At 68.2% G+C, this 55,443-nt stretch carries 57 protein-coding genes and 1 pseudogene (1 of these 58 only partly in view); 24 read left to right on the top strand and 34 right to left on the bottom strand.

What is annotated here, in order from left to right; all coding sequences use genetic code 11:
* Positions 1 to 150: the start of a GNAT family N-acetyltransferase gene (locus SB786_RS19800; RefSeq protein ID WP_410728929.1), read on the bottom strand. Its footprint begins 378 nt before the window's first position; the window shows 150 of its 528 coding nt (coding positions 1-150); the start codon lies at positions 148 to 150; its stop codon lies off the left edge, out of view.
* Positions 151 to 234: 84 nt separating this feature from the next.
* Here SB786_RS19800 and SB786_RS19795 point away from each other — a divergent pair, with 84 nt between their 5' ends.
* Positions 235 to 846, top strand: a complete 612-nt coding sequence (locus SB786_RS19795) for a LysE family translocator (RefSeq protein ID WP_410728928.1) — start codon at positions 235 to 237, stop codon at positions 844 to 846.
* 47 nt (positions 847 to 893) lie between these two features.
* On the opposite strand, the pseudogene SB786_RS19790 reads toward SB786_RS19795, so the two are convergent.
* The 4 genes and pseudogenes from SB786_RS19790 to SB786_RS19775 all read right to left on the bottom strand — a co-directional run.
* Positions 894 to 1,121, bottom strand: a pseudogene (locus tag SB786_RS19790) (helix-turn-helix domain-containing protein); the annotation flags it as partial.
* Between the two features lie 20 nt (positions 1,122 to 1,141).
* A complete protein-coding gene (locus SB786_RS19785) occupies positions 1,142 to 1,342 on the bottom strand; it encodes a hypothetical protein (RefSeq protein WP_410728927.1) in 201 nt (66 codons plus the stop codon).
* Entirely contained in the window at positions 1,339 to 1,800 is a 462-nt protein-coding gene (locus SB786_RS19780; RefSeq protein ID WP_410728926.1) for a hypothetical protein, read from the bottom strand. Before SB786_RS19780 ends, SB786_RS19785 begins: the two co-directional genes overlap by 4 nt.
* A 238-nt stretch (positions 1,801 to 2,038) precedes the next feature.
* The gene (locus tag SB786_RS19775) at positions 2,039 to 2,959 is read right to left on the bottom strand and encodes a phosphatidylinositol-specific phospholipase C (protein WP_410728925.1); all 921 of its coding nucleotides are present in this window, start codon (positions 2,957 to 2,959) and stop codon (positions 2,039 to 2,041) included.
* 6 nt (positions 2,960 to 2,965) lie between these two features.
* Between SB786_RS19775 and SB786_RS19770 the strand changes: the two genes are divergently transcribed.
* Positions 2,966 to 3,988 (top strand): LacI family DNA-binding transcriptional regulator, encoded by a 1,023-nt coding sequence (locus SB786_RS19770; protein WP_410728924.1) that lies wholly within the window; start codon positions 2,966 to 2,968, stop codon positions 3,986 to 3,988.
* 9 nt (positions 3,989 to 3,997) lie between these two features.
* On the opposite strand, the gene SB786_RS19765 is transcribed toward SB786_RS19770, so the two are convergent.
* From SB786_RS19765 to SB786_RS19715, 11 genes are all read right to left on the bottom strand, one after another.
* Complete coding sequence (locus SB786_RS19765; RefSeq protein WP_410728923.1) at positions 3,998 to 4,858, bottom strand: carbohydrate ABC transporter permease; 861 nt, start codon at positions 4,856 to 4,858, stop codon at positions 3,998 to 4,000.
* Entirely contained in the window at positions 4,855 to 5,724 is an 870-nt protein-coding gene (locus tag SB786_RS19760) for a carbohydrate ABC transporter permease (protein ID WP_410728922.1), read from the bottom strand. Before SB786_RS19760 ends, SB786_RS19765 begins: the two co-directional genes overlap by 4 nt.
* 34 nt (positions 5,725 to 5,758) lie before the next feature.
* On the bottom strand, positions 5,759 to 6,997 hold the full coding sequence (locus SB786_RS19755) for an ABC transporter substrate-binding protein (RefSeq protein ID WP_410728921.1): 1,239 nt from the start codon (positions 6,995 to 6,997) through the stop codon (positions 5,759 to 5,761).
* Positions 6,998 to 7,183: 186 nt separating this feature from the next.
* Positions 7,184 to 8,392 (bottom strand): porin, encoded by a 1,209-nt coding sequence (locus SB786_RS19750; protein WP_410728920.1) that lies wholly within the window; start codon positions 8,390 to 8,392, stop codon positions 7,184 to 7,186.
* Positions 8,393 to 8,563: 171 nt separating this feature from the next.
* Positions 8,564 to 9,502: a helix-turn-helix domain-containing protein gene (locus tag SB786_RS19745; RefSeq protein WP_410728919.1), complete on the bottom strand. Its 939-nt coding sequence runs from the start codon at positions 9,500 to 9,502 to the stop codon at positions 8,564 to 8,566.
* A 60-nt stretch (positions 9,503 to 9,562) separates the two neighbouring features.
* Entirely contained in the window at positions 9,563 to 10,153 is a 591-nt protein-coding gene (locus tag SB786_RS19740) for a DUF3156 family protein (RefSeq protein ID WP_410728918.1), read from the bottom strand.
* Complete coding sequence (locus SB786_RS19735; RefSeq protein WP_410728917.1) at positions 10,150 to 11,652, bottom strand: APC family permease; 1,503 nt, start codon at positions 11,650 to 11,652, stop codon at positions 10,150 to 10,152. Before SB786_RS19735 ends, SB786_RS19740 begins: the two co-directional genes overlap by 4 nt.
* Positions 11,653 to 11,897: 245 nt before the next feature.
* Positions 11,898 to 13,238, bottom strand: coding sequence for an aspartate aminotransferase family protein (locus SB786_RS19730; protein ID WP_410728916.1), 1,341 nt, complete (start codon positions 13,236 to 13,238; stop codon positions 11,898 to 11,900).
* Between the two features lie 72 nt (positions 13,239 to 13,310).
* Positions 13,311 to 14,813, bottom strand: coding sequence for an aldehyde dehydrogenase family protein (locus tag SB786_RS19725; protein WP_410728915.1), 1,503 nt, complete (start codon positions 14,811 to 14,813; stop codon positions 13,311 to 13,313).
* 402 nt (positions 14,814 to 15,215) lie between these two features.
* Entirely contained in the window at positions 15,216 to 15,947 is a 732-nt protein-coding gene (locus tag SB786_RS19720; RefSeq protein ID WP_410728914.1) for a response regulator transcription factor, read from the bottom strand.
* Between the two features lie 120 nt (positions 15,948 to 16,067).
* Positions 16,068 to 16,946, bottom strand: coding sequence for a neutral zinc metallopeptidase (locus SB786_RS19715; RefSeq protein WP_410728913.1), 879 nt, complete (start codon positions 16,944 to 16,946; stop codon positions 16,068 to 16,070).
* 432 nt (positions 16,947 to 17,378) lie between these two features.
* Here SB786_RS19715 and SB786_RS19710 point away from each other — a divergent pair, with 432 nt between their 5' ends.
* The 5 genes from SB786_RS19710 (at position 17,379) to SB786_RS19690 (ending at position 22,355) form a co-directional block, all read left to right on the top strand.
* A complete protein-coding gene (locus SB786_RS19710; protein WP_410728912.1) occupies positions 17,379 to 18,170 on the top strand; it encodes an SDR family NAD(P)-dependent oxidoreductase in 792 nt (263 codons plus the stop codon).
* Between the two features lie 201 nt (positions 18,171 to 18,371).
* Positions 18,372 to 19,412: a LysR family transcriptional regulator gene (locus tag SB786_RS19705; protein WP_410728911.1), complete on the top strand. Its 1,041-nt coding sequence runs from the start codon at positions 18,372 to 18,374 to the stop codon at positions 19,410 to 19,412.
* A gap of 99 nt (positions 19,413 to 19,511) precedes the next feature.
* Positions 19,512 to 20,189 carry a hypothetical protein gene (locus SB786_RS19700; protein ID WP_410728910.1) on the top strand — a complete coding sequence of 226 codons (678 nt, stop codon included), beginning with the start codon at positions 19,512 to 19,514 and terminating at the stop codon, positions 20,187 to 20,189.
* A gap of 86 nt (positions 20,190 to 20,275) precedes the next feature.
* The gene (locus SB786_RS19695; protein WP_410729029.1) at positions 20,276 to 21,595 is read left to right on the top strand and encodes an MFS transporter; all 1,320 of its coding nucleotides are present in this window, start codon (positions 20,276 to 20,278) and stop codon (positions 21,593 to 21,595) included.
* A 58-nt stretch (positions 21,596 to 21,653) separates the two neighbouring features.
* Entirely contained in the window at positions 21,654 to 22,355 is a 702-nt protein-coding gene (locus tag SB786_RS19690) for a DUF2848 domain-containing protein (protein WP_410728909.1), read from the top strand.
* A 76-nt stretch (positions 22,356 to 22,431) separates the two neighbouring features.
* Here the strand turns inward: SB786_RS19690 and SB786_RS19685 are convergent, their stop codons facing one another.
* Positions 22,432 to 23,412, bottom strand: a complete 981-nt coding sequence (locus SB786_RS19685) for an NAD-dependent epimerase/dehydratase family protein (protein WP_410728908.1) — start codon at positions 23,410 to 23,412, stop codon at positions 22,432 to 22,434.
* A gap of 99 nt (positions 23,413 to 23,511) precedes the next feature.
* Between SB786_RS19685 and SB786_RS19680 the strand changes: the two genes are divergently transcribed.
* Positions 23,512 to 24,411: a LysR family transcriptional regulator gene (locus SB786_RS19680; protein ID WP_410728907.1), complete on the top strand. Its 900-nt coding sequence runs from the start codon at positions 23,512 to 23,514 to the stop codon at positions 24,409 to 24,411.
* A gap of 69 nt (positions 24,412 to 24,480) precedes the next feature.
* Here the strand turns inward: SB786_RS19680 and SB786_RS19675 are convergent, their stop codons facing one another.
* Complete coding sequence (locus tag SB786_RS19675; protein ID WP_410728906.1) at positions 24,481 to 25,353, bottom strand: LysR family transcriptional regulator; 873 nt, start codon at positions 25,351 to 25,353, stop codon at positions 24,481 to 24,483.
* Positions 25,354 to 25,509: 156 nt separating this feature from the next.
* Between SB786_RS19675 and SB786_RS19670 the strand changes: the two genes are divergently transcribed.
* Positions 25,510 to 26,970 (top strand): MFS transporter, encoded by a 1,461-nt coding sequence (locus SB786_RS19670; RefSeq protein ID WP_410728905.1) that lies wholly within the window; start codon positions 25,510 to 25,512, stop codon positions 26,968 to 26,970.
* 75 nt (positions 26,971 to 27,045) lie between these two features.
* Here SB786_RS19670 and SB786_RS19665 read toward each other — a convergent pair whose 3' ends face one another.
* Entirely contained in the window at positions 27,046 to 27,243 is a 198-nt protein-coding gene (locus SB786_RS19665) for an oxidoreductase-like domain-containing protein (RefSeq protein WP_034176467.1), read from the bottom strand.
* Positions 27,244 to 27,366: 123 nt separating this feature from the next.
* Between SB786_RS19665 and SB786_RS19660 the strand changes: the two genes are divergently transcribed.
* Complete coding sequence (locus SB786_RS19660) at positions 27,367 to 27,777, top strand: RidA family protein (RefSeq protein WP_410728904.1); 411 nt, start codon at positions 27,367 to 27,369, stop codon at positions 27,775 to 27,777.
* Between the two features lie 32 nt (positions 27,778 to 27,809).
* On the opposite strand, the gene SB786_RS19655 is transcribed toward SB786_RS19660, so the two are convergent.
* Positions 27,810 to 28,523, bottom strand: a complete 714-nt coding sequence (locus SB786_RS19655) for an SDR family NAD(P)-dependent oxidoreductase (RefSeq protein ID WP_410728903.1) — start codon at positions 28,521 to 28,523, stop codon at positions 27,810 to 27,812.
* A gap of 310 nt (positions 28,524 to 28,833) precedes the next feature.
* On the opposite strand from SB786_RS19655, the gene SB786_RS19650 reads away from it, so the two are divergent.
* Positions 28,834 to 29,559: a dihydrodipicolinate reductase gene (locus tag SB786_RS19650; protein ID WP_410728902.1), complete on the top strand. Its 726-nt coding sequence runs from the start codon at positions 28,834 to 28,836 to the stop codon at positions 29,557 to 29,559.
* A 90-nt stretch (positions 29,560 to 29,649) separates the two neighbouring features.
* Here SB786_RS19650 and SB786_RS19645 read toward each other — a convergent pair whose 3' ends face one another.
* Together SB786_RS19645 and SB786_RS19640 are read right to left on the bottom strand one after the other, a co-directional pair.
* Positions 29,650 to 30,459: an SDR family oxidoreductase gene (locus tag SB786_RS19645; RefSeq protein ID WP_410728901.1), complete on the bottom strand. Its 810-nt coding sequence runs from the start codon at positions 30,457 to 30,459 to the stop codon at positions 29,650 to 29,652.
* Complete coding sequence (locus SB786_RS19640; RefSeq protein WP_410729028.1) at positions 30,456 to 31,289, bottom strand: molybdenum cofactor biosynthesis F family protein; 834 nt, start codon at positions 31,287 to 31,289, stop codon at positions 30,456 to 30,458. Before SB786_RS19640 ends, SB786_RS19645 begins: the two co-directional genes overlap by 4 nt.
* Positions 31,290 to 31,459: 170 nt before the next feature.
* Between SB786_RS19640 and SB786_RS19635 the strand changes: the two genes are divergently transcribed.
* The 3 genes from SB786_RS19635 to SB786_RS19625 all read left to right on the top strand — a co-directional run bounded on the left by SB786_RS19635 (position 31,460) and on the right by SB786_RS19625 (position 34,163).
* Positions 31,460 to 32,254 (top strand): AraC family transcriptional regulator, encoded by a 795-nt coding sequence (locus SB786_RS19635; protein WP_410728900.1) that lies wholly within the window; start codon positions 31,460 to 31,462, stop codon positions 32,252 to 32,254.
* 239 nt (positions 32,255 to 32,493) lie between these two features.
* Positions 32,494 to 33,453 (top strand): DMT family transporter, encoded by a 960-nt coding sequence (locus SB786_RS19630; protein ID WP_006758099.1) that lies wholly within the window; start codon positions 32,494 to 32,496, stop codon positions 33,451 to 33,453.
* 137 nt (positions 33,454 to 33,590) lie between these two features.
* Complete coding sequence (locus SB786_RS19625; RefSeq protein WP_410728899.1) at positions 33,591 to 34,163, top strand: permease; 573 nt, start codon at positions 33,591 to 33,593, stop codon at positions 34,161 to 34,163.
* A gap of 96 nt (positions 34,164 to 34,259) precedes the next feature.
* On the opposite strand, the gene SB786_RS19620 is transcribed toward SB786_RS19625, so the two are convergent.
* Positions 34,260 to 34,394, bottom strand: a complete 135-nt coding sequence (locus SB786_RS19620) for an entericidin A/B family lipoprotein (RefSeq protein ID WP_410728898.1) — start codon at positions 34,392 to 34,394, stop codon at positions 34,260 to 34,262.
* Between the two features lie 234 nt (positions 34,395 to 34,628).
* On the opposite strand from SB786_RS19620, the gene SB786_RS19615 reads away from it, so the two are divergent.
* Entirely contained in the window at positions 34,629 to 35,924 is a 1,296-nt protein-coding gene (locus SB786_RS19615) for an aspartate carbamoyltransferase (RefSeq protein WP_410728897.1), read from the top strand.
* 137 nt (positions 35,925 to 36,061) lie between these two features.
* On the opposite strand, the gene SB786_RS19610 is transcribed toward SB786_RS19615, so the two are convergent.
* Together SB786_RS19610 and SB786_RS19605 are read right to left on the bottom strand one after the other, a co-directional pair.
* Entirely contained in the window at positions 36,062 to 36,481 is a 420-nt protein-coding gene (locus SB786_RS19610; protein ID WP_410728896.1) for a type II toxin-antitoxin system VapC family toxin, read from the bottom strand.
* The gene (locus tag SB786_RS19605) at positions 36,478 to 36,717 is read right to left on the bottom strand and encodes a FitA-like ribbon-helix-helix domain-containing protein (RefSeq protein WP_410729027.1); all 240 of its coding nucleotides are present in this window, start codon (positions 36,715 to 36,717) and stop codon (positions 36,478 to 36,480) included. Before SB786_RS19605 ends, SB786_RS19610 begins: the two co-directional genes overlap by 4 nt.
* 321 nt (positions 36,718 to 37,038) lie before the next feature.
* On the opposite strand from SB786_RS19605, the gene SB786_RS19600 reads away from it, so the two are divergent.
* From SB786_RS19600 to SB786_RS19565, 8 genes are all read left to right on the top strand, one after another.
* Entirely contained in the window at positions 37,039 to 39,282 is a 2,244-nt protein-coding gene (locus SB786_RS19600; RefSeq protein WP_410728895.1) for a TonB-dependent receptor, read from the top strand.
* A 3-nt stretch (positions 39,283 to 39,285) separates the two neighbouring features.
* Positions 39,286 to 40,041: a tetratricopeptide repeat protein gene (locus SB786_RS19595; protein ID WP_410728894.1), complete on the top strand. Its 756-nt coding sequence runs from the start codon at positions 39,286 to 39,288 to the stop codon at positions 40,039 to 40,041.
* Complete coding sequence (locus SB786_RS19590; protein WP_410728893.1) at positions 40,038 to 40,721, top strand: Fe2+-dependent dioxygenase; 684 nt, start codon at positions 40,038 to 40,040, stop codon at positions 40,719 to 40,721. The genes SB786_RS19595 and SB786_RS19590 overlap by 4 nt, the downstream gene beginning before the upstream one ends.
* A gap of 233 nt (positions 40,722 to 40,954) precedes the next feature.
* A complete protein-coding gene (locus SB786_RS19585; protein ID WP_410728892.1) occupies positions 40,955 to 41,428 on the top strand; it encodes an AidA/PixA family protein in 474 nt (157 codons plus the stop codon).
* 485 nt (positions 41,429 to 41,913) lie between these two features.
* Positions 41,914 to 42,153, top strand: coding sequence for a type II toxin-antitoxin system Phd/YefM family antitoxin (locus SB786_RS19580; protein ID WP_011659184.1), 240 nt, complete (start codon positions 41,914 to 41,916; stop codon positions 42,151 to 42,153).
* Positions 42,150 to 42,545: a type II toxin-antitoxin system VapC family toxin gene (locus SB786_RS19575; protein WP_410728891.1), complete on the top strand. Its 396-nt coding sequence runs from the start codon at positions 42,150 to 42,152 to the stop codon at positions 42,543 to 42,545. Before SB786_RS19580 ends, SB786_RS19575 begins: the two co-directional genes overlap by 4 nt.
* Positions 42,546 to 42,987: 442 nt before the next feature.
* Positions 42,988 to 43,572: an NTP transferase domain-containing protein gene (locus SB786_RS19570; protein WP_410728890.1), complete on the top strand. Its 585-nt coding sequence runs from the start codon at positions 42,988 to 42,990 to the stop codon at positions 43,570 to 43,572.
* Positions 43,573 to 43,772: 200 nt separating this feature from the next.
* On the top strand, positions 43,773 to 43,916 hold the full coding sequence (locus SB786_RS19565; RefSeq protein WP_006752960.1) for a hypothetical protein: 144 nt from the start codon (positions 43,773 to 43,775) through the stop codon (positions 43,914 to 43,916).
* 112 nt (positions 43,917 to 44,028) lie between these two features.
* Here the strand turns inward: SB786_RS19565 and SB786_RS19560 are convergent, their stop codons facing one another.
* From SB786_RS19560 to panE, 8 genes are all read right to left on the bottom strand, one after another.
* Positions 44,029 to 44,787, bottom strand: a complete 759-nt coding sequence (locus SB786_RS19560; RefSeq protein WP_410728889.1) for an SDR family oxidoreductase — start codon at positions 44,785 to 44,787, stop codon at positions 44,029 to 44,031.
* Positions 44,784 to 46,331: an FGGY-family carbohydrate kinase gene (locus tag SB786_RS19555; RefSeq protein WP_410728888.1), complete on the bottom strand. Its 1,548-nt coding sequence runs from the start codon at positions 46,329 to 46,331 to the stop codon at positions 44,784 to 44,786. The genes SB786_RS19560 and SB786_RS19555 overlap by 4 nt, the downstream gene beginning before the upstream one ends.
* Before the next feature lie 31 nt (positions 46,332 to 46,362).
* Complete coding sequence (locus SB786_RS19550; RefSeq protein WP_410728887.1) at positions 46,363 to 47,451, bottom strand: alcohol dehydrogenase catalytic domain-containing protein; 1,089 nt, start codon at positions 47,449 to 47,451, stop codon at positions 46,363 to 46,365.
* A 46-nt stretch (positions 47,452 to 47,497) separates the two neighbouring features.
* A complete protein-coding gene (locus SB786_RS19545) occupies positions 47,498 to 48,502 on the bottom strand; it encodes an ABC transporter permease (RefSeq protein ID WP_410728886.1) in 1,005 nt (334 codons plus the stop codon).
* Positions 48,489 to 50,066, bottom strand: coding sequence for a sugar ABC transporter ATP-binding protein (locus SB786_RS19540; RefSeq protein ID WP_410729025.1), 1,578 nt, complete (start codon positions 50,064 to 50,066; stop codon positions 48,489 to 48,491). Before SB786_RS19540 ends, SB786_RS19545 begins: the two co-directional genes overlap by 14 nt.
* A 5-nt stretch (positions 50,067 to 50,071) precedes the next feature.
* On the bottom strand, positions 50,072 to 51,037 hold the full coding sequence (locus SB786_RS19535; protein WP_410728885.1) for a substrate-binding domain-containing protein: 966 nt from the start codon (positions 51,035 to 51,037) through the stop codon (positions 50,072 to 50,074).
* A gap of 120 nt (positions 51,038 to 51,157) precedes the next feature.
* Complete coding sequence (locus SB786_RS19530) at positions 51,158 to 52,117, bottom strand: AraC family transcriptional regulator (RefSeq protein ID WP_410728884.1); 960 nt, start codon at positions 52,115 to 52,117, stop codon at positions 51,158 to 51,160.
* A 250-nt stretch (positions 52,118 to 52,367) separates the two neighbouring features.
* On the bottom strand, positions 52,368 to 53,315 hold the full coding sequence (gene panE / locus SB786_RS19525; RefSeq protein ID WP_410728883.1) for a 2-dehydropantoate 2-reductase: 948 nt from the start codon (positions 53,313 to 53,315) through the stop codon (positions 52,368 to 52,370).
* A gap of 269 nt (positions 53,316 to 53,584) precedes the next feature.
* Between panE and SB786_RS19520 the strand changes: the two genes are divergently transcribed.
* Entirely contained in the window at positions 53,585 to 55,138 is a 1,554-nt protein-coding gene (locus SB786_RS19520) for a methyl-accepting chemotaxis protein (protein ID WP_410728882.1), read from the top strand.
* Here SB786_RS19520 and SB786_RS19515 read toward each other — a convergent pair.
* A partial coding sequence (locus tag SB786_RS19515; protein ID WP_410728881.1) for a hypothetical protein occupies positions 55,113 to 55,443 on the bottom strand: 331 nt, incomplete at its 5' end. The two genes, SB786_RS19520 and SB786_RS19515, sit on opposite strands and share 26 nt — an antisense overlap.

Raw genomic sequence — 55,443 nt, 5'->3', positions numbered from 1 at the left:
CGCGAGCACGTCGGCCGCATCGGTCGGTTCGCCTTCGGCGATGTCGACCATGCCGATGGCGCGAAAGCGCTGGGCGGCGGCCACTTCCACGGCGGCCATGGCGGCCGCGTCTTCCCGCGTGGCGGGACGAATCCGGATCGATGCTGTCATCACGACGAGGTAAGCGGGCGGGAACGGCCGTCACTATAATCGAAACTTCATACCTTTCGAACGCCCCCGCCCCCGAGGTTCGTCATGACGCTGTCCGCGCTTGCCGTGTTCGCCATCGCCCTGCTCGTCACCGCCGGCACGCCCGGCCCGAGCGTCGCCGCGCTCGTCGCGCGCGTGCTGACGAACGGCGTGCGCGACGTGCTGCCGTTCCTCGCCGCGATGTGGCTCGGCGAGGCGCTGTGGCTCACGCTGGCCGTCGCCGGGCTGTCCGCGTTCGCGCGCACGTTCGCGACGGGCCTGCTCGTGTTGAAGCTGCTCGGCGTCGCGTACCTGCTGTTCCTCGCGTGGAAGATGTGGATCGCGCCGACCGACACGCAGGCCGGCGATCTGCCGCGCGGACAGTCGCCGTGGCGCATGTTCGTCGCGGGCACGCTGGTCACGCTCGGCAATCCGAAGATCATGCTGTTCTATCTGGCGCTGTTGCCGACGATCGTCGACCTGACGCATGTCGGGGTCGTCGCGTGGGCCGAGCTCGTCGGCACGATGCTCGCGATTCTGATCCTCGCCGATTGCTTCTGGTCGCTGCTCGCTTCACGTGCGCGCGCGTTTCTCACTTCGGCACGCGCGAAACGGATCGCGAACCGCACGAGCGCGACCGCGATGGCCGGTGCGGCGGTGGCGATCGCGACGCGTTGAGCCGGCATGGGCGTGGACGCTTACAACGCCGCCGTTTATCACCCGCAATCCGGGACAGGCAAGCCGGCTTGCTCCATCCGAAATTCAATCGCGTCGATCGGGTTCGGCGAAGCCAACGGAAAGTGCTCGGCCTCATAGCGCTCGATCAGGATCGACATAGTTTCCAACTTGTCGCCTTCCGGCGTGCCCGGTGCGGGGTCCAGATCGACAAGCGCGGACACCGCCATCAGGGCGGCTTCGTGGTCAGCCTCGCTTCTAAACGGGTGAATGTCCATTTCGCTGGTCCATCAGGTGGTTACTTGCGCGAGCGTGAGTCTTCCCCCAGGTCGCGCAGCCGTTTCTTCAACCGCCGATTGTCTGCAAGCAGCGCAGCCAGCGCGATGAGCGTCGCAACAGGGAAGAACCAGTTCCCGGAGTAGTGCAGTAATGTCCACGAGGCGGCGGCGACCACAACTCCCGCGGCGATCAGGCCGATCCTGTCTGAAACTTTGCTCACGCGATCGCCCTCCCGATTGCTCGTGCACGGATGGCAAACGTCGCACTTCCCGGCATCGGACGGAACAGCTCCGGATGCAGCGCGATCACGCGATAAACGTCTTGCGGAACCGCAAGGCCGCGACGGATTGCCCAGCTGCGAATTCCATCCACGGCAACCACGCCGCGCCGATCGCACACCAGTGACGCATCTGTAGCAACAATCAGACTGCCGATCATCGCACCAACGTAAAAGCTCGCCCCGAGTGCAGATGCGGCTGCCAGCAGTTCCAGCCCGGTTGTGGCTCCGATCAGTTCGCCGATCGTGGCAGTTGGTCCAAGTGTCCTGAGCGCCCCAAGAATGGTCGTCAGCGTGCCGATTGCTGTCTGCTGTGCAGCAAACAGACTGGTTGGCGCCGGCAAACCGAGGGCATCCATGTTTTGCTTGAATGCTCCGTAGAAGGTCTTGCACTGCGTCATGTGTCTCCCCCACAAAAGAGCGGAGATTCTAGCAATGAAGCAATGCGGGAGCGGCACCGCCAAATGCATCCGGTCCGGGTCGAATCTTGTTCAAACGACACGGCAACCTCGAGACCACGACCGTGCATCGCTCCGATGCGTGTCCGCATGCGGCCCGGTGATTCGTCAAAAAGTGTGACGATCGAGCCCGATGCGCGCCCGATCGACGCAGGATCACCCGCGCTCAACACGAACCTGGTCAACATCTGATCGGCCCGCGCGGCAGACGCAACGCAGGCACGTGCTCATTGCATTCGACCAGCGCCCGCACCAACGCCCAGTCATCGTCGTCGCAGAAATCGAGCAGCACCGCGCCACACGGACCACGCAGCTCGCGCAACCGCTCGGCGAGCCGCGCCTGAATTCCCTGCACCCTGCCATCGCCGTGCGCGACCACGGAAGGATTCGCGCCCATCCCTGTACCGCTGCAGAAATTGATCGCCCAGCGGCCGCTCTCCGGCGACGGCATGCCGGTCAGCAGCGCGTCGATCACGCGCCACTTGTAGTGGATCGACCCGGCGACCGGCACACGGTATTCATCCTGGATCACGAACGCCGCATCGGGATGATCGATCGTGAAGGTCGCGTTGTCGGGCCACGCGGTCAGGTCGATGCCGAGCGGTCGGCGGCTGCGAAACCGCCGCAACAACACCACCGCGCCGCGCACGGCGCCAAGCGCCGGCAGCGCGCCGCCCGCATGCCAGCGCAGCCGCGGATGCCGCGCGCAATGTGCATCGAACGTCGCTTCGAAACCGCGCGTGCATGCGTGCGCGGGCCACTCGTCCTTCACCGACATCACGATGCATTCGCGCGGATGCGCATCGAGAAAGCGCGTGCAGTCCGCGAGCACGTCGTCGAACGACATGCCGAGCGCGATCCCGCCGTGATGAATGTCGAACGTATCGCACCGATGCCGGCACCGGATGTCGAGGAGGCGCACGCCGTGCGCGAGCTGCGCGTCGAGCGGCGCGCGCTGCGTGCGCACGAGCGGATCGTCGACCGTATACGCACAAGTGTCATGGCTGCCCGGTAGGGTCAGCGTAGGCAGCGGCCGCGCGTCGTCGAGCGCCGACATCCAGTCGGCCAGCGGCGTGGGGGCTTCGAGTCGCGAAGGGATCATGAATCGATGACTGACAAGGAAAGAAAAACGTGGGTGACGGCGTCGGATGTCGCCGTGCGGGCCGGCGTGTCGCGCTCCGCGGTGTCGCGCGCGTTCTCGCCGACGGCGAGCATCGCGCCCGAAACGCGCGAACGCGTGATGGCGGCCGCGCGCGCGCTCGGCTACCAGGTCAACCTGATCGCGCGCGACATGATCACGCAGCGCAGCAGCATGATCGGCGTCGTGACGGCCGGGTTCGAGAATCCGTTCCGCGCGCGGCTGCTGTCGGACCTGATGGCGGCGCTCGGCCAGCGCGCTTTCACGCCGCTCGTGACCAACGCCGACGACCCGCATCAGGTCCGGCAATCGCTCGAACGTTTGCTCAGCTATCGGATCGCGGGCCTCGTGATGACGTCCGCGTCGCCGCCGCTGTCGGTCGCTCGGCAGTATCTCGACCACCGGATTCCCGTCGTGATGATCAATCGCGAAGCGGATCTGCCGGGCGCGGATGTCGTCGTCAGCGACAACGCGGCGGGGGCCGCCCACGCCGCGCAACGGCTCGTGCGGGCCGGCGCGCGCCGGCTCGCGTTCGTCGGCCCGCGTACCGCGAGCTACAGCGCGCGCTCGCGCGCGGATGCGTTCGAGCAGGGGCTGCAACGCGGTGACGCATTCGATGCGGCGCTCGTCCGCGTGATCGATACGCGCTCCGACACGCATGCGTGCGGCCTCGATGCCGCGCGGCAACTGTTCGCATCCGGCGAGCGCCCGGACGGCGTGTTCTGCTCGTCCGACCTGCTCGCGCTCGGCGTGATCGACGCCGCACGCGACGCATTCGGCCGGCGCGTGCCCGACGACCTGCGCGTGATCGGCTTCGACGACATCCCCGCCGCCGCATACGACGCCTATCGGCTCACGACATTGCGCCAGGATACGCAGGGCCTCGCGCACGCGGCCGTCGACCTGCTCGCCGACCGGATCCAGACGTTCGCCGGTGCGTCGCGCACGCGCGTCGTCCCGGTTACGGACGTGGTGCGGCATAGCTGCGGGTAACGCGCCGGGTCACTTCAGCCCGCCGGCGAAGCCGCGCAGCAGATAGCGCTGCACGTAGCCGGCCACGGCGAGCGTCGGCAGCGACGCCAGCAGCCCCGCGCTCATCAGGTCGCCCCAGTCGATGCCGTTCTCCGTCACGTAGCCGGCAATCGCGAGCGGCAGCGTGAAGCGGCTCGGCGTCGACACGAACAGCAGCGCGATCAGGAACTCGTTCCACGCGGCGATGAACACAAAGATCGCCGTCGCGATCAGCCCCGGCGCGCACAGCGGCAGCACGATCTGCACGAGCCGCCGCGCGGGCCCCGCGCCGTCGATGCACGCGGCTTCCTCGTATTCGACCGGCACGTCGCGCACGAACGCGAGCAGCATCCAGATCGCCATCGGCAGCGCGTAGATCTGGTAAGCGAGCATCAGCCCGGGCGTCGAGTCGAGCAGATGCAGCCGCTTCGCGAGCGCGAACAGCGGCACGGCGATCGTGATCGGCGGCATCAGCTTCAGCGCCAGCACGAGCATCAGGAACAGCAGGTCGAGCCGCGCCGGAAACCGCAGCCGCACGAGTGCATACGCGGCCGGAAACGCGAGCGTCAGCGCGAGCAGCGTCGTGCCGAACCCGACCACCAGCGAATTGGCGAGCGGCGCGCCGATGCCGTTCGACCATACCGACACGAAATGCTCGAGCGTCGGCGCGGCCGGCCAGATCCGCAGCGGATGATCGAGGCGTTCGAGCGTCGGCATGAACGCCGCGCCGGCCATCCACAGGCACGGCAGCAGCAACAGCGCGAGCGCGACGACGCGCAGCCCCCATGGCGCCGCGCGACCGAAGGCGGCGCCCGTTCGCGCGTGCGCGATGCCTGCGGATCGCGCCGTCATGCGCGCCGCTTGCGAACCGTCTGCCATACGTACCCCGAAACCAGCAGCGCGGACGCCGCGAGCATCAACACCGACGCGGCACTCGCCGGCCCGACGTTGAAGAAGCGAAAGCCCGTGTCGTAGATGTAGGTCGACAGCGTCTGCGTCGCGTTGCCCGGGCCGCCGCCCGTCAGCGCATAGACCTTGTCGAACAGCTTGAACGTGTCGATCGAGCGCAGCAGCAGCGCGAGGCCGATCTGCGGCGCCGCGAGCGGCAGCGTGATGTCGCGCAGGCACTGCCATTCGCTCGCGCCGTCGGTGCGCGCGGCTTCGTACAGTTCCTGCGGGATCGATTGCAGCCCGGCCAGCACGATCAGGAACGCCATCGGCGTCCACTGCCACACGTCGACGAGCGCGAGCGACCACAACGCGAGATGCGAATCGGACAGCCAGCGCACGCCTTCGATGCCGAACGCGGCGAGCAGCGCGTTCAGGAAGCCGTCGAAGTTGAGCCAGTTGCGCCAGATCGCCGAGCACACGAGCGTGGAGAGCATCATCGGCAGGATCGCGAGCGGCAGCGCGATGCGCCGCCCCGGAAACGTGCGCACGAACAGCAGCGCGAGGCCGAAGCCGAGCGCGACTTGGGCGAGCGACGCCACGATCGTGAAGCGCAGCGTGTTGCCGAAGCCGGCCGCGAACGCATCGTCGCCGAGCACCGTGCGATAGTTCGCGAGCCCGGCGAACGTGCGTCGGCCAGCCGCATAGTCGACCTGGCAGAACGAGTCGACCAGCACCTGCGCGACCGGGTACAGCGCGAGCGCGGCCAGCACCAGCAGCGCTGGGCCGAGCAGCGCGACGAACGGCAGGCTGCGGCCGAGGGCTTTCATGCGCGGATTCCGGGCGATGCGCGACGGCGGGCCGTCACTTGCCGGCCGCGGCCATCGCCTGCGCGATCTTCTGCTGCGCCTGACGCAGCGCGGCGTCGGGTGCGGCCTGCCCGGTCAGCGCGAGCTGCAGCTGATCGCCGAGAATGCTCTCGACCTGCTGCCAGTCCTTCACGCGCGGCCGCGCACGGCCGGCCTCGAGCGCCTTCAGCTGATCGGGATACCAGCGGTATTGGCGCACCAGCGCAGGATCGGCGAACACGCTGCGGCGCGTCGGCGGAATGCCGATCCCGGCGAGGCGCGTCTGCGTGTCGCGCGAACTCAGGTAGCTCAGGAAATCCTGCGCGAGCTTCGCGTGCGGCGCATCCTTCGGAATGCCCATCTGCCAGATGCCGAGCATCGGTGCGGGGCCCGCCGTCTGCCCGGGCGGCGGCTGCAGCGCGATCTGCCCGACCACGCGCGACTGCTTCGGATCGTCGAGCGCCGGAATCCACGCCGGCCACACTTCGATCGACTGCGCGGCCGTGCCGCGCTGCAGTGCATCGCGCACTTCGGCGGCGCCGTACACGTCGACGTCCTTCGGCGCGGACGCCTTCAGCGCGAGGAAGGTCTTCAGCGCGGCCTGCGACTCGCGCGAATCGATCGTCACGTTGCCGGCACGGTCGAACACGTCACCGCCGTAGGCCCACAGGATCGGCAGGAAACCCGTCACGACCGGGTTGCCCTTCGTGCCACGGAACACGACGCCGGATACGTTCTTGTCTGCACCGCCGACGGTCTGCGCGATCTTCAGCACGTCGTCCCAGTTGCGCGGCGGCTGCAGCTTGTACTTCGCGAGCAGGTCCTTCCGGTAAGCGAACATCTCGACGTTGCCGACGATCGGCAGCGCGTACAGCGCGCCCGCCGCGTTGCGGCCGAGCGCGACCGCGGACGGCACCAGATCGGCATCGGCGAGCGACGCCGGCAGCGGCTTCAGCCAGCCGTTGCCGATGAATTCGGGCGCCCACGTGTCGTCCATCATCACGAGGTCGTACGTGCCGGTGCCTTCGCGCATCGACAGCTTCAGCTTCTGGTACAGGTTCGCGTTCGGCAGCTTGAGCAGCTCGATGTCGGTGCCCGGATGCAGTTTGGCGAAGCCGGCGACGGCGTCGGCCAGCCCCTTGCCGTAGATGTCGTCGCGGCCCGCGATGACGAGATCCGCCGCGAAGGCGTGCGAGGCGGCAAAGGACAGCGCAACGGCGGCGGACAGCGCGCGCAGGCGGCTCAACAAGGTCATGAGGTCTCTCTCGATCGGCGTGGTGACGGGTCGGCCTCGCGTTGCACACGTGTGCAACGCGGGCGACGCTTCGGGCGGCCTGAAGCGAACGCCATTGTTCACGTCGATCGTTAAGAATTTGTGGCACGCGGCAGGACCGGCCGCCGGCGCAGCCGGCCGCGCCTGCCCGGGCCGGCGCGCGCGCCGTCAGAAGTTCACGCGAATCCCGGCCATCACCGCGAGCTGGCGGCTCGAATTGCTGTTCGCGAGCACCGGAATCTGCGCGTAGTTCGCCGCGTTGCCGTTCGCATCGGTGCCGAGCCCGGCGCCGCTCGCGATCTGGCCGATCGCCACCGCGTACAGCGCGGTGCGCTTCGACAGGCTGTAGTTCGTGCCGACGTTGATCTGGTGGAACCGCGTCGTGCCGCGCCCGTCGGTGTGCGCGGCATTGAAGAGGTAGGCGACGCCGCCCTGCAGCGCCGGCGTGAACATGTACGTGACGTTCAGCTCGCCGATGTCGAACGTGAACGCCTGCGTGCGCGGCTGCGCGTCGGTCGAGAAATAGCGGCTGTCGCCCAGGCGCGTGTGTGTGTAGGTCAGCGCGAGCGTCGCCGCGCCGAGCGTCACGGAGCCGCCCGCGCCGAACGCGCGCATCGAGCCGGCGTCCTGCAGCAGGCAGTACATCGCGCCGGGGTTGCTGCACGCGAAGTCGCCGATATAGCCGCTCGCGCCGCCGAGCGCAGCGTCGAGCGGCTGGTGCAGGTCGAGATAGCCGACCGAGAACGCGATCGGCGCGCGGGTATAGGTCGCCGCGACCGCATAGCCGCGCTTCGCGGAAAAGTCGCCGGCCTGCCCGCCGAAGCTGAACGTGCCGCCGACCGTCAGGCCGTGGAAGTCCGCGCTGGTGAACTTCACCGCGTTGTTGAAGTTGAACGCGGCATTCAGGTTGTCGACGTCGCCGAGATGCGAGCCGTACGGCGTCGCCCAGTTGTTGCTCGACACATAGGCGCCGAGCATGTCCGTGTACGAGTCGTATTGCCGGCCGAGGCCGAGCGTGCCGATCCCGTCCTGGCGCAGCCCGACCCACGCCTGCCGGCTGAACGCGGTGCCGCCCTGCAGCGCCTGCCCGTTCGCGGACAGGAACTGCTGCTCGAGCGAAAACACCGCGTCGAGCCCGCCGCCGAGCGGCTCGGCGCCCTGGAAGCCGAAGCGGGACGGCACGAGGTTGCCGCCGCCCATCTGCCACGCATGGCCGCCGCCCGTGCTGCCGTCGGCGCGCGTGAACTGCTGGTTCGTCGAATAGATGATGCCGGTGTCCACGGTGCCGTACAGCGTCACGCTGCCGGAGGTCTGCGCGTGCGCGTGCATGCAACCCAGCGTGGCCGCGGCCGCGGCCAGTCGTCGTCCGATCTTCATGTCCCGTCCCTCTGTTGTCATCGATTCGCAGTGCAGACCGATGGCGTTGTCGATATGCGTGACGGGACTCTATCCAGCGAAAATTCGGGACCTCTATCCCAAATCAGCAAATGGTAAAGCGATCGGGTATCACCCGATGACGCGCGGCGGCACCGCCGCGGCGCAAAGACGTCATTCGGGACGCAAGGTCTGCGACGGCAGCTCGCCGAACAGGTCGCGATACTCGCGCGCGAAATAGCCCAGATGCGTGAAGCCCCAGCTCGCGGCGGCCTCGCCCACGCCGAGCTGATGCGCGCACGTGGTGCGCAGCAGGCGCCGCACCGCGTTCAGCCGGATCGTGCGCAGATAGCCGACGGGCGCGACGTCGGCGACGCGCTGGAAGCTCGTCTGCAGCGTACGGCGGCTGCAGCGCAGCGCGCGGCACAGTTCGAGCACGGTCACGGGTTCCTCGGGCCGGTCGCGCAGATGCTTCTCGCAACGGCTGACGATATCGCTGTACGTAGCGTGCGTGATGTCGCGGCGCTCGACGCCGATGCCCTGGTCGAGCGCATCGAGGAACATGCCGAGCATCGCGTCGCGGAACATCTTGCGGGTGGCCGCGTATTCGAGACAGCCGGGATTGCGCTGCGCGTCGTCGATCAGCGACGACAGCCGCGCGCCGAGCGCGACGCCCTGCTCGTCCGACAGCCGCGTGACGTGCCGCAGCTTGCGCGCGCCGGCCGCGCCGAATTCGGCTTCGCACAGCTCGTCGACCATGTCCGATGCGGCGCTGATCCCGACCAGCCCCATCCCTTCCGGCGTATGGAATTCGAAATCCTCGCCGGCGCGCAGCGCGAGCAGCGCATAGCCGTCGACCGGCTGGCCCTGGAACGTGCCGGCGAGCGGCACCGACAACGGCACCGCGAGCGACGTGCGCCGGGCCGGCGCGAGGCCGGTTTGCGCGACACGCCGGTTGGTCGTCTCGCGGAAGAAATGGAAGTCGTCGTACAGCACCTGCGTGACGGTGCCCCTGAACCGGCCCGGCGTCATCTGGCGGTAGACCTGATGCCAACCGGCGATCGCGAGCCCGTGGTCATGCACGTCTTCGTGTGAGCGTGACTGGAACAGCATCGGCGTCTCCGGTAAAACCCTGAATCCTCGTTGCGGCCGCACGGCTCGCAGCGGTACAGCTTACCCCCGCAAAATTCCGCGCAGTGCGGTTTCGAATGCAAGACAGGCCGCCGACAGCGCGGCGGCCTGCTCGCCGGTGAGGCGGACATAGCGGCGAAACGACGGCATCCGGTTCACGACCTCGCTGCCGCCGAACGGCACGACGGCAAGCGTCCAGCGTCCGTCGTGCGCGACGATCGTGCAGTCGGTCAGATGCAGCGGGCGCAGCGCGTCGGCGAGCGACGGCTGCGCGACGAGGGCGGCCACCGCGCGCGCGAATGCGGGGTCGCATCCCCGCTCGGGTTCGGCCGCGACGCCGGTGCGCCACAGCCAGCCGGTTTGCAGCACGCGTGCGCGGCCCTCTGCAGCGGGACCGTGCGCGGCGACCGTCACCTGTGTGCTGACCGTATGCATCAGGAACTGCCGCTCGATGCGTTCGTCGACGCGCACGCGCACGCCGTTCGGCAGCCGGGCCAGGGTGTCGGCCGCGGCGCCGTTCGCATCGCGCGCCGCACCGAGATCGGCCAGCACGCGCGCGGCGATCGCGCCAGGCCGGTGGCCGGGCGGCAGTGTGTCGGGCGCCGTGCGCCACCGGGTGAACGCGAGCTTCACGACGCGACGTGCTCGCGACGCAGCACTTCCTCGACCGGCACCGGCTTGAACGGATGCCGGCGCTGCACGACGAGCGTCCAGAACAGCGCATACAGCGCGGTGAGCCCGAGCATCGCGCCGAACGGTACGTAGATGTCGCGCGCGTTCATGCCGGGCGGCGTGATGTACCAGATCGCGAGCACGATGCCGACGCTCGATACGATCTGCGGCAGCGGGAACAGCGGCGAACGGTACGGGCGCGGCAGGTCGGGACGGCGGATGCGCAGCATCACGACCGACGCGGTGACGAGCAGGTACGCGGTGCCCCATGCGCAGGTCGCGGCGAGCACGAGGTGCAGGATGCTGTCGAGGTTGCCGTGGATCAGCCATGCGTGCGCGATCGGCACGATCGCGGCCGCGACGATGCCGACCACCGGCGTCTTGAAGCGCGGATGCAGATACGCGAAGCAGCGCGGCAGCGCGCCGTCGATCGCCATCCCGTACAGGATGCGCGGCAGCCCGGCCATCAGCGTGTTGATCGTCGCGGCGCCCGCGCACAGGAACGCGATGCCGAACCACACGCGGCCGAAGGGCCCCAGCACCTGCAGCGCGAACGCGGGAATCGCGCCCGGCGTGTCGAGCAGGTGCGTCAGGCCGTCGGGGCTGACCGGCACGTTCGCGACCTGGCGACGGATCGCCGCGCCATACAGGAACATGCAGATCGCGACGCCGACGAGGCCGAGCGCCATCGCGCGCGGAATCGTGCGGCCCGGCGCCTTCATTTCCGGCGCGAGCGGCGTGACGAACTCGCAGCCGACAAACATGAACATCGCCATCCCGACCAGCGACAGCACGGCCGGCACCGACGTGCCGACTTCCGAGCCGCCGAACCAGCCGTCGAGATGCACGGCGGGCGCCGCGGCGAGGCCGAGGATCCCGAAGATCATCAGCGACAGCCACATGCCGGCCGTCAGCACGATCTCGAGCTTGCTGAACACCTTGACGCCGATGATGTTGGTAATCGCGAACATGACCACGAGGCCGACGCCGACGAGCCACGCGCTGTTGTGCTTCTCGAGCGCGGCGTTCAGCGACTCGAAGTTCACGAGCGCCATGATGCCGCTCAGGATCGTCTCCGCCGTGCCGGCGAACACGTGTACGAGGAAATACGCGGAAATCGTGCCGGTGATCGCCCAGAAGCGGCCAAGCCCGCACGACAGGTAATCGTAAACCGAGCCGGCCGTGGGCAGCATCGCGGCGGCTTCGGAGAACGTCGTCGCCTGCGCCTGCATCATCACGAACGCGATGATCATCGCGACCGCGAACGCCCAGCCGCCCATCCCGAAGCCCGACGTCGCGGTGAGGATCACCGGGCTCGCCATGATGAGGCCGACGGCACTCGCCAGCGCCGTTGGAAAACCGACCGCGCCCGCCGTCAGCACCGTGCCGCCGCCCGCTTCAGCCGGCCCACCGGCGGGCGTTTCGCCCGCGGCGCCGGTCACTCCAGACCATCCCGACATCCTCGTCTCCTTGCTGTTTCGGCCGGCGCCGCCGCTGCGGCGCCCGTTCCGTGCTTCGCGGCCGGCCCGGGGCAGCGCATCAGCGCTTCGACCCCAGGCCGCTGTCGATCAAACTTGATCCGATGTCGAAAAAATACGCAGGCAAAATAATTCGGTCATAGCGCAAATCGGCAAAACGGCGGTGGGAACGGGTAATCCCGCCCTCCACCGCCGGTTCGTCGTCACGCGGTCACGACATCACGCCCTCACGCGAACGGCACGGCCTCGAAGCCCGCCGCGAGCGCATCGACGATCCGGTCGAGCGGCTCGCGCTGGATCACGAGCGGCGGCGACAGGATGATCTTCGTGCCGACCGGACGCACCAGCACGCCGTGCTCGCGCGCCACTTCCGCGACCGCGTTCGCATAGCCGGACAGCGGGTCGATCGGCTCGCGGGTGTCCTTGTTCGCGACGAGATCGAGCGCGAGCATCAGCCCCTTGCCGCGCACCTCGCCGACCGCCGCGAAGCGTTCCGGAAACGACCGCAGCGCTTCGAGCAGATACGCGCCCTGCTTCGCCGCGTTCGCCGGCAGGTCTTCCTTCACGACGATGTCGAGGCTCGCGATCGCGGCCGCGCACGCAACCGGGTGCCCGGCGTACGTGTAGCCGTGCATGATCGCGCCGCCGAAGTCCGCGTTCGCGGCGAATGCGTCCTCGATCCGCGCGTTCACGGCCGTCGCGCCGAGCGGCACGTAGCCGGACGAGATCCCCTTCGCGAGACACATGATGTCAGGGCGCACGCCCCAGCCGCGGCTGCCGAACATGCTGCCGCTGCGGCCGAAGCCCGTCACGACTTCGTCGGCGATCAGCAGCACGCCGTAGCGGTCGCACACCTCGCGCACGAGCGGCCAGTAGTTGGCCGGCGGCACGATCACGCCGCCCGCGCCCTGCACCGGTTCGGCGATGAAGGCGGCAACCGTGTCGGGGCTCTGGAACTGGATCTCGCGCTCCAGCAGTTCCGCGCAGATCCGGCCGAGTTCCTCCGGATCCTGAGTGAACGGGTTGCGGTACAGCCACGGCGTCTCGACGTGGAAACAGCCGGGCAGGTTCGGTTCGTAGTTGCGGCGAAACACCGTATTGCCGTTCACCGACGCGCCGCCGAAGTGCGTGCCGTGATAGCCCTGCTTCAGCGAGATGAACTTCGTGCGGTCGGCCTGGCCGCGCACCTTCCAGTACTGGCGCGCGATCTTCAGCGCGGTCTCGATCGAGTCGGAGCCGCCCGAGCTGTACAGCACGCGGCGCATCCCTTCCGGTTCGAGCATGTCGATCAGCTTCTTCGACAGCTCTTCCGCACGCGGATGCGAGATGCCGTCGAACAGCTGGAAGTATTCGAGTTCGTCGAGCTGACGCACGATCGCATCCTTCACTTCCTGGCGGTTGTGCCCGACGTTCACGTTCCACAGGCCCGCCACGCCGTCGACGAGCTGCCGGCCGGTTTCGTCGAACACGTAGCAGCCGTCGCCGCGCACGATGCGGATCGGCTTGCGCTGTTTCATTTCGTTCGGGTGCAGCATCGGGTGCCAGAACTTCGCTTCGTTGTAGCTCATTGCAATCTCCACTTTCGGATCGGTCGAACCTCGATCGCTCGGGTTCGCGGTTGCCGGCGTTGGCGCCGCGCGTCAGTGCGCGATGCAGACGGATTTGGTTTCGGTGAAGCCTTCGATCGCGTATTGGCCGAACTCGCGGCCGATGCCCGACTGCTTGTAGCCGCCGAACGGCATCGACGGATCGAGCGGAATGTGACAGTTCACCCACACGGTGCCCGCCTCGATCCGCGGCACGAGGTTCATCACGCGCTTCAGGTCGTTGCTCCAGATGCTCGCGGCGAGGCCGTACGGCGACGCATTCGCGAGCCGCACCGCGTCGGCCGCATCGTCGAACGGCAGGACGACGATCACCGGGCCGAACACCTCGTCGCGCACGATCGCGCTGTCCGGATGCGGATCGGCGATCACGGCCGGCTTCACGTAGTAGCCGGGCAGGTCGTCGGCCGGCGTGCCGCCCGCGAGGAACGTGAGGCCCGCGCGGCGCGCGCCTTCGATGTGCTGGATGACCTTGTCGCGATGGTGCGCGGAGACCAGCGGATTGATCTGCGCGGTCGTGTCGAGGCCCGCGCCGAGCTTCATCGACTGCGCGACGCCCGCGAGGCCGTCCGCGAGCTGCGCGAACTTGCTGCGGTGCACGTAGATGCGCGACGCGGCCGCACACACCTGCCCCTGGTTGAAGAACGCGCCGGCGGCGACGCCGTCGAGCGCCTGCGCGACGTCGACGTCGTCGAGCATCACGATCGGATTCTTGCCGCCGAGTTCGAGCGAGAAGCGCGTCATGTTCTGCACGGCCGCCGCGCCGACCAGCTTGCCGGTCGCGGTCGAGCCGGTGAACGAGATCTTCGCGATCGACGGGTGGCTCGACAGCGCGGCGCCGCACGTGCGGCCGCCGGTGACGACGTTGAACACGCCGGGCGGCACGCCCGCCTCGCGGGCGAGTTCGGCGAGGCGCAGCGCGGTGAGCGGCGTTTCCGGCGACGGCTTCAGCACGATCGTGCAGCCGGCCGCGAGCGCCGGAATCAGCTTCCACACCGCGATCATCAGCGGGAAATTCCACGGCACGATCGCGGCGACCACGCCGACGGGCTCCTTGCGCGTATAGGCCGTATAGCGCGCGCCGGGCGGGAACGGGATCGACACGTCGAGCGTCTGGCCGGTGATCTTGGTCGCCCAGCCGGCCATGTAGCGCACGTATTCGACGCTCGCGCCCACTTCGATCGCGCGCGACACGTGGATCGACTTGCCCTGGTTCAGCGTTTCGAGCTGCGCGAGGGTTTCGGCGTCGGCTTCGATCAGGTCAGCGAGCCTCAGCAGGATGCGCTCGCGCTCGGCCGGGCGCAGCCCGCTCCATACGCGAGTGTCGAATGCGTGTTTCGCGCTTGCGACCGCGCGATCGACGTCGTGCGCGTCGGCATCCGCCACCGTCGCGAGCCGCTCGCCGGTCGCCGGGTCGTACACGTCGAGCCGCGCGGCCGAGTGCGCGGGCTGCATCGCGCCGTCGATGAAAAGGCCGAAGTCGCGTGCGACGAAGGTGCGCACAGTGTCGCTGACGGCGACGAAGTTCGTGGTGCTCATGGGCATCTCGATGATTGTCGTGGCTGGGCCGCGTGCGCTCGGGCATGCGGGCGTCGACCCACTGTATCGACGGGGGATCGCGCCCGGTGAGCGCAAATTGGCAGCGCGTGGGGGATCGAAACGTGGGGGACGCGGAACGTGGAATGGCAGCGTGCGAACGCCGCGCTATCGTCGGATGAATGCGCGGCGTGAAGGCGGCGTGAAGGCGGCGTGAAGGCGGCGCGGAGGCGGCGCGGAGGCGGCGTGAAGGCGGAAGCGGAGGCGGAGGCGGAGGCGGAGGCGGAAGCGGAAGCGGAAGCGGAAGCGGAAGCGGAAGCGGAAGCGGTAGCGGTAGCGGTAGCGGTAGCGGTAGCGGTAGCGGTAGCGGTAGCGGTAGCGGTAGCGGTAGCGGAAGCGGAAAAATTACAGGAACAACGCGCCGACCAGCTCCGTGCGGTTCGACACGCCGAGCTTCCGGTACATGCGCATCAGGTGCGTCTTGATGGTCGGCTGGCCAAGCGCGAGATCGCGTGCGATCTCCTTGTTCGAGCGGCCGTCGCGCACGAGTCGTGCGATCTGTTCCTCGCGGTAGGTCAGCCGCTCCTCGCAGCCGATCCGGTGGATCCCGCGCCGCGCACGCAGCAACGGGGCCAGCGCCGCTTCGGCGACGGGCTGCAGCCGCGCCAGCGCGTCGACCTCGCCCGGCGCGAACCGGCCCGCCGTGCTGTTGCCGTGCGTATCGCCTTGTGCGAAGCGCAGCAGCGAAAACGCGCCGACGGTGCGGCCCGCGTCGTCGCGCAGCCAGATCTCGACGACGTCGGCGACATCGTGCCGCCGCAGGAAGCGGGTCCAGTACGCGGACGCGGCGCGTCTTTCGTCAGGCAATTGGGAAGCGAGCGTCACGACCGCGCGAACACCCGCCGCGCAGAGCGACGGATGCAGCGGATCGAGCATCCGGTAGCGCGCGAGGTAGGTGCGATGCATCGACTCCGGCATGCCGAACAGCTCGAAATCGGCCGGCTCGCCGCTCAGGTCGAGCCGGTAGAACACGATCGCGGACGGGCTCGCGAATGCATCGAACGCAGCGACGCACGCGCGCAGCGCGCGCTGCCAGTCGGCGGCTTCGTGGTCGGCGGGAACGGATGGGGTCGGCATGATGGGAGCGGCCGGCGGCCGAACGCGTCGAAGTTCGGACCAGCCTACCGGCGCCGAAATGGCCCGGTGAGCCCAAATCGGCAATTCGTCAGCGGGCGGCGGGTAGCGCGCCCGCCCCAGTCAGTGCGCGTTCGCGGCGAACGTGTCGCAGGCGCTCACTTCGCCCGCTTCCATCCCGCGCCGCAGCCAGTACACGCGCTGTTCGCTCGTGCCGTGCGTGAAGCTTTCCGGCACGACGTGGCCCTGGCCTTGCTGCTGCAGCCGATCGTCGCCGATCGCGGCCGCCGCCTTCAGCCCCTGTTCGAAATCGCCGGGTTCCATCAGCCGCTGGTTCGCGCGCTCCGCGTTGTTCGCCCATACGCCGGCGAAGCAGTCGGCCTGCAATTCCATCCGCACCGACAGCGCGTTCGAGCGCGCCTGGCTCGAACGGCGGCGCGCGGCATCGACCTTGTCGGAAATGCCGAGCAGGTTCTGCACGTGATGGCCGACTTCGTGCGCGATCACGTAGGCCTGCGCGAAATCGCCGCCCGCGCCGAACCGCTTGCGCAATTCGTCATAGAAACCGAGATCGATATACACCTTGTGGTCGGCCGGACAGTAGAACGGCCCCATCGCGGTCTGGCCGGTGCCGCACGCGGTCGGCGTCGAGTTGGTGAACATCACGAGCTTCGGCGACTCGTACTGCGCATGCAACTGGGTGTTGAAGACGCCCGTCCACGTGCGCTCGATATTGCCGAGCACCTTGCGCGTGAACACCGCGCCGGGATCGTTCGCCGGCGCGCCCTGGTGCTGCGTGGGCGCGGGCTGCGCCTGCTGCTGCCGGCCCTGCAGCGCCGACGCGCCTTCGAGCACGACGCGCGGGTCGATCCCGAAGAAATATGATGCGGCCAGCGCCACCACGATCGTGCCGATGCCGATCGTCGCGCGCCCGCCGCCGAACCCGCCACCGCCGCGTCGATCCTCGACGTTCACGCTTTCTCTTTCGTCGTCCAGCCTCATTGCCGGCCCCTCCCTGCTCTTGTCTGATGGTCCGGCCGCGCAATGCGCAACCAGGTGCTCCGCCGCTGCGACCGGCGCGATCGGCGAATGCGATGGATCCGTATCGGGCGCACGTTCACGCCGATATTGCCGCCTGCCGTTCCGCTTGCACGACGGAATCGGCCGGCGCGCCGCGCCGGTGCGCGGGCTCGCCCGCGCTACGCCCGTGCTATTTTGCCGGGCTTTTGCGACTTGTCGCAAAAATACGGAGGATAGAGCGATTCGGCGCCGATGATCGTCAGCCTTTGCAAAATGGCCGAGATCCGGCGGCTGGCCCGGTGCCGCGCGCAACCGTCGGCCGTCCGGCCGGTACACGTTCATCCTTTCGGCGGATACCGGCGTGCGTCGACGCCGCCTAAAGTGACCGGAAACGACACCCTTCCGGAGCATGACATGACGCACCCGCAACCCCGAACGATCGCGATCACCGGCGCAGGCACCGGCATCGGCGCCGCGTGCGCGCGCCGCTTCGCCGCCCGCGGCGAGCGCGTCGTCTTGATCGGGCGACGCCGGGCGCCGCTCGACGCGCTCGCCGCCGAGACGGGCGGCCTCGCACTCGCCGGCGACGCCGCGAGCACGGCCGAGTGGGCCCGCTTCCTGCCGGAGATCGCCGAACGCTTCGGCCCCGTCGACGCGCTCGTCGCGTGCGCGGGCGGCCACGGCCTCGGCCGCGCGGACGAAACCGACGACGCGCAATGGCGCGACGCGATGCACGCGAATCTCGACACCGCGTTCGTCAGCGCACGCGCGTGCCTGCCCGACCTGATCGCGCAGCGCGGCAGCATCGTGCTGGTCGCGTCGATCGCCGCACTCGCGGCCGGGCCGGGCGTGTGCGGCTATACGGTCGGCAAGCATGCGCTGCTCGGGCTCGCGCGGTCGCTCGCACGCGACTACGGGCCGCACGGCGTCCGTGCGAACGCGGTGTGCCCAGGCTGGGTCCGCACGCCGATGGCCGATGCGGAAATGGCGCCGCTGATGTCCGCGTACGGCGACACGCTCGACGGCGCGTATGCGCGCGTAAGCGCCGACGTGCCGCTGCGGCGCGCGGCCGATCCGGACGAAATCGCGGCCGTGTGCGCGTTCCTCGCATCGCCCGACGCATCGTTCGTGACGGGCGCGACGCTCGTCGCCGACGGCGGCGCGATGGTCGTCGATGTGCCGACGCTCGCGTTCGACACGCTTTGACGCCGGGGCGCGAAGCGCCCGCACGATGCGTGCCCGAGTGCCACCGCGCGACGTGCCGCACACGTCGTCCGGCACGGCGTCGCCCGCGCCCAGCCCTGCACACGCGCTGCACGCGCCCCGCTCGTTTCCCGCCCCGGAAATCCGCTAACATCGACCGATCCCGCCGCCCTCGTGCGGCACCGCCTCACCGTTCGGACTTCGATGAACATCCGGTTTCTTGAAACCTTCGTCTGGCTCGCGAAGCTGGAGAACTTCCGGCTCACGGCCGAGAAACTGCACACGACGCAGGCGGCCGTGTCGAGCCGCATCGCGTCGCTTGAAGAGGCGTTCGACGTGCGGCTGTTCGACCGCAACACGCGCTCGGCCACGCTCACGCCCGCGGGCCGGCGCATGCTCGCGTACGCGGAGCGGATCGTGCGGCTCGACGGCGAGATGCGGCGCGACATCGACGCGGCGAGCGACGCCGGCCTGATCCGGATCGGCGTGATCGAGTCGATCGTGCACAGCTGGTTTCCGGCGCTGATGGCGCAATTGCGCGAGCGCTATCCGCGCCTCGACGTCGAGATCACGAGCGACACGACGCTGCACCTGATCCGCCTGCTCAGCACCGACGGCGTCGACCTGATCCTGCAGACCGACCCGGTGCCCGGCCCCGACTTCACGAACCTGCCGCTGTGCGAATTTCCGGTGCGCTGGGCGGCGAGCCCGCGTCTCGGGCTCGGCGGCGAACGGCTCGACGTCGCGCGGCTTGCCGCGTACCCGATCATCAGCTTTTCGCGCCACTCGGGGCCGCACGCGACGATCGAGCGGCTGTTCGCTGCTGTCGAGCGGCCGGCCAGCATCAACTGCATCACGTCGGTCGCCGCGATGATCCGGCTCGTCGCCGACGGTTTCGGCGTGGCCGCGCTGCCGCCCGCGATCATCGGGCGCGAACTGCAGGAAGGCGCGCTCGAACTGCTCGACGTGGAACCCGAATTCCCCGCGCTGCCGCTCGTCGCGTCGTATCGCACGCAGGGCCTGCCGGTCGCCGCGCGCATCGCGGAACTGGCGAGCGAAGTCGCGCGCGCGATGCCGGCCGCCGCGAGCCATGCGAAGCCGGCCGCATCGGCAAAGGCCGAGGCCGATTCCGTCGGCAAGGCCGCTGCCCGGCCAGCGACAAAGACCGGAACCGCGGCGGCAAAACGCACGCCGAAATCCGCGTCGCCCGCTGCTGCGGCGAAACGCCGTCCGCGCCGCTCATAAGAAAACCTGTTCACCGCGAATTTGTTTTCTTGTTGGACGGGCGCGGCCCGTCTTCGGGACACTGCGGTTCCTGACACACCCCGTCACAAGGAACCCGCAATGACCCGCCTTTCCCTTCCGCACGGCCAGCTCTGCGTCTGGACGGATATCGACCCCGCGCACGAAGCCGATTTCAACGCGTGGTACGACCGCGAGCACATGCAGGAGCGTGTCGCGATTCCCGGCTTCACGCATGCGCGGCGGTTTCGCGCGACCGACGGCGGCCCGCGCAAGTACCTCGCGCTGTACGTGACGGACACGCTCGACGTGTTCCGCGGCGATGCCTATCGGCGCGCGTTCACGCAGCAGAGCGCATGGTCGCTCGCGAACTTCGAACGCATGACGGGCACGCAGCGGCGGGTCGGCGACCTGACGATCGAGGCCGGCGATGGCGAAGGCATGCATCTCGCGCTGTTCGTGCTGCCGCCCGAACGCATCGACGTGCCGCACCTGCGCGAGCGCTTCGACGCGGCGCTGCGCGAACCCGGCATCCATGCGGCGCGGCTGTTCCGCACCGCGCCGGACCTGTCCGCGCCGATCGGCGCCGATGCCGCCACGCGTCCGGCCGCCGACGCGCTCGTCCTGATCGAAGGCAGCGACGCCGCGGCTACGCGCCGCGTCGCCGCCGCCATCGCCGGTCACGACGACGTGCGCACCTTCGACCTGATGTGGCGCGCCGCCGCGCCGCTGCCGGTGGCACGCGCCGAAACGCAGCAGGCCGCCGCCCTGCCGGCCTGAACGCCGGCTTCGCCGCCGGCGGCCTCCGTCATCCGCACGCGGGCGGCGCATCGGCCCGCGCGCGTACCCCCGTCATCCTTCACGACCTGCCCGACACCATGAGCACTCTCGCCCAGCCCGCCGCCCACGCGCCCCGCCGTGTCCGCAACAGCCGACTCGCGTCCGCGAGCATGATCGGCACGTCGCTCGAGTGGTACGACTTCACGATCTACAACACGCTCGCCGCGCTCGTCTTCAACCATCTGTTCTTTCCGTCGGTCGACCCGCTGGCCGGCACGATCCTCGCGTTCTCGACCTATGCGGTCGGCTACGTGTCGCGCCCGCTCGGCGGCTTCGTGTTCGGCAACCTCGGCGACCGCATCGGCCGCCGCGCGGTGCTGATGCTCACGCTCGTGCTGATGGGGGTGACGACGGCGCTGATGGGCGCGCTGCCGACCTATGCGCAGGCGGGCATCCTGAGCCCGATCCTGCTCGTCGCGCTGCGCTTCGTGCAGGGCGTCGCGCTCGGCGGCGAATGGGCCGGCGCGGTGCTGCTGTCGGTCGAGCACGGCGACCAGAAGCGGCGCGGGCTGTCCGCGTCGTGGACGCAGATGGGCCCGTCGTTCGGCACGCTGCTGGGCACCGGCTGCATCGCGCTCGTGACGCTGTCCACCACGTCCGACACCTTCCTGTCGTGGGGCTGGCGCGTGCCGTTCGCGGCCAGCGCGCTGCTCGTGGTGTTCGGCTTCTGGCTGCGCCGCGGCGTCGACGAAACGCCGCAATTCGAGCAGCTCGCCGAGTCGCACGCGACCGCCGAAGTGCCCGTCGCCGAAGTGCTGAAATGCCACTGGCGGCGCCTGCTGATCGCCGGCGGCTCGCGCATCGGCTCCGACGTGCTGTATGCGCTGATCGTCGTGTTCACGCTGACCTACGTGACGACCGTGCTGCACCTGTCGCGCCCCGTCGCACTGACGGCGGTGATGGTCGGCACGGCCTGCAACGCGCTCGCGGTGCCGTTCTTCGGCGCGCTGTCGGACCGCTTCGGGCGCCGTCCGGTGTACCTCGCCGGCGCGATCGCCGGCATCGTGTGGGCGTTCGTGTTCTTCACGATGCTCGACACGGCGCGGCCGGGGGCGATCGTCGCGGCCGTCGCGATCGGCCTCGTGATCCACGCGGTGATGTACGGCCCGCAAGGCGCGTTCGTCACCGAGCAGTTCCCGACGCGCGTACGTTATGCGGGCTCGTCGCTGGCGTACACGCTCGCCGGCATCGGCGGCGGCGGCTTCGCGCCGCTCGTGATCGCGACGCTGTTCCGCCAGACGGGGACGACGACGGCCGTGTCGCTGTACGTCACCGCGGCGCTCGTCGTGACCTCGATCGCGCTGCTCGCCGCGCGCGAGACCGCGCACCGTCCGCTCGCGGACTGAGCGCTCCGGTCGAGCGCGTCATTCGCCTCGTTCATTCGCACTTCAAACGGATACCCGCATGCAAGCCCTGTCGTTCAACGTGATGTCCCTGCAACGCGCGCCGGCACAGGTCGACGTCGAGATCGAACGCGTCGTGATCGCCGGCTGGGCAGGCCGCGATCCGGAAGCGATCCGCGCGCACATCGACGAACTCGCGGCGCTCGGCGTCGCGCCGCCGTCGACCACGCCGTGTTTCTATCGCGTAGCGTCCGCGCTGCTCACGCAGGCGCCGTCGATCGGCGTGCTCGGCGCGCGCTCGGGCGGCGAGATCGAGTGCGTGCTGATCGATAGCCCGGCCGGCACGCTGGTGACGGTCGGTTCCGATCATACGGATCGGGAAGTCGAAGCCTACGGCGTCGCGGTGTCGAAACAGGTGTGCGCGAAGCCGCTGGGCCGCGATGCCTGGCGCCACGCGGATATCGCCGATCACTGGGATGCGATCGAGATGCGTTCGTGGCTGGTCCGGCCCGGCGGCGAACGCGTCGCGTATCAGCATGGCGCGCTCAGCGGACTGCTCGCGCCGGAGGTGCTGTGGCAGCGCTTCGACGACCGGCGCACGATGCCCGAGCGCTGCGCGATGTTCGGCGGTACCGTCGCCGTGCACGGCGCGATCGCGGCGATGGGCGACGGTGATGCGTTCGAAATGGAACTGCACGATCCGGTGCTCGGACGCAGCCTGCGGCACCGGTATGCGCTCGAGGCGTTGCCGGTCGTGGCGTGACGGAGGGTCGCGCGTGCGCGGGCAATGAAAGGCATCAGCCGCATGCGCGCCTGCCGCCCGCCTTCGCCACCCGCCGTCATCGCAAGCACCCGAGCCCCGCGAGCGCCGCCTCCACCGCCGTATCGAGCGGCGTCACCGGCTCGCGGCCGAGCACTGCCGTCACGCGCGCGTTGTCCATCCGGAGCGGCTCGCGCCACAGATAACGCATCTCGATCATCTCGCGCATCGTCGTGACGAACGGCGCGGCGACCCACACGAGCCACCACGGAAAACGCCGCACCGTCGGCCGCATCCCGTGCCGCTGCGCGACGCGGCGCACGGCCTGCGCCATCTGCGTGCCGTCCGCGTCCCAATGACCGCCGAGATGAAAGCGCGCGAACGGCTCCAGCGTGTCGCGCCGCTCGATCAGCTCGACCATCGTGCGCGCGACGTCCGGCACGTACGCCCATTGATGGCCGACGCCCGGCCGTCCCGGCACGCTGATGGACGCCACCGGCCGCCCTGCCTTGACGAGCCCCTGCCCGAACCAGTTGTTGCCCGCGTGCGCCCCGAAGAAATCGCCGGCCCGCACGATGATCGTGCGGACGCCCTGCGCGGTCGCCGCCTGCAATCGCTGCTCCAGCGCGACGCGGATCGCGCCCTTGCGCGTCGTCGGATGCTGCGGGGCCTCTTCGCGCAACACCGGAAACGCGTCGGGACCGTAGTTGTAGAGGGTCCCCGGCAGCACGACGGTCGCCTGCGCCACCGTCGCCGCCGCGATCGTGTTGTCGATCATCGGCAACACCTGCCCGCTCCAGTTCCGGTAGCCGGGCGGGTTCACCGCATGCACGATCACGCTGCAGCCGCGCGCCGCGCGGATCACCGTCTCGCGGTCGAGCGCGTCGCCGCGCATCCATGCGATCCCGTCGCGCTCCACCGTCGCGACGTCGAGCCCGCGCTTGAGCGCGCGCACCTGCCAGCCGGCATCGCGCAACTGACGCGCGACCTCGCCGCCGATGCCTCCGCTCGCGCCGAGCACGAGTGCCTGTCGTTGCGTCCCGCCTGCGTTCGCCGTCATTGCCGTTCTCCGTGTATGAACCGTTGACAGCACGCATTCTGGCGCCCGGCCACCTAATAAGGAATTGCTGAACCCGATCGATCTGCTATACATTTATGCATGACCATCGATCTGAACTGGGAGCGCTACCGCACCTTCCTGGCCGTGCTGACGGAAGGCTCGCTGTCGGGCGCGGCGCGCGCGCTCGGCATCACGCAGCCGACGGCCGGCCGCCACGTCGCGGCGCTCGAGGCCGCATTCGGCCAGACGCTGTTCACGCGCTCGCCGTCGGGGCTGCTGCCGACCGAGGCGGCCCTCGCGCTGCGCGGCCATGCCGAGGCGCTGCGCAGCGCGGCGGCCGCGTTCGAGCGGGCGGCCGCGAGCCACGGCGCGGGCGTGCGCGGCACCGTGCGGATCTCGGCCAGCGACGTGATCGCGGTCGAGGTGCTGCCGCCGATGCTCGCGCAATTGCGGCGCGACCATCCGGGGCTCGTGATCGAACTGGTGGCGACCGACCGCATTCAGGACGTACTGAACCGGGAGGCCGACATCGCGGTGCGGATGGCGCCGCCCGCGCAGGACGCGCTCGTCGCGCGGCGCATCGGCGAGATCGACGTCGGACTGCATGCGCGCGACGACTACCTGGCGCGCAACGGCACACCGTCGACCATCGGCGAACTCGCCCATCACGCGCTGATCGGTTTCGATACGGTCACGCCGTTCATCCGCGCGGCCGGGCGCGGGATGCCGTTGTGGAAGCGCGAGGCGTTCGCGCTGCGCACCGACAGCAATCTCGCGCAACTTGCGATGATTCGCGCGGGCTACGGGATCGGCTTCTGCCAGAACGGGCTTGCGAAGCGCGATGCGCGGCTCGTGCGCGTGCTGCCGGACGGGCCCACGATGAAACTGGAAACCTGGGTGGTCATGCACGAGGATCTGCGCACGAGCCCGCGTTGCCGGGCCGTGTTCGATGCGTTGGCGAACGGGCTGCGCGCGTATGCCGACGGGACGGCGGACTAAGCCGTTCAAACCCGCGGCGCACGCGAAGCGCCGCCAATATGTGCGTTCCCGCCGACGCGCACCCCAGTTTCACATCAGCAACTGCCGCGACAGCACCTCGCGCGCCTGCGTGACCGTCTCGCGCTCGCCGGGCATCGGCGGCGTCAGCGAGAACACCGCGTCGGGCAGCGCCGGCAGCCGGTATTTCGCGCCGAGCCGCACGAGGCCCTCGCCGATCGCCGACGCGCACAGGCAGCCGACGCCGAGCCCCGCCGCGAGCATCGACTGCAGCCCCGCGACGCCCGACGCGCTGTGCACGAGCACGTACGGCGCGTGCTGCTCGTCGAGCGAGCGCAACGCGATCTGATGCATCATGCAATCGTCCGGCAGCAGCACGAGCGGCAACTGCTCGGGCAATTGCTCGGCGAGCGCCGGCGACGCAACCCACGACAGCGGCTCGCGCCGCAGCACCCAGCGCGTATCGGCCGACGCGGGCCGGAACGGACCGCTCGACAGGTTCATCACGACGCCGAGATCGATCTGCCCGCGCGCATGGGCGGCTTCGATCTCGGCGCTCTTCATCGCGCTCACGTGCAGGCTCAGTTGCGGGTAACACTCGCGCAGCCGCGCGAGCAGGCCCGCGACTTCATGCGTGCGGTAGTAGTCGGTGATCGCGACGCGCAACTCGCCCTTGATCGCCTGTCCGCGCAGCTCGTCGAACGCAGCCTCGTTCAGCGCGACGATGCGCCGTGCATGCTGCAACAGGCGCGCGCCGGCCGGCGTCGGCTCGACGCCGCGCTTGCTGCGCACGAACAGCGGCACGCCGGCGCGCGATTCGAGCTTGCGCACCTGCTCGCTGACCGTCGACTGCGACAGGTGCAGCCGCGGCGCGGCGGCCGTCAGGCTGCCGGCGTCCGCCACCGCCGCGAATGTGCGTAACTGATCCAGGTCGAAACCGCGCATCACCCCCTCCATCCATCGGATAACCCGATGGATGCTACCACCAATTCCCGCTTTTCCGAATCATCGGCGATCGCCAGAATATCGCTTCACCGCCGTCCCTGGATCCCGTTTCGACCGGATTCTGCACGTGGCCCTCATTCTTTCGGACTTCCGTTCATGACCGACAACACCCTCGCCCCTTGCACACCGGCCGGGGCGGCCGCCGCAGCATCGCCGCGCAGCCATCACGGCTGGGCGCTCGTGGTCCTGCTGGTCGGCGCCATTCTGCCGCCGCTCGACTACTTCATCGTGAATCTCGCGCTGCCGGCCATCCGCGACGGCATCGGCGCGCGTCCGGCCGAGCTGCAGCTCGTCGTGTCGGCCTACGCGTGTGCGAACGCGGTCGTGCAGATCACCGGCGGGCGGCTTGGCGACCTGTACGGCCGCAAGCGGATGTTCATGGTCGGGATGGCCGGCTTCGTCGTCGCATCGGCGCTGTGCGGGCTCGCCGGCAGCGGCGCGGTGCTGGTCGGCGGCCGCGTGCTGCAGGGCCTGTTCGCCGCGATCCTCGCGCCGCAGGTGCTCGCCACGATCCGCAGCGTGTTCAGCCCGCAGGAGCAGGTGCGCGTGATGGGCTTCTACGGTTTCGTGTTCGGCCTCGCGGCCGTGATCGGCCAGCTCGGCGGCGGCGCACTGATCAGCCTGCATCCGTTCGGGCTCGGCTGGCGTGCGATCTTCCTGGTCAATGTGCCGATCGGCATCCTCGCGCTGCTCGGCAGCTGGCGCTTTATCCCCGAGAGCCGGCCGCCGCGTGGCCAGCGCATCGACGTGCCCGGCACGGTGCTGCTGTCGCTGTTCCTGCTGATGCTCGTCTATCCGCTCACGCACGGGCGCGAGGCGGGCTGGCCGCTGTGGATGGTCGCGTGCGTCGTCGGTGCGCTGCCGATGCTCGGCGCGCTGCTGGCGGTCGAGGCGCGCCGGCTCGCCGGCGGCCGCGATGCGCTCCTCGACGTGCGCCTGCTGCGCAACCCGGTCGTCGCGCTCGGGCTCACGCTCGCGTTCCTGTTCTACATGCTGAGCGCATTCTTCCTGAGCTACGGGATCTATCTGCAGGGCTGCCTGAACTGGTCGCCGCTCGCATCGGGGCTCGCGATCCTGCCGCTCGGCATCGGCTTCCTCGCTAGCCCGTTGCTGATGCCGTGGCTCGTCGACCGGTTCGGCGGCTATCGCGTGCTCACGCTCGGCTTCGCGATGCTCGCGGCCGGCGTCGCGACCGCCGCCGTGCTGGCCGGCGAACATGCGCCCGGCGCGGGCTTCTATGCGGGCATCGCGGCGATCGGCGTCGGGCAAGGGCTCGTGCTGCCATCGGTCGTGCGGATCGTGCTCGCGGAAGTCGATGCGGCGCGCGCCGGGGTCGCCTCCGGCATGGTCACCGCGATGCTGCAGATCGGCGCGGCCGTCGGTGCGGCGACGCTCGGCGGATTGTTCTTCGCGCGGCTCGGCGCGCAGCCGGGGGCGCTCGACTACGTGCAGGGCTTCAGGACGGCGATGTGGGCGCTGACGGTCGTGCTGCTCGTGTGCGTCGCGCTGTCGGCCGCGTTGGGGCCGATGCATCGGCGGGCGCGGGCCCGCGCGTGATGGCGGCGGGCGCGGGGCACATCCTCGGTGGCGACACGGAAACGGTGCATGCGCGAGCGCTCGCCGGCATCGGGCTCACGGGTGATGCTTGAGCGGCGCGTGGCGCGCTTCCCATGCGGCCAGTTCGACGCGATAGCGCGCCAGCGCTTCGTCGTACAGGTCGAAAACGCACGGCGAGCAGCCGCTGTTGCAGCAGTCTTCCAGTTCAGGTTGTTCAGGCGGGGTGGGACGCGGATCGTCGTCCGGCGTATCCGCGGAGGCAGGCTTGGTCACGTCTTCATTCGGTCACATGAGGCTGAACGAACAGTATACGGTGATGGACTGCGACATGCAGGCACCCCGCCCGCGCGAGGCCATGCATTCGCGCGTCGACGACCGACCAACAGGAGCCGCGTCATGGCCGAAGCAGTGAATCCGCCGGAACTCTGGGCGCCGTTCGGCGCGTTCTCGATGGCCGTAGTCCAGGGCGACGGCCGGATCGTCCATCTGAAGGGACAGGTCGCACTCGATAGGGACGGACACGTCGTCGGTGCGGCCGACATGCGCGCGCAGGTCCGGCAAACGCTCGGCAACATTCGCGACGTGCTCGCCGCGATGGGCGGCCAGATGCGGGATGTGATCTCGCTGGTTCACTACGCGACCGACATCGACGCTTTCATGCAGGCCGGCGACATCCGCGAGACGTTCTTCGCCGAACCCTATCCCGTGACGACGACCGTCCAGGTCGAACGTCTCTACCGCCCCGATCTGCTGATCGAAATCGCGGCGATCGCGGAAATTCCGCGTGCGCGATTCCGGCTGCGTTGACGTCGTGCCCGGGCGCGATAGCCGGCCACCCGCTACGCCACGCGCCCGCTCACCGGAATCGATGCACCGGTGATCGCCTGCGCATCGGTCGACAGCAGGAACCCGATCGTCGCCGCGAGCTGTTCGGGCCGGACCCAGCGCGAGAAGTCCGCGTCCGGCATGTCCGCACGGTTCGGCGGCGTGTCGATGATGCTCGGCAGCAGCGCGTTCACGGTCACGCCGCGATCGAGCAGTTCCGCCGCCAGCGCCTCGGTGAGCCGCGCGACGCCCGCCTTGGCCGCCGCATACGCGCCCATTCCCGCGCCGGCCTTGAACGCCGCGCCCGCGCCGATGTTGACGATACGGCCGGCCGGACTCGCCACCAGGTACGGCAGCGCGGCCTTCGATGCGTTCAGCGCCGTCTTCACGTTCAGTTCGTACATGCGGTCCCACGTGGCTGCATCGCCGTCGGCGATCGTCTGCCATACGAACGCGCCCGCGATGTTCAGCAGCGCGTCGACCCGGCCGAATTCGCGATTCACGGTATCGAGCGCGCGCGCGGCCGCCTGCGGATCGACGAGGTCGATGCCGCCGATGCGCAGCGCATCGGCCGGCACGCCGGGCAACGCGTGCGCGTCCGTCGCCGCGCCGCGGCCGATCAGCGCGACGCGGGCGCCGCGCTGGCCGAGCCACGCGGCCGTGGCGACGCCGAGATGACCGAATCCGCCGGTGATCGCGACTACCTTGCCTTTCAGGTCGTGTTCCATCGATGTGCTCTCCTGAGTCTAGGGATGATTGCTGATGCGTAGTTAGGGGGCAATGCCGGCCGCGACACGGACGCGCCCGGCCGGCGGTTCGACAGCGTAGCGCCGTTCACGCTTGCTTGCGCATTGCGACGCATGCGTGGATGCCGGCCACGTCGGCGAGCCGACACGCCGGCACTGCACGCGTGCGCCACGCCCGGGCGGGCATAATGCCCGATCACGGTGCGCCGCGCGATGCATCATGATCGCGCCGGACCCTTGAACGGCGTGAGCCGTTTCCGTATCGAAACCCGAACCTCAACCCGTCTACCCCATGCAAGTAATCGTCGTTGGCACCGGCAAACTGGCAACCGAACTGCTCGGCTCGCACCGGCTCGACCCGTCAACCTGTCACGTAATGGCCTGGTCCGAGCATGCACGCACCGAGCCGCAACGTAGCGATGACGCCCGGCGTAGCGACGCGCGACGTAGCGACGCCCGATCGATCGTCGTGCACGCCGGGTCCGGCCGCGAACTGCCCGCCGCGATCGCATTCTGCCGGGCAACCGGTTCGCCGCTCGTCGAGCTGTCCACCGGCTCCGACCTCGAAACCGGATCGCACGACTTCCCCATCGTGCTCTGTCCGAATACGAACATCCTGATGCTCAAGTTCATGAGCATGCTGGAAACCAGCGGCCACCTGTTTCGCGACTGCCGCATCAGCGTGACGGAGTCGCACCAGGCCAGCAAGACATCCGTGCCCGGCACCGCGGTCGGCATCGGTCAATCGCTCGGCATTCCAGCGCAGGAGATCCGCTCCGTACGCGACCCGCACGAGCAGCGCGACGCATTGCAGATTCCCGACGATCAGCTCGGCCGCCATGCGTTCCACCGAATCCGCATCGAGGACGACGCGTGCAGCCTGCAGTTCGAATCCCGCGTGTACGGCGCGTCGCCTTACGCGGACGGCGTGTCGCGGATCGTCGAGGCCGTCCGGCGGCACGCGCTCGAACCTCGCCGGTATTCGATCGTCGAGTTCATTCACAACGGCTGGCTGTAGGCGCGGCACACGCGACGACGCCCGGGCCAGCCGCCGACGCGCCGGCCGGCGCACGCGACGGCCGCAATCGCGCCATCGTCGACGCTCGCGTCATGCGTCCCCCAGCACGGCCCCGCTCTCGGGCAACGTCGCGCCGCCATCGACGACGATCGTCTGCCCGGTGATGTACGCCGCGTCGGCCGACGCGAGAAACAGCATCGCGTTCGCGATGTCCTCCGGCTCGCCCATCCGCGCGAGCGGAATGTCGCGCGCGATCTGCGCAGTGACCGACGCATCGCCAAGATTGCCGGCCGCCGGCGTGCGGATCATTCCCGGCTCGACGCCGTTGACCGTCACGTTGCGGCGCGCGAGTTCAAGCGCGGCCGCGCGGATGAAGCCGTTCACGCCGGCCTTCGACGCCGCGTAGTGCGCGAGCCCCGGATAGACGACGCGCGGCCCGGTGACCGACGACGTGACGAGCAGCCGCCCCGCCCCCGTGCGCTCGAATGCCGGCAGCGCGGCCTGCGCGAGCCAGAACAGCGCCGACAGGTTGACCGACAGCGTCCGCGCGAGCGTCGGCTCGTCGATCTGCGCAAACGGCGTCAGCGGAAAATACGCGGCGTTGTGGACGACGACGTCGAGCCGGCCGCCATCGCGTTCGACCGCTGCAACGAGCGCGCCGAGTTCGTCGCGACTCGCGGCGTCGACGCGATACGCGCGCGCGTCGCCGCCCGCGCCGACGAGCGCGTCCGCCTGCGCGGCCGCCGCATCGGCGTTGAGATCGGCGAGCGCGACGAACGCATCGGATTGCGCGAAACGACGCGCGATCGCGGCACCGATCCCCTGCGCGGCGCCGGTGACCAGCACGACGCGTCCGCTGAAATCGGCACGCAGGCGCCCGCTGCCCGGCACGGCGCTCATCGCAGCGCCTCGCCGCCCAGCGGATGCACGGTTTCGTTCAGAACCTGCGCATGCGCGCCGATCGGGAAGTTCGACAGCGTGCCGAAATCGCCGCCCTGATAGCCGAAGATCTTGCCGTCGGTCTTGCGTTGCGCGAGGTCGATCAGCACGACGCCGAGCGTCGGCACTACTTTCTCGCGCCACACGAACAGATACAGCTCAGCGGCGATCCTGAAGTAATGGCAGCGGTCCACGTCGGCGAGCCCGCCTTCGACGCCCTGCAGGCATTGCCATGCGTAGAAGTTCTCGTTCAGGTAGATGTGCTCGTAGCATTCGGTCGGGCTGTAGCGATACATCGTCCGCTTGCCGATCAATTCGCGCGTGGGGCCGTGCAGCGGGCCCGGCTGCGCGTGGCCGCCCAGCGTGCCGTGCCGGAACGCCGCGTCGACGCCCGTCAGCGGCAGCCCGCGCGCGACGCGGGTGAACGCGTCGATATGCGTGTCGGCCTCGGTCGGCAGCGTACCGACCACCGACGTCCACACGCCGTTGCCGACGTCGATCACGAGGCTGACCGATGTCGCGCGTGCTGTCGGATCGATGTAATCGACGAAGTACAGTGCGTCGCGCAAGCGCGTCACGCGGCACGGTGCGCAGCCGCCGGTGTCGGTCGCCGCATCCCGCCATTGCAGCGCGCCCGCCTCGAACGTATAGACGCGCCATGCACCGGCTGCGTCGCCGAGGGCCAGCGAGCGCCCGACGAGTGCGTTCACGGGCGCTAGGACGTGCGCGTCCGGCGCGAAACCGTCCGCGAGCGCGCCAACCTGAATGAATACCGGATCCTGTCGTTCCACCTGCCGTCTCCCGCGCAGCTTCAGGCCCGGCGGGCCATGTACGCTGCTCATGTGCACATGGTGCGGGCTGCGCGCGCCGCGCGGTATCGGCCAAAAGGATGAAGGGCGCGCGGCGCCGGAACGCGCTAGAGTGCACGTGATCCGCGCCGCTGCCGGCGCAAGGAGCGCACATGCATCGCATCACCCATTACCGACGGACCGCCGAAGGAATCGAGGCGATCGGCCTCGAGTCCGATCGCGCGTTTCCGCGGCACGCGCATGACGAATTCGGGGTCGGCGTGATCGTCAGCGGCGCGCACCGGTCGTGGAGCGGCCGCGGGCAGGTCGACGCGCTGGCCGGCGACGCGATCATGGTCAATCCGGGCGAAATGCACGACGGGATGCCGATCGATGCGGGCACGGGCCGGCGCTGGCGGATGCTGTATCTCGCGCCCGCGCTGGTTGCGGCCGTCGCGAGCGAAGAAGGCCTCGAAGGCGTCGAACTCACGCATCCGGCCGTGCGCGACGCACGGCTCGCCGCCGCCTTCGGCCGGTTGCATGCGCGGATCGTCGCAGGCGAAACGCTGCCGCTCGCCCGAGACGAGGCCCTCGTGACGCTGGTCGCCGGGCTGCTCGCGCGGCATTCGAACCGCGCGCTGCCGGCCGCCGGCGTCGCGCCGGCGATCCGCATCGCCCGCGAGCGGCTCGATGCGGCACCCGCCGCACCCGTTTCGCTTGCCGAACTGGCCGGCCTGAGCGGCGTGAGCCGCTTCCAGCTGCTGCGCGGGTTCGCGCGCGAGCTCGGCATCACGCCGCACGCGTATCTGCTGCAATCGCGCACGCGACTGGCTCGTGCGCTGCTTGCAAGCGGCCGGCCGATCGCGGATGCCGCTGCCGAAGCCGGGTTCGCCGACCAGAGCCACCTGACGCGCGCATTCGCGCGCCAGTTCGGCATCACGCCGGGGCGATTCACACAGGCCGGCTGACGGGCTGGTTGTCCCGAGGAAAGGCCCCGACGCGATGCTGGCCGCGGTACGGCACGACGACGCGGATCGCTGCCATTCCGTAGCATTCCGCAGCATTCCGTAGCGGCAGCGCTGAATGCCTGCATGACCGGCTACCCCGGGACCGTCGATGCAGCGCGCCGCCACGCGCCCTGCCCCTCGCCAGCCTCGCTGCAATTTCGTTCAAGACGCCCGCGCCGCCGCACGGCACGATGCGGCGCATGAAGACACGACTGATCGGCTATCTCTATCTCGCGGCCGCGATGGCGGGCGTCGGCAGCACCGTCATCGCGAGCCGGCTCGCGGCCGGCGGCCTGCCGCCGTTCGCGGCCACCGCGCTGCGCTTCCTGATCGCAACCCCGCTGCTATACGCACTGATGCGGGCGCAACGAATGCGATGGCCGCGTATCCGCACGCGCGACGCCGTACTGCTGATCGTCCAGGCCGCGGCGGGCGGGGTCGGCTATACCGTGCTGCTGATCAGCGGCACGAAGCTGTCGTCGCCGATCGATGCCGGCGTGATGCTCGGCACGCTGCCGGCGATGTCCACGCTGATCGCGGCGCTCGTGCTGCGCGAGCGGCAGACGCCGCGCGACTGGAGTGCGGCCGCGCTCGCCACCGCCGGCGTGCTGTTCGTCACGTTCGCACCCGGCCAGGCCATGCCGTCGCTGCGGACGCTCGCCGGCGACGCGCTGGTGCTCGCCGCCGTCGCATGCGAAGCCGTGTTCATCCTGCTCAACCGGCGGCTGTCGGCACCGTTGCCGCCGCTCGCGCTGTCGACGGCGATGTCGGGCCTCGGCTTCATGCTCGCACTGGTGCCGGCCGCGTTCGAATGGCACGCGCTGGCGACCGGCTGGACGGTCGGCGCGATATCGGCAATCGCGTACTACGCGCTGGTACCGACCGTGCTCGGCTACCTCTGCTGGTATGCGGGTTCGGCACGCACGAGCGGCACCGAGGCCGCGCTGTTCACGGCAGTCGCGCCGGTCTCGGCCGTGCTGTTCGCCGTCGCGTTGTTCGGCGAGACGCTCGGCGGCACGCGGCTGCTCGGCATCGCGCTCGTCGTCACGGGAATGCTGGTGGGCGCGACGCGGCGACGTGAACCACCGCCACCCGAAACGGACGCACGGTCGAGGTTGCCGACGGGGCCGGCGGCATCCACGTCGACGGCGAGCGATTGATCCGCGCGAGCGACGACTGTTGGAATGACTGTAGGAATGTGTCCGCGCGCGGCAAAACCGTTGCGAACCGTCGCGCAAGATGCAATATTCGCGGGGCCGGGCCATTTGACAACCATCGAACAACAATTCGAATCGCCATGAACAAGAAGGAAGCCAGAACGAGAATCGCGGCGCTGCTGTCCGCGGGCGCAAGGAAGGCCGACGTGCTGGCCGAGTTGGCCGGACAGGGCCTCAAGGATCCCGTGCTCGCGCGCCTGATCGCGTCGCGCCCCGACCCCGAGCTTTGCAGAAAGAACAAGGTACACACCTGGATCCTGATCGGGCTCGGCATCGCGCAGTTGCTGATCAGCCTCGCACTCAGCTATCTCATCGCAGAAGCCGCCAGCGCATCCGGCGGCACCGGCATGCTCGGCAAAGGCCTTGCGGTGCTGTTCCTCGTGCTGACCGTGCCGCTGTCCCTGCTGTTCATCTGGGGCTTTGCGACCCATCGCGTCGGCGCGTATCACGCGTTCATCATTCTTTCACTGCTGCAACTGCCGAAGACCATCGCCGATCTCGCACACGATCCGTCGTCGGCGCTGCCGAGCCTCGGGGTGACGGTCATCCTGCTGGGCTACGTCTGGTTCGTCCGCAACCAGCTGTTCCCCGACTTCGGCTGGTTCACGCCCCGCAAGGTCGACGGCCGTTACGCATTCGTGGAAGGCGCCTGACGCCGCGTCCGCCTTCGCGAACCATGAAAAAAGGCGCCGGGCCGGCCCGCAATCGCGGGACGGCCCGGCGCCTTCTGCATGTCGGAACCCGGCGGCTTACTTCGCCTTTTCAGCCGAGTTGCTGATCGCCTGGCCACCCTTCGAAATGTCCTGCCCAACGCCCGCAACGGTATTGCAACCGGCGAGCGCGGCAGTCACCACCAGCAGCACTGCAGCAATCGTACGCATCATTCTCATTCTCCTTCGAATCAACAAGCCCGACCGGGCGAATCGTATGCGGCGTGGTGCCCTGCGGCGCGCAGGACACGGGGCCTGACCTGATTATACGGAGACGGCCGCCGCACGCCAGTATTGGCCGAGCCGGCGTCATGCGGGCCACACAGCCGTGGCACGCAGATTTTCCTTGACTTCGCCGGCTCGCAAACTAATATACGCACCGCGTACATTTTCCCTCAGGTGCTGCCGATGACCGTTCCCCAGCAAGCCTTCCTGCGCGACGCGATGCGCCGCCTCAACATGACCCGCGAGGCATTCGCGAACCGCATCGGCGTGAGCCGTCGCGCGCTCGATACGTGGCTATTGCCCGACGACTCGCAGGAATCGCGCGGAATGCCCGAGATCGTCGAGCGCTTCGTGTCGGAAATCGTCGAACGCTCGGCCCCGGACGGCGGCGACTATACGCAAAGCGTAGACAAACAAGGGCTCTCGAAGCAATTCCTGTTCGAAGGCAAGCCGCAGTTGATCTCGGTGGACCAGTTCTCGCGCGATTCGGTCGAGGCGCTGTTCCGTGTGGCCGACGTCATGCAGCCGATCGCGCGCCGCCACAAGATTTCGCGCGTGCTCGAAGGCGCGGTGCTCGGCAACCTGTTCTTCGAAGCCAGCACGCGCACCCGCGTGTCGTTCGGCGCGGCCTTCTGCCGGCTCGGCGGCTCGGTATGCGACACGACCGGCTTCACGTTCTCGTCGATGGCCAAGGGCGAATCGATCTACGACACGAGCCGCGTGATGGCCGGCTATGTCGACGCACTCGTGATCCGCCACCCGGAGAAAGGCTCGGTTGCCGAATTCGCCCGCGCGACCAACCTGCCGGTGATCAATGGCGGCGACGGCCCGGGCGAACACCCGAGCCAGGCGCTGCTCGATCTCTATACGATCCAGCGCGAATTCTCGCGACTCGGCAAGATCGTCGACGGCGCGCACATCGCGCTCGTCGGCGACCTGAAATACGGCCGCACCGTGCACTCGCTCGTCAAGCTGCTCGCGCTGTACCGCGGGCTGAAGTTCACGCTCGTATCGCCGCCGACGCTCGAAATGCCCGCTTACATCATCGATCAGATCGCGACCAACGGCCATGCGATCGAGCAGACCAACGACCTCGCGGCCGGGCTGCGCGGCGCGGATGTCGTCTATGCGACGCGGATCCAGAAGGAGCGCTTCACCGACGAGTCGTTCGAAGGCTACACGCCGGATTTCCAGATCAACCAGGCACTCGTCGATTCGGTCTGCAAGCCCGACACGCTGATCATGCACCCGCTGCCGCGCGACAGCCGGCCCGGCGCGAACGACCTGTCGGTCGACCTGAACCGCGACCCGCGTCTCGCGATTTTCCGGCAGACCGACAACGGCATTCCGGTGCGGATGGCGATCTTCGCGGTGCTGCTCGGCGTCGAGAATCTCGTCCAGCACTCGATGCGCGACGCGACATGGCGCCCGCCGGCGTACCTCGGGCCGGAAGATGCGGTGTTTCACGGGATCGATTGAACCCGCATCAAATGCCACGCGGCCGCCGTCGATCTCTTCAGTTCAGGGGCCGCGCGCCGACATGACGCACGACGCGCCGCCTTGCACGGCGCGTTTTCATTTTCGGCGCGGGGGACGCGCGAGCAGCCGGCACGGCGTTAGCGGGCCCACGGGTCGATCACGCGCAAGCCCGCTGCTTCGAACGGCGCGACGTCGCGTGTAGCTACGATCAAGCCGTTCGCCGCGGCCGTTGCAGCGATAAATCCATCGGCAGACGCCATCGCGTTGCCCGTGGCGCGAGCCTTCGCGCGAAGGTTCGCATACGCTTTACTGGCCGCGTCGTCGAACGGCAGGATCCGGCCGCGAAACAGCGGCACGACGCGCTGCTCGATGCTTTGGTGCAGCGAGTCCCGCCTTCGCCCTTCCGGCAACGCGGCCACGCCGAAGCGCATTTCCGCGAGACTGATCGCGGCAAGAAACAGCGTCTCGACATTCTGCGCATCGAGCCACTCGATCACGGCCGCACTCGGCTCGCGTCGCAGCGGCTCGGAAATGACGTTGGTATCGACGAGGATCATTCGAAGCTCATCGGATCGGTTGGCGAACGGTCGCGCGTAACCTCGAAATCGACACCCCCCGCCTCCCGCCCGATTTCAGCCAGCAACGTTCCCAGCCTCGGCCGGCCGCCAGGCCGAACGGCCTGCTCGAGGATGTCGCGCACCTCCGCTTCGGTACTGCGACCATGTTGCGCCGCACGGATGCGAAGCGCGCGATGCACCTCGTCGGGCAAATTTCGAACTGTAATAACCGGCATGATGCACCCCGCCACAATTGCTTTCAATGCAGTCATTTTATCACCTTGCTGTCATGGGGGACGAATGAAAACGCAACCACTGTAGCTCGTTCGACACGCCCTTCACATTCGGCCATTCGGCCATCTCCCTCGCCCGGCACGGCTCCGGCGGCCTCCGCCACATTCGTCAACGTTCTTGCAATAAATGCGAACAAGAACGCTTCTCATTCACCAAGAAATTACATAGAATGCCCGCTGAAAACAAATCGTAATAATTCCGGGCGGCATGCACGTTTGCGTCACGCGCCGTTCCCGGGCCACACCGCGAGGTCGAAGCGCACCATGAAGTCCCGTCCTGACGAGTTGAAGCTCGGCAAATTCACCACCCTGTGCAGCGTGCTCGCCGCGAGCCCCGCGTTCGCCGACGGCACGCCGTCGCCCGCGCCGGTCAGCACCGAAGGCCATCTCGCGCCGATCGAGATCCAGGGCAAGACCGAGCACAGCTACAAGGCCGACTTTTCCGCCTCCGCGAAATTCACCGCGCCGCTCGTCGACACGCCGAAGTCGGTGACCGTGATCCCGCAGGAGCTGATCCAGAACAGCGGTGCGGCAACGCTGACCGAAGCGCTGCGCACCGTGCCCGGCATCACGTTCGGCGCGGGCGAAGGCGGCAACCCGCTCGGCGATCGGCCGTTCATCCGCGGCTACGACACGCAGGGCAGCATGTTCGTCGACGGGATGCGCGACACGGGCGCGACCACCCGCGAGATCTTCAACACCGAGCGCGTCGAGATCACCAAGGGTTCCGACGGCGCGTACGGCGGCCGCGGCGGCGCGGGCGGCAGCATCAACCTGATCACCAAGGCCCCGCACCTCGGCACGACGGCCGCCGCGAGCGCGGGCTTCGGCACCGACCGCTATCGCCGCTTCACGGCCGACGGCAACTGGCAATTCGCCGATCACGCCGCGTTCCGCCTGAACCTGATGAGCCACAACAACGACGTCGCCGGCCGCGATGTCGTCAACAACGAGCGCTGGGGCGTCGCGCCGTCGATCGCGTTCGGTCTCGGCACGCCGACCCGCGTGACCGCGAGCTACTACCACCTGTCGACCGACGACATGCCCGACGGCGGCATTCCGTACTTCTACACGACGTCGAACAAGCCCGCGAACGTCGACACGATCTATCCGGCGCCCGTCGATCGCCACAACTTCTACGGCCTGATCGACCGCGACTTCCGCAAGACCACGTCCGACATCAGCACGATCAAGATCGAGCACGACATCACGCCGAACCTCACGGCGCGCAACACCACGCGCTATACGGAATCGACGCAGGACTACATCTGGACGCAGCCCGACGACAGCCAGGGCAACGTGGTGAACGGCAAGGTCTGGCGCCGCAACAACAACCGCAACAGTTCGATCAACAGCCTCGCGAACCTGACCGAATTGTTCGGCGAATTCCGTACCGGCCCGTTCAAGCACAGTTTCACGACCGGCATCGAACTGTCGCGCGAATGGGGCAAGCGCGACACGTACAAGGTCGCGACCGACACCGGCAAGATCTGCCAGAAGGGCATCGGCGCCGCATCGGGCTACAACTGCACGAGCCTCTGGTCGCCGAACCCGAACGATCCGTGGGCCGGCTCGGTCACGCGCAACAACGATTACGCGCATGCGCGCACCACGACGAAGTCGATCTACGGCTTCGACACGATCGAGATCACGCCGCGCTGGCAGGTGAACGCCGGCGTGCGCGTCGACGACTACTCGACCCGCTTCACCGACACCAGGGCCAATGGCGGCAAGACCTACACGCGCGACGACACGCTCGTCAACTGGCAGACCGGCCTCGTGTTCAAGCCCGCGCAAAACGGCAGCATCTACGCGTCGTATGCGACGTCGTCGACGCCGGCCGGCATGCTGCTCGGCGAAGGCAGCGAAACGCAGTCGCTCACGCCGGGCCGCGGCGGCGTCGGGCCGAACGCCGACCAGATGGCGCCGGAAAAGAACCGCAGCATCGAGCTCGGCACGAAGTGGAACGTGCTGAACGACAAGCTCGCGCTCACCGCCGCGCTATTCCAGATCGATACGACGAATGCGCGCGTGACGCTGCCGAACAACGAGTACGCGATGGTCGGCAACAAGCGCGTGCAGGGTCTCGAGCTCGGCGTCGCCGGGCAGATCACGAAGCAATGGCAGGTGTTCGGTGGCTACACGTACATGAAGAGCGAGCTGCGCGACAACGGCAAGGACGCCGCGAACAACGGCCACCGCTTCCCGAACACGCCGAAGCACAGCCTGACGATGTGGTCGAACTACGACGTGACGCCGAAGTTCACCGTCGGCGGCGGCGCGTTCTACATGTCGGAAGTGTTCGGCGATCCGGCGAACCTGCGCGCGGTGCCGTCGTACTGGCGCTTCGACGCGATGGCGCAGTACCGGATCAACAAGAAGCTCGACCTGCAGTTGAACGTGAACAACCTGTTCAACCGCACCTACTTCGATCAGGCGTATCCTGCGCACTATGCGTCGATCGCGCCGGGCCGCTCGGCGTTCGTCACGCTGAACGCGCGCTACTGATCGATGGAAGCCGTCTCGCTGAAGGCGCTCGCGTCGGTGTCGCCACGCGCGTTCGCCGACATCCTTGCCGGGCCGCCCGAGCGCGCCGCCGCGTGGATCGCGGCGGCCGCCGATCACGGGATCGTCGACGCGCAGGCCGTCTACGGACAGTATCTGCTCGACGGGCACGGCGTCGCGCGCGATCCGGCCGCCGCGTTCGGCTGGTTCGGGCATGCGGCGCGGGCCGGCCACCCGATGGCGATGAACATGCTCGGGCGCTGCTACGAGTTCGGCTGGGGCACGGCCGCGTGCGCACCGGTGGCCGTGTACTGGTACCGGCTCGCCGCGCAGGCCGGGCTCGACTGGGGCATGTACAACTACGCGACGGCGCTCGCGCTCGGCAACGGCATCGACGAGAACCGCGCCGACGCGCTCGACTGGTTTCGCCGCGCGGCCGCGCTCGGCCATGCGAAGTCGATCAACCTGATCGGCGGTTTCTACGAGGACGGCTGGGTCGTGACCGCCGATGTCGACACCGCATTCGATCACTATCGCCGCGCCGCCGAGGCCGGCGACTTCCGCGGTCAGTTCAACTATGCGCGGCTGCTCGCCGATCGCGGGCGCATCGACGAAGCACTCGTCTGGCTCGCGCGCGTGCCGGCCACCGCTACGCCGGCGTTCGTCGCGAAGATGCGTGCGTATCTCGCGTCGTCGCCGCTCGCTGCGTTGCGCGCGGTGGCGCTGCGGCTGCCGTCTCACGGCATGGAATTCGAATCATGATGCTTCATATCCCCGGCGTGCTGACCAAGGCGCAGGTCGCGCAATGCCGCGACCTGCTCGACACTGCCGATTGGGTCGACGGCAACGCGACGTCCGGCGCGCAGTCGGCGCTGGCGAAACGCAACCGGCAGTTGCCGGAAGGATCGCCGGTCGCGCGGGCGGTGGGCGACGCGATCCAGGATGCGCTGGCGCGTCATGCGCTGTTCTTTTCGGCGGCGCTGCCATTGAAGGTGTTTCCGCCGCTGTTCAATCGCTATGGAGGCGGCGAGACGTTCGGCACGCACGTGGACAACGCGATCCGGCTGCTGCGCGGCACGGATTTCCGCGTGCGCAGCGATCTGTCGGCGACCCTGTTTCTCGAGGAGCCCGACGCGTACGACGGCGGCGAGCTGTGCGTGGAAGATACGTACGGCGTGCATCGCGCGAAGCTGCCAGCCGGCGATCTCGTGCTGTATCCGGCGTCGAGCCTGCACCACGTGACGCCGGTGACGCGTGGCGAACGCGTTGCTTCGTTCTTCTGGATTCAAAGCATGGTACGCGACGACGGCGATCGCACGCTGCTGTTTCAGCTCGATACGCAGATCCAGGCGCTTTCCGCGGAAAAAGGCGCGAAGGATCCGATGGTCATTTCGCTCACCGGGATTTATCACAACCTGTTGCGGAAGTGGGCGGATGCGTAGGGTGACTTTTCGGTAGAAATTAATGCGCATGCAGGTGAGTAGCAACCGAGCCTTCACATCGCAATCGATTTCATATCTGAAGTTACAAAATCGAGATAGCAAGCCCTCCGAATTTCAGCTATGTTCTTATGGTATGACCATTCAACATTGAGAATTAGCACCAGTCAGTGGAAATTGCATGATGCCGAAATCCCGCCTGGCGATTTCGGCGCATCCCTTTTAAGGAGACGCTTATGCATACGGATGTGATCGACGTTTTGGTAGCAATCGACACGGAGTCGATCGTAAAAGCGGCTGGATCCAACAATAGCGCTTCCAATCCTTCTACCGTGGACCTCTCGCATATTTCCATCGCCGCAAGTGGCCAGAGCGCCAAGGATAACAACCTTTTTTTCAATTTAATGGATCCGGTCTATTGGCGGGCCTCTGCGATCGGGGTTGGTGACCCCTGCGAAATTTATGATTTCGTCGGCACTGACGAAGTAATCACTCAGCCACAATTAGAGTCGCTTAACGGAACAACTCTCACTCCAAATCCAGATAACCCGAGTGAGCCAACCGTCAATAACAATATAAAACTGTGGCACTGGAAATCTGCCGCAGCCAGCAAGGGACAAGCCACATGCGGGATTCGCTTCGTAATAATTGGGCGCGAAGGCCGACAGACCGGTTACTACCAGTGCAATATATCAATCACGACTAGTTGACGGACTACAGTTCATTCCGTGGCGCTCATTCTTCACCGCGGCGGCGGGCGCCACTCAATGCGATCCATCCGGTAATTCGTTCCAACTTGCCTGCACAATGGCGCGAAGTCACGCCATTTCCCGTATGGCACGTCGGGTTCGGATGAGCACCGCGATAGCGGCGTCAGAATTCCTGCATTCGCCATGACTCACCGTATCCAGGTCCGGCAGCGCCTGGTTCTGACGGGGCTCTGCTTGCCCTGTCGGCCGCGTCCCGATCGCGCCGCATCTCCCCGAGCTTCCGGCAGCCCGTACGCATGTAACCCGGACAACCATGCATTGCCATGCCGGTCGCGCGACCGCCCGCTTGCGGCATCGTCGGTCGGCGGTCTCCGGTAAAGCCGTGCCACCACGGAAAACGTCGGCCGAGACCGTCCCGCTCGTCGCTTGCATCAAGTCGCCACGGCGATCTAAAATGACCATCGTCAAATGACCATGCTCATATCATGATGCCGCACGCTCCCGTATCGAAATCCGAATTCAAGGCTCGCGCACTCGAATACTTCCGGCTCGTCGAGGCGTCGGGCGAAAGCCTCATCGTCACCGACCACGGCAAACCGACGCTCGAAATCCGGCCATACCACGCGCGCGAAGCCCAGCCATTGGACATATTGCGCGGCTCGGTCATGCGCTATGACAATCCTCTCGATCCGATTGCGGAAGATGATTGGGAGGCGTCGCGGTGATCGTGCTGGATACGCATGCATTGGTGTGGTGGGTGGCGGGCGATCCGTCGCTCAGCAAGAAGGCCCGCAGCGCAATCGATCGCGCGCTCGGCGAAGGCACGCTCGCCGCGTCCGCGATCTCCGCATGGGAAATCGCGATGCTGGTGCGCAACGAACGCCTCGCGCTGACGATGGACGTCGATGCGTGGCTCGCGACGGTCGCGCAAATCGACGGCATGCGCTTCGTACCCGTCGACGCCGACATCGCCGCGAAGTCCACCGCCCTGCCCGGCACGTTCCATAAAGATCCGGCCGATCGCATGATCGTCGCCACCGCGCGGCGGCTCGGCGCGCCGCTCGTCACCCGCGACGAAAAGATTCGTGCGTATGCGCACGTGAAGACGCTTTGGTGACGTCATCGACGTATCGACCCCATCACGACACCGACGGAGCGCGACGTCGGTCGACAGGCGATTCGTCTGACCGAACCGAGCGCGACGGTCGCGCGAAACCGTCAATTACCGGTCAACGCGCCACCCCATCCCGGTTTCACACATTACCCGTGCCGCACGACGGTCGCGCGAAACCGTCAACGACCCAGCAACGCGCCGCCCCTACTGGTTTCACGCATTACCCGTCCGAAAGGACGCATTGGCAATCTTGCGACCGCCATCGGACCGTGATGTAAAGCGAATCGCTCGCCATATCCCGCCTGTTCGAGCAAACTCTGCTCGACGAAACCCCGCGCTGACATTCTTTCCGGCGGCAATGTGCACGCGTCGGTAACATCGGCACTTGCCGATCCCCGCCCGCTCCCGCACAATCGGGCCACCTGCCTTCCTCCCCCCCGCGCCGATGTCCTATGCGTCACTCGCCACCGGCGTCCTGCTCGCCGGCGGTCTCGGTCAACGCTTCGATCCAAGCGGTCTGCACAGCAAGCTGCTCGCGCTGCTTCCCGACGGCACGCCGGTTGCGGTCGCGGCCGCCCGTCGTCTCGCCGCTGCCACGGCCGACGTGATCGCCGTCGTGCGTCCCGGCGCCGAAAAACTCGCGATTCTGCTGAACGAAGCCGGCTGCCAGGTCGTCTACGCGCCCGACGCGATGCGCGGCATGGGCGCGAGCCTCGCGGCCGGTGTCCGCACGACGCCCGACGCGACCGGCTGGCTGGTCGCGCTCGGCGATATGCCGTGGATCGCGGCGTCCACCTACGAAATGCTCACGTGCGCGCTCGACGCCGACGACGCGTCGATCGTCGCCCCCGTGCATCGCGGCATGCGCGGCCATCCGGTCGGTTTCGCCGCGCACCATTACGATGCGCTCGCCGCACTCGACGGCGATACGGGCGCCCGCGCGCTGTTCGCCAGCGCGCGGGTGAACCTGCTCGACGTCGACGATCCCGGCATCCTGCGCGACGTCGATACGCCGGCGGATCTGCGCTGATACCGGCGCGCGCCGGCCGCGCAGCGCATTGCACATACGTGCCGCCACGAGATCCGGCGCGATACCTGCAGACACTCGACTATCGCCGGCAATCCGGATGCCGCCGCGAGAATCCGGCTGCAAACGCTCGCCCGATTGCCTATAACGAAGACGAGGCGCGCCCGCCGCGCCACCGTCGTCACGCATTGCACGAGCCCTCCATGGACCACACGACCCCGATGCCCGAGCCCCCCGCCGATCCGAACCGCGATCCGGAAGACGACCCGCTGTCGCCACCTCCGCCGGGACATCCACACGACAACCCGCAGCAGCCCGACGGACCGCCGAGCAAGGATCCCGTTTAACCGGCATCGACCCAGGCAGCGCATCCGGCCGCATCATCCGGCCTGCGCCGGCATGCGCGACGACGTGCGACGACGCACGGCCCTCTGTCGCCCATCACCGCGCGAGCACCCGCTACCGCGCCGTATACCCGCCATCGATCGGCAGCGACACGCCGCTGATCATCGACGCCGCATCGCTCAGCAGGAACAGGATCGGCTCGACCACCTCGTCCGGCTCCGCGAAGCGCCCGAGCGGAATCGCCGCGAGCATCGGCGCGCGCTTTTCCGGTTCGCTCCATGCGAATTGCGCCATCGGCGTGAGCGTGACGGTGGGGTTCACGCTGTTCACACGAATCCCGTGCGGCCCAAATTCGATGCACAGCACGCGGGTGATCGCGTCGAGCGCCGCCTTCGACGCGCAATAGCTCAGATGCGCGGGCAAGCCGACGAGCGCGGCCTGGCTCGATACGTTGACGATGCTGCCCCGGGCACGCACGGCGCCACGCCCGTCGCGCGCGATCATCTTCCGCGCGACGGCCCGTGCGACGAGCGCCGCGCCACGCGCATTGACGGCCATCACGCGATCGAAGTGCCCGGCGCTGATCTCGAGCGCCGGCTCGAGCGACGCGATGCCCGCGCAATTGACGAGCGCATCGAACGCGTCGTGCACGGCAAGCGCCGCATCGATCGCCTGTTCGTCGCCGCCGATATCGACGCGCAAGGTCTCGCAGGCGATTTCGCCGGCCAGCCCGTCGAGCGCGGCCGCATCGCGCCCCGCCGCCACGACCCGCGCGCCCGCATGCGCCAGCGCGACCGCGCATGCGCGCCCGATCCCGCTCGACGCGCCTGTGACAAGCACCCGTGAACCGCTGAAATCGAATCGCGTCTTCATGATGACGTGTGCAGTTCGTGCATGATCGGTTTGAGTGCCGGATATAGCGCCGTATAGAGCGCGAAACGCGCCGCATACGCATGCGCGCGCCCGGCATCGGGCCGCGCGCGTTCGACGAGCGTGACCCAGCCGCCCTGCGCGTCGTCGTGCGACACGAGCCCCGCACCGACGCCTGCCAGCAGCGCGGCGCCCATCGCGGCTTCGACGTCCTGCTCGATCGTCCACACCGGAAAGCCCGTCACGTCCGCAATGATCTGCATCCACAGCGCCGAATGCGCGGCCCCGCCAACGACGATCAACCGGTCGTCCAGCGCCACCGTACCGCGCCGGCCGGCCTCGATGTTGTGCCGCAGCGCGAATGCGACGCCTTCGAGCACGGCGCGATACAGGTGCGCACGCGTATGCGCGAGACTCAGCCCGACGAACGCGCCGCTCGCCTGCGCGTCCCACACGGGGCTGCGCTCGCCCATCAGGTACGGCAGGAACAGCACGCCGTCCGCGCCGGGCGGCACGCTCTCGGCCGCTTCCTCGAGCAGCACGTGCGGATCGCCGTGCGGCAGCAACCTCGCCGCATCGATCTCCGCATGACAGAACTGGTCGCGAAACCACGCGACCGATGCGCCGGCCGTGATCGCGCCACCGAACACGTACAGGTCGCGCTGCCCGTTGAACACGTGCGGCATGCTGACGAGCCCGTGCCGCGCATCGACGTGCTGGTTCACGTAGCCCCAGCACATGCTGGTACCGATCATCGCGACATGCTGCCCGCCGCGCGTCGCGCCGGCCGCGAAGGTCGCGACGGCCGCGTCGACACCGCCCGCGACGACCGGCGTGCCGGCCGGCACACCGAGCTGCTCCGTCCATTGCGACAGCAGCCCGCCGACGACCTCGGTCGACTGGACGAGCCGCTCGGGCATCATCGTCGCGGGGATGCCGAGCATGTCGAGCGCGTCGTCGGACCACTCGCGGCGCGCGACGTCATACACGCCGCCGATGTTGCCGGCCGAACTGTGATCGACCGCCACCTCGCCGGTCAGCAGGTAGATCACGTAGGCATTCGGCGGCAGGAAGTAGCGCACGTTCGCCCACACGTCCGGGCGCTGTTCGCGCAGCCACAGCATTTTCGTGAACCCGTAGTAGCTGTCGACGCCGTTGCCGGTGATCACGCGCAGCCGCTCGACGTTCACGTTGGCGTTCACCCAGTCGACTTCCGCAGTCGCGCGCCGGTCCATCCAGATCAGGCACGGATGGAGCGGCCGCATGTCGCTGTCGACCGGAACGCCGGAACCGCCGTACAGGCTGCTCACGCACACGGCGCGGATCGCATCGGCCGGCACGCCGTGCGCGCGCGCGTCGCTCACGCAGCCCGCGATGCACTCGAGCACCGCGTCGAACCACACCTGCGGCCACTGCTCGGCCCACAACGGGCGCGGCGTGTCGGGCTGGTAGCCGGCCGAGCGCCGCGCGACGATCGTGCCGTGCCGGTCGACGAGCAGCGCCTTGGTGCTCTGCGTGCCGATGTCGACGCCTATGACGTATTCCATGATGTCTCCGGTGAGGCGCACGCGCCGGCCTTCAACGGGCCGGCTTCAGCAGCACCTTGATCGAGTCGGGCGATTTCGCGACGCGGATCGCGTCGTCCCAGTCTTCCAGCGCGAAGCCGTGCGTGACGATGCCTTTCGACGTGACGAGCCCGCGCGCAAGCAGGTCGATCGCGATCGGATAACAGTATGGTCCGAGGTGCGCGCCGCGCACGTCGAGCTCCTTGCGGTCGCCGATGATCGACCAGTCGACCGTCGTGTCCTCGCCGAACACGCTGAACTCGACGAAGCGGCCGAGCTTGCGGATCAGTTCCAGCCCCTGGTTCACGCCGACCGGCGCACCGGTCGTCTCGATATACACGTCGCATCCGTAGCCGTCGGTCAGCGCGCGGACGAGCTCGCGCGCATCGTCGCGCGTCGGGTTGATCGTCACGTCGGCGCCGTATTGCCGCGCGAGTTCGAGCCGCTCGTCGAGCAGGTCGATCACGACGAGCTTCTTTGGTGTCTTCAGGTGCGCGACCTGCGTCATCATCAGCCCGAGCGGGCCTGCGCCGGCGATCACGACGACATCGTCGAGCTGGAGGTCGCCGCGGTTCACGGTATGGATCGCGCACGACAGCGGCTCGATGATCGCGGCATCCTCGAGCGACACGCCGAGCGGAATCTTGTGGACGATCGCGGTCGGCGGAATGCGCATGTACTCGGCCATCCCGCCGTCGGCGACCTCGCGCTGGAAACCGAAGATGTTGTGCACCTCGCACATCCAGTACTGGCCCGACTTGCAGTAGCGGCACTTGCCGCACGGCACGATCTGCTCGGCGATCACGCGGTCGCCCGGCGCGACGCCGAAATGCGCGGCCGCGCCGTCGCCGAGCGCTTCCACGTAGCCGAAAAATTCATGGCCGGGAATCACGGGCGCCTTCACCCACGGATTCGGGCCGCCCCAGAACATCTTCGCGCCCGTATAGCACTTGCAGTCGCTCGCGCAGATCCCGCACGCGGCGATGCGGATCACGAGTTCGTTCGCGCCCGCGCGCGGCTTCGCGACCTGTTCGACGCGGTAATCCTCGGGGCCGTGGCAAACCACCGCGGTCATGCGCGGCTGGGCTTCGGGTGTCGTCATGAGTTGTCTCTTCCGTTGATGATTCGGATTTCTGATGAATAGCCGGTTACCGTGATCGTTCGCGGCTGATGTAGATCGCGAGCAGGATGATTCCGCCCTTGATCACGTTCTGCACATACGGGTTCACGCCGATCATGTTCAGTCCGTTGTTGAGCACGCCGAGCAGCAGCGCGCCCACCAGCGTGCCGAGAATCGCGCCGCGTCCGCCGGAGATCGACGTGCCGCCCATCACGACGGCCGCGATCGCATCGAGCTCGAAGCCGACGCCGGCGTTCGGCTGTCCGCTCATCAGCCGCCCGGTCAGCACGATCGCGGCAAGCGCGGACGTCAGCCCGGCCAGCGTATAGACGATCAGCTTCACGCGCGCGACGCGCACGCCGGTCAGCCGCGTCGCCTGCTCGTTGCCGCCGATCGCATACACATAGCGGCCGAACGGCATGCGATCGAGCAGCAGCCATGCGATCGCATAGACGATCAGCATGATCAGCACGGGCGCCTGGATACCGAGCACCTTGCCGCTGCCGAAGAATGCGACCCAGTCGGGCAGCCCGTCGATCGGATAGCCGCCCGTATAGATAAGCGCGAGGCCGCGAGCGATGCCCATCGTCGCGAGCGTGACGATGATCGGCGGCATCCCCGCGAACGCGACGAACACGCCGTTCAGGAAGCCGAACCCGAAGCCCACCGCGATACCGATCGCGAGCGCGGCGACGGCGTTGACGCCGGCCACCATCAGCCCGGCCGCGAGCGTCCCGGACAACGCCATCACCGAGCCGACCGACAGGTCGATCCCGCCCGTGAGGATCACGCAGGTCATGCCGACGGCGATGATCGCGTTGATCGACACCTGGCGCAGCACGTTTTCCAGGTTCGCCGCCGACAGGAAGCTCGGGCTCGCGATCATCATCGCGATGCACACGACGATCAGCCCGACGAGCGGATAAAACAGCGTCGAGCGCCGCAACTGCGTCCACATCGCGCGCGGCGGCGCATCGACGGCGGCCGCCGCAAGGGTCGTGGAACGCGTGGAAGAAGATTCAGGCAGGTTCATGGGTCGCTCCTCGCGTGCCGGCCGTGGCATGGGTCATGACCGTGTCGGGATCGATCTCGTCGCCTTCGAGCGTCGCCTCGATGCGGCCCTGCCGGAACACGGCGACGCGATCGCACATGCCGACGATTTCCGGCAGCTCGGACGAGATCATGATGATGGCGTGGCCGCGCGCGGTGAGTTCACGCATCAGCCCGTAGATTTCCGCTTTGGCGCCGACGTCGATGCCGCGCGTCGGCTCGTCGAAGATCAGCACGCTCGCGTGATGGTTCAGCCAGCGCGCGATCACGACCTTCTGCTGGTTGCCGCCGGACAGCGTGGCCACCTCGGTATGGATCGACGGCGCCTTCACGCCGACGCGCCGCATCACGTCGCGCGTCGTGCCGGCCTCGCCGCGGCGGTCGATCAGCCAGCGCATCGACCGGTACTTGCCGAGGTTGTTCAACGAGATGTTGTCGCGAATCGAAAACGACGTGACGAGCCCTTCCGTCTTGCGGCTTTCCGGCAGGATGCCGATACCCGCGCGCAGCGCGTCGGCCGGATCGGCGAGCTTCGCCGGCGTGCCGCGCACGCGCACCGTCTTGCGATGTGCGCGCGTCGCACCGATCACCGCGAGCGCGGTCTCGGTGCGCCCTGAGCCGACGAGGCCGGCGAAACCGAGGATCTCGCCCGCATGCAGCGCGAAGCGGTTCACCGGGCTGTCGCGTTCGATCTGCAGCGCGTCGACTTCGAGCACGGCCGGCGCATCGGCAGGCCGCATCGGCTTCGGCGGAAAGCTGCTCTCGAGCCGGCGGCCGACCATCATCCGAACCAGTTGCTCGACGTCCGTGCGCGCGACGTCGGTCGTCGCGACATACTGGCCATCGCGCAACACCGTGATGCGATCGCACACGGCGAAGATTTCGTCGAGATGATGCGAGATGAAGATCATCGCGACACCGTGCCGCTTCAGCTCGCGCATGATCGCGAACAGGTGTTCGGCCTCGGCCGGCGTGAGCGTGGCGGTCGGCTCGTCGAGGATCAGGATGCGCGCATCGAGCGACAGCGCCTTGCCGATCTCGACGAATTGCTGCTGTGCGACCGACAGCGTTCGCAGCGGCGCATCGAGATCGATCGACACGCCGAGCCGCGCGAAGATGCCGGCCGCCGCGCGGCGCATCCGCGCGCGGTCGCGCATGCCCCAGCGGGTACGCAGCTCGCGGCCGAGGAACAGGTTGTCGACGGCATCGAGGTGCGGAATCAGGCTGAATTCCTGGAACACGATGCCGACACCGGCCGCGACCGCGTCGTGATAACTCGAGAAATGCCGCGCGGTGCCGTCGATCTCGATCGTGCCCGTGTCCGGTTGATGGATCCCGCAGAGGATCTTCATCAGCGTCGACTTGCCGGCGCCGTTCTCGCCGAGTAGCGCGTGAATCTCCCCGCGCGCGATCTCGAGGTGAATGTCCGACAGCGCCTTCACGCCCGGAAAGCTTTTCGTGATGTGGCTGAGCCTGAGTATCGTGTCCATCGGCTTCTCCGTGCGAAGGATGGCGGCCAGGCCGCCGCCCTTCGCGTCGCGTCGCACGTCGCTCACCAGCTGAAGCCCTTCGCGTTGCCGCGATCGACGACCTTCACGTCGACCGGAATCGCCTTCGGCACCGTCGCGCCCCACTTGCGTGCGATCGCGATGCCGAGCGCGATGCGCACCTGGTCGGCCGGAAACTGCGCGGTCGTCTCGATGAACTTCGAGTTCGGCTTCTGGATCGCCGCGATCGCCTCGGGCGCGCCGTCGACGCTCGTCAGCCTGATGTCCTTGCCGGAACCTTCGATCGCGGCGAGCGCGCCCATCGAGCCGCCGTCGTTCACGCTGAAGATGCCCTTCAGGCTCGGATGCGCGGAGATCATGTTTTCGGTCACCGATAGCGCGGTCGCGCGCTCCTGCTTGCCGTTCTGCGTGTCGACCAGCTTCACGTTCGGGAATTTCGCGAGCCCGGCCTTGCAGCCGCGCACGCGTTCGAGAATCGGCACGACCGGAATGCCGTCGAGGATCGCCACCTCGCCGCTGCCGCCGATCGCCTTCGCGAGGTATTCGCACGACATCACGCCGGCGTCGTAGTTCTTCGAGCCGACGAACGAATCGACCGGGCCGTTCGCGTTCGCATCGACGGCCACGACCACCGCGCCGGCCTTCTTCGCCTGGGTGATCGCGGACTGGATGCCGGTCGAGTCGGTCGGGTTCACGAGCAGGATGTCGATCTTCTTCTGCAGCATGTCCTCGACGTCGCTCACCTGCTTGCTGACGTCGTGATGCGCGTCGGTGACGACGACCTGCGCGCCGATCGATGCGGCCGCGTCGTTCAGCGCCTTCTGCATCGTCACGAAATACGGGTTGTTCAGCTCCTGGAACGTCATGCCGATGCGTAGCGGCGCGGCATGCGCGACGGCCGGCAGCACGGCCGCGACGGCGAGCGTGGCGAGGGCCGCGACGCGGGCGCCGCGGCGCGGGGAGGAAGCGGGCGATGCGCTAGGCAATGCGGTGGGCGATGCGTGCGTCATGACGGTGTCTCCGGTTGTGTGTGCGGCTTTTTCGTGGGTAAGCGAGCCCCTCGCGACGCGAACGGCGCGATCGGCTGGGTGAAACGGCGAGGCAAGGTCGGGCGGGCGAGCGCCCGGCGATCATCCGGGCTGCGGTACGAGCCCGGGCGCGCCGGGCGTGACCACGCGCGGCGGCATCGGGTTGCCGGTGGGCGCCGCGTGCAGCGCGAGTTCACGGCTGCGCGCGTTCAGGCGCTGGAGTGCGCGAAACTCGGACGGCGCCATCCCCTTCACCGCGCGGAACTGGCGGTTGAAGTTGGACACGTTGTTGAAGCCGGCCTGGAAGCAGATGTCGGTGATGTTCGCGTCGTCGGCGAGCAGCATCTGGCACGCGGATTCGATGCGCAGTCGATTCACGTACTGGACGAACGGCAAACCCGTATGACGGTGGAACGCGCGCGAGAACGCGCTGACGCTCTGCCCGGTCAGTTGCGCGAGCTCCGATTCGCGCAGCTCCGACGCGAGGTTCTTGCCGATGTACGACAGCGCGTGGCTGAGCCGCGTGGGCGTCACATGCGCCTGGTCGTAGGCGGGGCTCGCGAGCAGCGTGCGTTGCGCCGCGCCGCACAGCCGCTCGAGGATCGTCATGAACAACGCGATGCGGCGCATCCCGCGTGCGCCCAGCAGCTCGTCGAACAGCGGCGCGATCGCCGCGCTCGTGTCGTCGTCGAAGCCGACGCCGCGCCGCGCGTCGTCGAGCAGCGCCTGCGCGTCGCGGCATTCGGGAAACGCGTCCATGCAGCGGCGCACGAACGACGGATCGAACTGGATCACCAGATTGCGGCGCTCGACGGTTTCGCCTTCCGCCATGTCGCTGACCCAGTTGTGCGGCAGGTTCGGGCCGAGCAGCACGAGATGGCCCGGGCCGAACGAGCCGATATGGTCGCCGACGAAATACTTGCCGCGCGTCGCGACGATCAGGTGCAATTCGAATTCGGGATGAAAATGCCAGCGGATCGTGCGATACGGATAGCCGTGCGACCAGACCTTGAACGACTCGTCGCGTCGCACTTCGACCACTTCCAGATCGGGGTGCATCATCGTGGCGTCTCCATTCCCATGTGTCGCTGGCCGGGCCGTGCGGCGTGGCGGCCGGTCGCATGGAAAGCAATGTAGGTCGATCGCGCGCGCGACTCCACCAACTTTACGCCTGATTTTCGATACTTTTTTGCGGTTTGCGGATGGAAACGACGCCAGATAGCAAAATTGTGCAGCGCGGAATGCGCGCCGGCCAGCGGCGGCCGCGAATGGCCGCCGAGCGGATCCGGCAACGCGGCTCACCCTCGGACGGCTACCGCGACGACGCAGCCGCGCTTTCCCGTGCTACGCGCACCTCGTAGGTCTTCAGGTGGTTGTAGGCGATGCGCAGCAGCGACAACGCATCCGCCGCCTGCGGGTCGCGGCGCGCGAGCAGGTCGCCGATCACGTGGTCGGCTTCGACCCGCGCGCGGTTCTCGACATCGCGCAGCATCGACGCGGTCAGCGGCGATGGCGTCAGCACCATCCGCTGCATCCGCTCGATCGCGGCCGGATCGGGCCGGTAACCGTTGTGCGCGGCGATCGCGCTGCATTCGTCGAGCATCGTCTCGAGCAGACGGCGGCCGTCCGGCGCGGCGAGGATGTCGCCGACCGAGCCGCGAAACAGCGACGTGCTCGCCGCGAGCGTCGCGAGGAACACCCACTTGTCCCACATCCGTGCGGCGATGTCGTCACTGAGCGCCGCATCGAAGCCCGCGCCGCCGAGCACGTCGGCGACCGCGCGCACACGCGCCGATTCGCCGCCGGCGAGTTCGCCGAACGACAGCCCGTGCGTATCGTTCAGATGCACGATCCGCTGCTCGCGATCGAGCGTCGCCGCGATCACGCACAGGCCGCCCAGCACCTGCGCGGCGCCGAAGCGGGCGCGCAGCACGTCGAGATGGCGCATCCCGTTGAGCATCGGCAGGATCAGCGTCGACGGCCCGACGAACGGCGCGAACGACGCAATCGCATCGTCGAGGCTGTAGGCCTTGCAGCTCAGCAGCACCAGGTCGAACGGCGCGTCCGCATCGCCGGCCCGCACCGTCTGCACGTTCGCGAGCGTCAGGTCGCCGCGCGGGCTGCGGATCAGGAGCCCGTCGCGCGCAAGCGCGGCCGCGCGGCCGTCGCGCACCAGGAACGTCACGTCGCGCCCCGCCGCCGCGAGCCGGCCGCCGAAGTAACCGCCGACCGCGCCGGCCCCCACCACCAGAATTCGCATCATTGCCTCCTTTCAGGTTCGTTCGACGCCGCCGCCCCGCCCGACCATCCGGGCGCGACACGCAGCCGTCATCGCCCGACAGTATAGCGACGGCGAATATGTATATGCATAGATGACCGTGCCGCGCTCGCTGGTATCGAGCGGCTGCCGTCTGCCATCTGCCGTCTCTAAGGGATTTCCCGCCTACGGCCACGCTCGTGGCGTGCCGTCAAAGACTTATCCCGTCACGCCGTTCCGGCGCGCTCGTTCGACCGACCGACCTCACTACCATGCGCACCCTCTCCCTGAACCAGAAACTCGCCTCGATGATCGTCATTCTGTGGCTCGGCCTGCTCGTGATCGCCGGCATCGGCGCGTGGCAGACGCGCGCGTCGATGATCGCGGACCGCCGCGACCAGCTGGCGTCGCTCGTCGCGCAAGCCACGAGCGTCTCCGACCACTACTACAAACTGTCGCAACAGAATGCGTTGCCGGAAGCCGACGCGAAGCAGAAGGCGCTCGAGGCGATCGCCGCGATGCGCCACGGCACCGACGGCTACATCTCGGTCAACGACTCGAAGCCGGTGATCGTGATGCATCCGATCAAGGCCGAACTCAACGGCAAGGACGTGTCGAATTTCGCGGATCCGGACGGCAAGCACCTGTTCGTCGAGATCGTGAAGGCCGGCAACGCGGAAGGCGGCAAGGGCTTCGTCGAGTATCTGTGGCCGAAGCCGGGCGCCGACAAGCCGCAGGACAAGACCAGCGCGGTGCAGCGCTTCGCGCCGTGGGACTGGTATATCGTGACCGGCATGTACATGGACGACGTGCGTTCGGCGGTGCTCGCGAGCGTCGGCCGCTGGTTCGCGATGACGGCCGTGCTCGGCGCGATCGCGACCGCCGTGATGGTGCTGGTGCTGAAAAGCGTGCGCGCGAACCTCGGCGGCGAGCTCGAGGTCGCGCTCGACGCCGCGCAGCGTATCGCCCAGGGCGACCTGACCGCGCGCGTGAACGTGAAACATGACGACCGCGGCAGCCTGCTGCATGCACTGCATACGATGCAGAGCGGGCTGATCGACATGGTGTCGCGCGTGCGGATGGGCACGGAGAACATCAACGTCGGCGCGAGCGAGATCGCATCGGGCAACACCGACCTGTCGCAGCGCACCGAGGAGCAGGCAGCCGCGCTCGTGCAGACCGCGTCGAGCATGGACCAGATGACCGCGAACGTGAAGCAGAACGCGGACAGCGCCGCCCAGGCCGCGACGCTTGCCGGCCAGGCCGCGCAGGTCGCGACGCGCGGCAGCGAGGTGGTCGACAATGTCGTGCGCACGATGAACGAGATTACCGACCGCTCGCACAAGATCGGCGACATCATCGGCGTGATCGACGGGATCGCGTTCCAGACCAACATCCTTGCGCTGAACGCGGCCGTCGAGGCCGCGCGCGCCGGCGAACAGGGCCGCGGCTTCGCGGTGGTCGCCGCCGAGGTGCGCTCGCTCGCGCAACGCTCGGCGACGGCCGCGAAGGAGATCAAGTTGCTGATCGTGTCGTCGAACGAAACCGTCGAGCACGGCGCGACGCTCGTCACGCACGCGGGCGAGACGATGGCCGAGATCGTGCAGTCGGTGCGGCGCGTGAACGAAATCCTCGACGAGATCAGCCATGCGTCGCGCGAGCAGAGCGCGGGGATCGAGCAGGTCAACCGCGCGGTGGGCGAGATGGATCAGGTCACGCAGCAGAACGCGGCGCTCGTCGAGCAGGCCGCGGCCGCCGCGCATTCGCTGCGCGACCAGGCCGAAGCGCTGCGCGACGCGGTCACGCGATTCGCATTGCCGGCGTGACGTCGGCGGGATCGGGCGAATTCCCGGCGGTTTCGGTGATTCCGGTGATTCCGGTGATTCCGGTGATTCCGGTGATTCCGGCAATTCCGGCAATTCCGGCAATTCCGGCAATTCCGGCAATTCCGGTGATTCCGGTGATTCCGGTGATTCCGGTGATTCCGGTGATTCCGGTGATTCCGGCGGTTCCGGCGGTTCCGGCGGTTCCGGCGGTTCCGGTGATTCCGGCGGTTCCGGCGGTTCCGGCGGTTCCGGCGGTTCCGGCGGTTCCGGCGGTTCCGGCGGTTCCGGCGGTTCCGGCGGTTCCG

Origin of the sequence: Burkholderia sp. SIMBA_062 (assembly GCF_046534765.1) — a bacterium.
Classification (GTDB): Bacteria; Pseudomonadota; Gammaproteobacteria; order Burkholderiales; family Burkholderiaceae; genus Burkholderia; species Burkholderia ambifaria.
Note: the sequence above shows the minus strand (reverse complement) of the source record. Positions and strands in the feature narration are given on the sequence as shown.

Excerpts from the sequence above, each read along its gene's own strand:
- SB786_RS19680 (WP_410728907.1), top strand. The coding sequence starts at position 23,512 with ATGACCATCGATCTGAACTGGGAGCGCTACCGCACCTTCCTGGCCGTG.
- SB786_RS19690 (WP_410728909.1), top strand. The coding sequence starts at position 21,654 with ATGCAAGCCCTGTCGTTCAACGTGATGTCCCTGCAACGCGCGCCGGCA.
- SB786_RS19625 (WP_410728899.1), top strand. The coding sequence starts at position 33,591 with ATGAACAAGAAGGAAGCCAGAACGAGAATCGCGGCGCTGCTGTCCGCG.
- SB786_RS19670 (WP_410728905.1), top strand. The coding sequence starts at position 25,510 with ATGACCGACAACACCCTCGCCCCTTGCACACCGGCCGGGGCGGCCGCC.
- SB786_RS19565 (WP_006752960.1), top strand. The coding sequence starts at position 43,773 with ATGGACCACACGACCCCGATGCCCGAGCCCCCCGCCGATCCGAACCGC.
- panE (WP_410728883.1), bottom strand. The coding sequence starts at position 53,315 with ATGCGAATTCTGGTGGTGGGGGCCGGCGCGGTCGGCGGTTACTTCGGC.
- SB786_RS19545 (WP_410728886.1), bottom strand. The coding sequence starts at position 48,502 with ATGAACCTGCCTGAATCTTCTTCCACGCGTTCCACGACCCTTGCGGCG.
- SB786_RS19660 (WP_410728904.1), top strand. The coding sequence starts at position 27,367 with ATGGCCGAAGCAGTGAATCCGCCGGAACTCTGGGCGCCGTTCGGCGCG.
- SB786_RS19615 (WP_410728897.1), top strand. The coding sequence starts at position 34,629 with ATGACCGTTCCCCAGCAAGCCTTCCTGCGCGACGCGATGCGCCGCCTC.
- SB786_RS19795 (WP_410728928.1), top strand. The coding sequence starts at position 235 with ATGACGCTGTCCGCGCTTGCCGTGTTCGCCATCGCCCTGCTCGTCACC.
- SB786_RS19725 (WP_410728915.1), bottom strand. The coding sequence starts at position 14,813 with ATGAGCACCACGAACTTCGTCGCCGTCAGCGACACTGTGCGCACCTTC.
- SB786_RS19630 (WP_006758099.1), top strand. The coding sequence starts at position 32,494 with ATGAAGACACGACTGATCGGCTATCTCTATCTCGCGGCCGCGATGGCG.
- SB786_RS19650 (WP_410728902.1), top strand. The coding sequence starts at position 28,834 with ATGCAAGTAATCGTCGTTGGCACCGGCAAACTGGCAACCGAACTGCTC.
- SB786_RS19580 (WP_011659184.1), top strand. The coding sequence starts at position 41,914 with ATGATGCCGCACGCTCCCGTATCGAAATCCGAATTCAAGGCTCGCGCA.
- SB786_RS19775 (WP_410728925.1), bottom strand. The coding sequence starts at position 2,959 with ATGATCCCTTCGCGACTCGAAGCCCCCACGCCGCTGGCCGACTGGATG.
- SB786_RS19585 (WP_410728892.1), top strand. The coding sequence starts at position 40,955 with ATGCATACGGATGTGATCGACGTTTTGGTAGCAATCGACACGGAGTCG.
- SB786_RS19620 (WP_410728898.1), bottom strand. The coding sequence starts at position 34,394 with ATGATGCGTACGATTGCTGCAGTGCTGCTGGTGGTGACTGCCGCGCTC.
- SB786_RS19720 (WP_410728914.1), bottom strand. The coding sequence starts at position 15,947 with ATGCCGACCCCATCCGTTCCCGCCGACCACGAAGCCGCCGACTGGCAG.
- SB786_RS19700 (WP_410728910.1), top strand. The coding sequence starts at position 19,512 with ATGACCCGCCTTTCCCTTCCGCACGGCCAGCTCTGCGTCTGGACGGAT.
- SB786_RS19590 (WP_410728893.1), top strand. The coding sequence starts at position 40,038 with ATGATGCTTCATATCCCCGGCGTGCTGACCAAGGCGCAGGTCGCGCAA.
- SB786_RS19570 (WP_410728890.1), top strand. The coding sequence starts at position 42,988 with ATGTCCTATGCGTCACTCGCCACCGGCGTCCTGCTCGCCGGCGGTCTC.
- SB786_RS19715 (WP_410728913.1), bottom strand. The coding sequence starts at position 16,946 with ATGAGGCTGGACGACGAAAGAGAAAGCGTGAACGTCGAGGATCGACGC.
- SB786_RS19780 (WP_410728926.1), bottom strand. The coding sequence starts at position 1,800 with ATGACGCAGTGCAAGACCTTCTACGGAGCATTCAAGCAAAACATGGAT.
- SB786_RS19560 (WP_410728889.1), bottom strand. The coding sequence starts at position 44,787 with ATGAAGACGCGATTCGATTTCAGCGGTTCACGGGTGCTTGTCACAGGC.
- SB786_RS19745 (WP_410728919.1), bottom strand. The coding sequence starts at position 9,502 with ATGCTGTTCCAGTCACGCTCACACGAAGACGTGCATGACCACGGGCTC.
- SB786_RS19645 (WP_410728901.1), bottom strand. The coding sequence starts at position 30,459 with ATGAGCGCCGTGCCGGGCAGCGGGCGCCTGCGTGCCGATTTCAGCGGA.
- SB786_RS19765 (WP_410728923.1), bottom strand. The coding sequence starts at position 4,858 with ATGACGGCGCGATCCGCAGGCATCGCGCACGCGCGAACGGGCGCCGCC.
- SB786_RS19710 (WP_410728912.1), top strand. The coding sequence starts at position 17,379 with ATGACGCACCCGCAACCCCGAACGATCGCGATCACCGGCGCAGGCACC.
- SB786_RS19770 (WP_410728924.1), top strand. The coding sequence starts at position 2,966 with ATGACTGACAAGGAAAGAAAAACGTGGGTGACGGCGTCGGATGTCGCC.
- SB786_RS19530 (WP_410728884.1), bottom strand. The coding sequence starts at position 52,117 with ATGATGCACCCCGATCTGGAAGTGGTCGAAGTGCGACGCGACGAGTCG.
- SB786_RS19600 (WP_410728895.1), top strand. The coding sequence starts at position 37,039 with ATGAAGTCCCGTCCTGACGAGTTGAAGCTCGGCAAATTCACCACCCTG.
- SB786_RS19635 (WP_410728900.1), top strand. The coding sequence starts at position 31,460 with ATGCATCGCATCACCCATTACCGACGGACCGCCGAAGGAATCGAGGCG.
- SB786_RS19760 (WP_410728922.1), bottom strand. The coding sequence starts at position 5,724 with ATGAAAGCCCTCGGCCGCAGCCTGCCGTTCGTCGCGCTGCTCGGCCCA.
- SB786_RS19655 (WP_410728903.1), bottom strand. The coding sequence starts at position 28,523 with ATGGAACACGACCTGAAAGGCAAGGTAGTCGCGATCACCGGCGGATTC.
- SB786_RS19685 (WP_410728908.1), bottom strand. The coding sequence starts at position 23,412 with ATGACGGCGAACGCAGGCGGGACGCAACGACAGGCACTCGTGCTCGGC.
- SB786_RS19605 (WP_410729027.1), bottom strand. The coding sequence starts at position 36,717 with ATGCCGGTTATTACAGTTCGAAATTTGCCCGACGAGGTGCATCGCGCG.
- SB786_RS19730 (WP_410728916.1), bottom strand. The coding sequence starts at position 13,238 with ATGAGCTACAACGAAGCGAAGTTCTGGCACCCGATGCTGCACCCGAAC.
- SB786_RS19675 (WP_410728906.1), bottom strand. The coding sequence starts at position 25,353 with ATGCGCGGTTTCGACCTGGATCAGTTACGCACATTCGCGGCGGTGGCG.
- SB786_RS19555 (WP_410728888.1), bottom strand. The coding sequence starts at position 46,331 with ATGGAATACGTCATAGGCGTCGACATCGGCACGCAGAGCACCAAGGCG.
- SB786_RS19535 (WP_410728885.1), bottom strand. The coding sequence starts at position 51,037 with ATGACGCACGCATCGCCCACCGCATTGCCTAGCGCATCGCCCGCTTCC.
- SB786_RS19520 (WP_410728882.1), top strand. The coding sequence starts at position 53,585 with ATGCGCACCCTCTCCCTGAACCAGAAACTCGCCTCGATGATCGTCATT.
- SB786_RS19550 (WP_410728887.1), bottom strand. The coding sequence starts at position 47,451 with ATGACGACACCCGAAGCCCAGCCGCGCATGACCGCGGTGGTTTGCCAC.
- SB786_RS19750 (WP_410728920.1), bottom strand. The coding sequence starts at position 8,392 with ATGAAGATCGGACGACGACTGGCCGCGGCCGCGGCCACGCTGGGTTGC.
- SB786_RS19735 (WP_410728917.1), bottom strand. The coding sequence starts at position 11,652 with ATGTCGGGATGGTCTGGAGTGACCGGCGCCGCGGGCGAAACGCCCGCC.
- SB786_RS19610 (WP_410728896.1), bottom strand. The coding sequence starts at position 36,481 with ATGATCCTCGTCGATACCAACGTCATTTCCGAGCCGCTGCGACGCGAG.
- SB786_RS19595 (WP_410728894.1), top strand. The coding sequence starts at position 39,286 with ATGGAAGCCGTCTCGCTGAAGGCGCTCGCGTCGGTGTCGCCACGCGCG.
- SB786_RS19705 (WP_410728911.1), top strand. The coding sequence starts at position 18,372 with ATGAACATCCGGTTTCTTGAAACCTTCGTCTGGCTCGCGAAGCTGGAG.
- SB786_RS19755 (WP_410728921.1), bottom strand. The coding sequence starts at position 6,997 with ATGACCTTGTTGAGCCGCCTGCGCGCGCTGTCCGCCGCCGTTGCGCTG.